Annotated in this window: 50 protein-coding genes and 3 rRNA genes (2 of these 53 running past the window's edge); 18 read left to right on the forward strand and 35 right to left on the reverse strand. The window is 67.2% G+C overall.

The annotated features are described in order from the left end of the window. The 20 genes from AAHA49_RS07775 to AAHA49_RS07870 all read right to left on the reverse strand — a co-directional run. Nucleotides 1-789, reverse strand: the 5' portion of a protein-coding gene (locus AAHA49_RS07775) for a prephenate dehydrogenase (RefSeq protein WP_342037886.1). The gene continues 309 nt to the left of window position 1, outside the view; the window shows 789 of its 1,098 coding nt (coding positions 1-789); its start codon is at nt 787-789; the stop codon falls past the left edge of the window. Beyond that, nucleotides 786-1,640 carry a pseudouridine synthase gene (locus tag AAHA49_RS07780; RefSeq protein ID WP_425286508.1) on the reverse strand — a complete coding sequence of 285 codons (855 nt, stop codon included), beginning with the start codon at nt 1,638-1,640 and terminating at the stop codon, nt 786-788. The genes AAHA49_RS07775 and AAHA49_RS07780 overlap by 4 nt, the downstream gene beginning before the upstream one ends. 9 nt (nt 1,641-1,649) lie before the next feature. Next, on the reverse strand, nt 1,650-2,291 hold the full coding sequence (gene scpB, locus AAHA49_RS07785) for an SMC-Scp complex subunit ScpB (RefSeq protein WP_342037888.1): 642 nt from the start codon (nt 2,289-2,291) through the stop codon (nt 1,650-1,652). Further along, complete coding sequence (locus tag AAHA49_RS07790; protein ID WP_342037922.1) at nt 2,288-3,190, reverse strand: segregation and condensation protein A; 903 nt, start codon at nt 3,188-3,190, stop codon at nt 2,288-2,290. The genes scpB and AAHA49_RS07790 overlap by 4 nt, the downstream gene beginning before the upstream one ends. Then, the gene (locus AAHA49_RS07795) at nt 3,187-4,056 is read right to left on the reverse strand and encodes a ParA family protein (RefSeq protein ID WP_342037889.1); all 870 of its coding nucleotides are present in this window, start codon (nt 4,054-4,056) and stop codon (nt 3,187-3,189) included. The genes AAHA49_RS07790 and AAHA49_RS07795 overlap by 4 nt, the downstream gene beginning before the upstream one ends. 40 nt (nt 4,057-4,096) lie before the next feature. Continuing rightward, the gene (gene xerD, locus AAHA49_RS07800) at nt 4,097-5,044 is read right to left on the reverse strand and encodes a site-specific tyrosine recombinase XerD (RefSeq protein ID WP_342037890.1); all 948 of its coding nucleotides are present in this window, start codon (nt 5,042-5,044) and stop codon (nt 4,097-4,099) included. A 6-nt stretch (nt 5,045-5,050) separates the two neighbouring features. Then, complete coding sequence (locus AAHA49_RS07805; protein WP_342037891.1) at nt 5,051-5,728, reverse strand: NUDIX domain-containing protein; 678 nt, start codon at nt 5,726-5,728, stop codon at nt 5,051-5,053. A gap of 13 nt (nt 5,729-5,741) precedes the next feature. Next, entirely contained in the window at nt 5,742-7,403 is a 1,662-nt protein-coding gene (locus tag AAHA49_RS07810) for a CTP synthase (protein ID WP_342037892.1), read from the reverse strand. Between the two features lie 14 nt (nt 7,404-7,417). Further along, the gene (locus AAHA49_RS07815) at nt 7,418-8,566 is read right to left on the reverse strand and encodes a glycosyltransferase (protein WP_342037893.1); all 1,149 of its coding nucleotides are present in this window, start codon (nt 8,564-8,566) and stop codon (nt 7,418-7,420) included. Nucleotides 8,567-8,735: 169 nt separating this feature from the next. Beyond that, on the reverse strand, nt 8,736-9,944 hold the full coding sequence (locus tag AAHA49_RS07820) for a glycosyltransferase family 4 protein (protein ID WP_342037894.1): 1,209 nt from the start codon (nt 9,942-9,944) through the stop codon (nt 8,736-8,738). Beyond that, a complete protein-coding gene (murJ, locus tag AAHA49_RS07825) occupies nt 9,941-11,728 on the reverse strand; it encodes a murein biosynthesis integral membrane protein MurJ (RefSeq protein WP_342037895.1) in 1,788 nt (595 codons plus the stop codon). The genes AAHA49_RS07820 and murJ overlap by 4 nt, the downstream gene beginning before the upstream one ends. Next, a complete protein-coding gene (locus tag AAHA49_RS07830) occupies nt 11,725-12,597 on the reverse strand; it encodes a hypothetical protein (RefSeq protein WP_342037896.1) in 873 nt (290 codons plus the stop codon). The genes murJ and AAHA49_RS07830 overlap by 4 nt, the downstream gene beginning before the upstream one ends. Nucleotide 12,598: 1 nt before the next feature. Further along, nucleotides 12,599-13,549, reverse strand: a complete 951-nt coding sequence (locus AAHA49_RS07835; RefSeq protein ID WP_342037897.1) for a copper transporter — start codon at nt 13,547-13,549, stop codon at nt 12,599-12,601. After that, nucleotides 13,546-14,796, reverse strand: coding sequence for a putative cytokinetic ring protein SteA (steA, locus tag AAHA49_RS07840; protein WP_342037898.1), 1,251 nt, complete (start codon nt 14,794-14,796; stop codon nt 13,546-13,548). The genes AAHA49_RS07835 and steA overlap by 4 nt, the downstream gene beginning before the upstream one ends. 15 nt (nt 14,797-14,811) lie before the next feature. After that, entirely contained in the window at nt 14,812-16,515 is a 1,704-nt protein-coding gene (gene recN / locus AAHA49_RS07845; RefSeq protein ID WP_342037899.1) for a DNA repair protein RecN, read from the reverse strand. After that, complete coding sequence (locus AAHA49_RS07850) at nt 16,516-17,457, reverse strand: NAD kinase (protein ID WP_342037900.1); 942 nt, start codon at nt 17,455-17,457, stop codon at nt 16,516-16,518. Next, nucleotides 17,454-18,365, reverse strand: coding sequence for a TlyA family RNA methyltransferase (locus tag AAHA49_RS07855; protein ID WP_342037901.1), 912 nt, complete (start codon nt 18,363-18,365; stop codon nt 17,454-17,456). The genes AAHA49_RS07850 and AAHA49_RS07855 overlap by 4 nt, the downstream gene beginning before the upstream one ends. Beyond that, nucleotides 18,362-18,526, reverse strand: a complete 165-nt coding sequence (locus AAHA49_RS07860) for a hypothetical protein (protein WP_342037902.1) — start codon at nt 18,524-18,526, stop codon at nt 18,362-18,364. Before AAHA49_RS07860 ends, AAHA49_RS07855 begins: the two co-directional genes overlap by 4 nt. Then, a complete protein-coding gene (locus AAHA49_RS07865; protein ID WP_342037903.1) occupies nt 18,519-19,547 on the reverse strand; it encodes an HAD-IIA family hydrolase in 1,029 nt (342 codons plus the stop codon). Before AAHA49_RS07865 ends, AAHA49_RS07860 begins: the two co-directional genes overlap by 8 nt. Continuing rightward, nucleotides 19,544-21,796 (reverse strand): hypothetical protein, encoded by a 2,253-nt coding sequence (locus tag AAHA49_RS07870; protein WP_342037904.1) that lies wholly within the window; start codon nt 21,794-21,796, stop codon nt 19,544-19,546. The genes AAHA49_RS07865 and AAHA49_RS07870 overlap by 4 nt, the downstream gene beginning before the upstream one ends. Before the next feature lie 445 nt (nt 21,797-22,241). On the opposite strand from AAHA49_RS07870, the gene AAHA49_RS07875 reads away from it, so the two are divergent. Continuing rightward, the gene (locus AAHA49_RS07875; protein WP_339393770.1) at nt 22,242-23,726 is read left to right on the forward strand and encodes an aldehyde dehydrogenase family protein; all 1,485 of its coding nucleotides are present in this window, start codon (nt 22,242-22,244) and stop codon (nt 23,724-23,726) included. Next, a complete protein-coding gene (locus AAHA49_RS07880) occupies nt 23,723-25,300 on the forward strand; it encodes a GMC family oxidoreductase (protein ID WP_342037905.1) in 1,578 nt (525 codons plus the stop codon). Before AAHA49_RS07875 ends, AAHA49_RS07880 begins: the two co-directional genes overlap by 4 nt. Before the next feature lie 122 nt (nt 25,301-25,422). Here the strand turns inward: AAHA49_RS07880 and AAHA49_RS07885 are convergent, their stop codons facing one another. Beyond that, nucleotides 25,423-25,602, reverse strand: coding sequence for a hypothetical protein (locus tag AAHA49_RS07885; RefSeq protein WP_339393772.1), 180 nt, complete (start codon nt 25,600-25,602; stop codon nt 25,423-25,425). 145 nt (nt 25,603-25,747) lie between these two features. After that, on the reverse strand, nt 25,748-27,544 hold the full coding sequence (locus AAHA49_RS07890) for a BCCT family transporter (protein ID WP_339393779.1): 1,797 nt from the start codon (nt 27,542-27,544) through the stop codon (nt 25,748-25,750). A gap of 282 nt (nt 27,545-27,826) precedes the next feature. Here AAHA49_RS07890 and AAHA49_RS07895 point away from each other — a divergent pair, with 282 nt between their 5' ends. Next, on the forward strand, nt 27,827-28,615 hold the full coding sequence (locus tag AAHA49_RS07895) for an IclR family transcriptional regulator (protein WP_342037906.1): 789 nt from the start codon (nt 27,827-27,829) through the stop codon (nt 28,613-28,615). Here the strand turns inward: AAHA49_RS07895 and AAHA49_RS07900 are convergent. Beyond that, complete coding sequence (locus AAHA49_RS07900; protein WP_342037907.1) at nt 28,563-29,582, reverse strand: amidohydrolase family protein; 1,020 nt, start codon at nt 29,580-29,582, stop codon at nt 28,563-28,565. The two genes, AAHA49_RS07895 and AAHA49_RS07900, sit on opposite strands and share 53 nt — an antisense overlap. An 87-nt stretch (nt 29,583-29,669) precedes the next feature. Next, nucleotides 29,670-30,959 carry an MFS transporter gene (locus AAHA49_RS07905; RefSeq protein WP_342037908.1) on the reverse strand — a complete coding sequence of 430 codons (1,290 nt, stop codon included), beginning with the start codon at nt 30,957-30,959 and terminating at the stop codon, nt 29,670-29,672. Nucleotides 30,960-31,170: 211 nt separating this feature from the next. Here AAHA49_RS07905 and AAHA49_RS07910 point away from each other — a divergent pair, with 211 nt between their 5' ends. Next, complete coding sequence (locus AAHA49_RS07910; protein ID WP_342037909.1) at nt 31,171-31,629, forward strand: GNAT family N-acetyltransferase; 459 nt, start codon at nt 31,171-31,173, stop codon at nt 31,627-31,629. 95 nt (nt 31,630-31,724) lie between these two features. Here the strand turns inward: AAHA49_RS07910 and rrf are convergent. From rrf to AAHA49_RS07930, 4 genes are all read right to left on the reverse strand, one after another. Continuing rightward, a 5S ribosomal RNA gene (gene rrf / locus AAHA49_RS07915) occupies nt 31,725-31,844 on the reverse strand. A 135-nt stretch (nt 31,845-31,979) separates the two neighbouring features. Continuing rightward, a 23S ribosomal RNA gene (locus tag AAHA49_RS07920) occupies nt 31,980-35,086 on the reverse strand. Between the two features lie 393 nt (nt 35,087-35,479). After that, nucleotides 35,480-37,010, reverse strand: a 16S ribosomal RNA gene (locus AAHA49_RS07925). The 16S, 23S and 5S rRNA genes sit together here, the layout of an rRNA operon. 501 nt (nt 37,011-37,511) lie before the next feature. Beyond that, entirely contained in the window at nt 37,512-38,204 is a 693-nt protein-coding gene (locus tag AAHA49_RS07930) for an SOS response-associated peptidase (protein ID WP_339393164.1), read from the reverse strand. Nucleotides 38,205-38,238: 34 nt separating this feature from the next. Here AAHA49_RS07930 and AAHA49_RS07935 point away from each other — a divergent pair, with 34 nt between their 5' ends. The 5 genes from AAHA49_RS07935 (at nt 38,239) to AAHA49_RS07955 (ending at nt 43,120) form a co-directional block, all read left to right on the forward strand. After that, on the forward strand, nt 38,239-38,742 hold the full coding sequence (locus AAHA49_RS07935) for a MarR family winged helix-turn-helix transcriptional regulator (RefSeq protein WP_339393165.1): 504 nt from the start codon (nt 38,239-38,241) through the stop codon (nt 38,740-38,742). A gap of 169 nt (nt 38,743-38,911) precedes the next feature. Beyond that, nucleotides 38,912-40,078, forward strand: a complete 1,167-nt coding sequence (locus AAHA49_RS07940) for an acyl-CoA dehydrogenase family protein (protein WP_339393166.1) — start codon at nt 38,912-38,914, stop codon at nt 40,076-40,078. Between the two features lies 1 nt (nt 40,079). Beyond that, a complete protein-coding gene (locus AAHA49_RS07945; RefSeq protein ID WP_339393167.1) occupies nt 40,080-41,120 on the forward strand; it encodes an enoyl-CoA hydratase/isomerase family protein in 1,041 nt (346 codons plus the stop codon). Then, complete coding sequence (locus AAHA49_RS07950) at nt 41,117-41,893, forward strand: enoyl-CoA hydratase (protein ID WP_339393168.1); 777 nt, start codon at nt 41,117-41,119, stop codon at nt 41,891-41,893. Before AAHA49_RS07945 ends, AAHA49_RS07950 begins: the two co-directional genes overlap by 4 nt. A gap of 219 nt (nt 41,894-42,112) precedes the next feature. Continuing rightward, entirely contained in the window at nt 42,113-43,120 is a 1,008-nt protein-coding gene (locus AAHA49_RS07955; RefSeq protein ID WP_339393170.1) for an NAD(P)H-dependent flavin oxidoreductase, read from the forward strand. 21 nt (nt 43,121-43,141) lie between these two features. Here AAHA49_RS07955 and AAHA49_RS07960 read toward each other — a convergent pair whose 3' ends face one another. Beyond that, entirely contained in the window at nt 43,142-43,897 is a 756-nt protein-coding gene (locus tag AAHA49_RS07960) for an ArsR/SmtB family transcription factor (RefSeq protein WP_342037910.1), read from the reverse strand. A gap of 65 nt (nt 43,898-43,962) precedes the next feature. Between AAHA49_RS07960 and AAHA49_RS07965 the strand changes: the two genes are divergently transcribed. Then, nucleotides 43,963-44,925, forward strand: a complete 963-nt coding sequence (locus AAHA49_RS07965) for a DMT family transporter (protein ID WP_339393172.1) — start codon at nt 43,963-43,965, stop codon at nt 44,923-44,925. On the opposite strand, the gene AAHA49_RS07970 is transcribed toward AAHA49_RS07965, so the two are convergent. Then, a complete protein-coding gene (locus AAHA49_RS07970; protein ID WP_339393173.1) occupies nt 44,909-45,958 on the reverse strand; it encodes an App1 family protein phosphatidate phosphatase in 1,050 nt (349 codons plus the stop codon). The genes AAHA49_RS07965 and AAHA49_RS07970 overlap by 17 nt on opposite strands. Nucleotides 45,959-45,969: 11 nt before the next feature. Then, nucleotides 45,970-46,968, reverse strand: coding sequence for a tryptophan--tRNA ligase (gene trpS, locus AAHA49_RS07975; protein WP_339393174.1), 999 nt, complete (start codon nt 46,966-46,968; stop codon nt 45,970-45,972). Between the two features lie 222 nt (nt 46,969-47,190). On the opposite strand from trpS, the gene AAHA49_RS07980 reads away from it, so the two are divergent. The 4 genes from AAHA49_RS07980 to AAHA49_RS07995 are packed head-to-tail and all read left to right on the forward strand — an operon-like array spanning nt 47,191 to nt 50,407. After that, nucleotides 47,191-49,410: a carbon starvation CstA family protein gene (locus AAHA49_RS07980; protein WP_342037911.1), complete on the forward strand. Its 2,220-nt coding sequence runs from the start codon at nt 47,191-47,193 to the stop codon at nt 49,408-49,410. Further along, entirely contained in the window at nt 49,407-49,646 is a 240-nt protein-coding gene (locus AAHA49_RS07985) for a CstA-like transporter-associated (seleno)protein (protein WP_342037912.1), read from the forward strand. The genes AAHA49_RS07980 and AAHA49_RS07985 overlap by 4 nt, the downstream gene beginning before the upstream one ends. A gap of 57 nt (nt 49,647-49,703) precedes the next feature. Beyond that, entirely contained in the window at nt 49,704-50,084 is a 381-nt protein-coding gene (locus tag AAHA49_RS07990; RefSeq protein WP_342037913.1) for a DMT family transporter, read from the forward strand. Beyond that, complete coding sequence (locus tag AAHA49_RS07995) at nt 50,084-50,407, forward strand: DMT family transporter (RefSeq protein WP_342037923.1); 324 nt, start codon at nt 50,084-50,086, stop codon at nt 50,405-50,407. Before AAHA49_RS07990 ends, AAHA49_RS07995 begins: the two co-directional genes overlap by 1 nt. 100 nt (nt 50,408-50,507) lie before the next feature. Here the strand turns inward: AAHA49_RS07995 and AAHA49_RS08000 are convergent, their stop codons facing one another. After that, the gene (locus AAHA49_RS08000) at nt 50,508-51,320 is read right to left on the reverse strand and encodes an exodeoxyribonuclease III (protein WP_339393178.1); all 813 of its coding nucleotides are present in this window, start codon (nt 51,318-51,320) and stop codon (nt 50,508-50,510) included. An 85-nt stretch (nt 51,321-51,405) separates the two neighbouring features. Between AAHA49_RS08000 and AAHA49_RS08005 the strand changes: the two genes are divergently transcribed. After that, a complete protein-coding gene (locus AAHA49_RS08005; RefSeq protein WP_339393179.1) occupies nt 51,406-51,891 on the forward strand; it encodes a GNAT family N-acetyltransferase in 486 nt (161 codons plus the stop codon). Nucleotides 51,892-51,954: 63 nt separating this feature from the next. On the opposite strand, the gene AAHA49_RS08010 is transcribed toward AAHA49_RS08005, so the two are convergent. Then, nucleotides 51,955-52,623 carry a LysE family transporter gene (locus AAHA49_RS08010; protein ID WP_342037914.1) on the reverse strand — a complete coding sequence of 223 codons (669 nt, stop codon included), beginning with the start codon at nt 52,621-52,623 and terminating at the stop codon, nt 51,955-51,957. Nucleotides 52,624-52,695: 72 nt separating this feature from the next. Between AAHA49_RS08010 and AAHA49_RS08015 the strand changes: the two genes are divergently transcribed. Then, a complete protein-coding gene (locus tag AAHA49_RS08015) occupies nt 52,696-53,628 on the forward strand; it encodes a LysR substrate-binding domain-containing protein (protein WP_342037915.1) in 933 nt (310 codons plus the stop codon). 57 nt (nt 53,629-53,685) lie between these two features. Here the strand turns inward: AAHA49_RS08015 and AAHA49_RS08020 are convergent, their stop codons facing one another. Next, on the reverse strand, nt 53,686-54,567 hold the full coding sequence (locus tag AAHA49_RS08020) for a bifunctional methylenetetrahydrofolate dehydrogenase/methenyltetrahydrofolate cyclohydrolase (protein ID WP_342037916.1): 882 nt from the start codon (nt 54,565-54,567) through the stop codon (nt 53,686-53,688). Next, nucleotides 54,567-55,841: a serine hydroxymethyltransferase gene (gene glyA / locus AAHA49_RS08025; protein ID WP_342037917.1), complete on the reverse strand. Its 1,275-nt coding sequence runs from the start codon at nt 55,839-55,841 to the stop codon at nt 54,567-54,569. Before glyA ends, AAHA49_RS08020 begins: the two co-directional genes overlap by 1 nt. 159 nt (nt 55,842-56,000) lie before the next feature. Between glyA and purU the strand changes: the two genes are divergently transcribed. Both purU and AAHA49_RS08035 read left to right on the forward strand, forming a co-directional pair. Further along, nucleotides 56,001-56,852: a formyltetrahydrofolate deformylase gene (gene purU / locus AAHA49_RS08030; RefSeq protein WP_339393185.1), complete on the forward strand. Its 852-nt coding sequence runs from the start codon at nt 56,001-56,003 to the stop codon at nt 56,850-56,852. A gap of 85 nt (nt 56,853-56,937) precedes the next feature. Next, nucleotides 56,938-57,671: the start of a phenylacetate--CoA ligase family protein gene (locus AAHA49_RS08035; protein WP_339393186.1), read on the forward strand. It continues 928 nt past the right edge of the window; the window shows 734 of its 1,662 coding nt (coding positions 1-734); the start codon lies at nt 56,938-56,940; the stop codon falls past the right edge of the window.

The following is a 57,671-nucleotide window of genomic DNA, read 5'->3' on the forward strand; positions in this document are numbered from 1 at the left end:
TGCGATCGCCCCGGTCGATCCGGGTCCGAGTTCGAGGGCCTCGATGACCGTGTCGAGTTCGGTGCGCAGGGCCACGAGGACGGCCCTGACCTCCTCGGCGTTGCCGGCCAGGATCTGCGTCCACAGGCCCGGTTCGGAGGCGGCGATGCGGGTGACGTCGCGCAGTCCCTGGCCGGCCAGGGCCACCTCGTCGAGGGGGGCATGGCGCAGCTGGGAGGCGACGAGGGAGGACACGACCTGTGGGACGTGGGAGACCTTCGCGACCGCGGCATCGTGGATGCCGGGATCGAGGTGGGTCACCGAGGCGCCCGTGGCCTCGGCCATCTCCTCGACCTCGCGGAGGCGGTGGGTCGGGGTGTCGGCGTCGGAGCAGATCACCCAGGGGCGGGCGATGAAGAGGTCGGGCCGGGCCGAGATCGCCCCCGACTTCTCCCGCCCGGCCATCGGGTGGCAGCCGATGTAGCGGTCGAGCTCATCAGCGGTGACGAGGTCCCGGACGGTCTCGAGGAGACGGGTCTTGATGCTCGCGACATCGGTCACCGTCGCCTGCGGGTAGTCCCGCAGCGCCTGCGCGATGACGGCGGCGGCGACGTCGGGCGGGGTGCCGACGACGACGATGTCGGGGTCGATCGGCTCACCGGCGGTGTACGGGCGTCCCGCGCCGAGGTCGGCGGCGAGCTGCTGGGCCGTGGGCGAGGTGTCCTCGAGGGTCACCGTGTGCCCGCGCCCGGTCAGCGCGAGGCCCAGGCTCGCACCGAGCAGCCCGGTGCCGATGATGTGGACTCTCACAGGTCGACGGCCTCGAAGAGCTCGCCGATCTCGTCCGAGCGCAGGGGACGGATCTTGCCCTGCCGCTGCTCGGCGAGCGCGATCGGCCCGAACTGGGTGCGCACGAGGCGTTCGACGGGGTTGCCGATCGCTGCGAGCAGGCGGCGCACGACCCGGTTGCGTCCCGAGTGGAGGGTGAGTTCGACGACGGAGCGGCCGGGGGTGGAGTCGACGAGGCGGAACTCGTCGACCTTCACGATGCCGTCGTCGAGTTCGATGCCGGCTTTCAGCCGTGCGCTCGCGTCCTTCGCGAGCTGGCCCTTGACCTGCGCGAGGTAGGTCTTGGGGATCTCGTAGCGCGGGTGGGCGAGGCGGTTGGCCAGCTCCCCGTCGTTCGTGAGCAGGATGAGGCCCTCGGTGTCGGTGTCGAGGCGACCGACGTGGAAGATCCGCTCCGCGCGGTTGCCGACGTAGTCGGCGAGGTTCTTCCGGCCCTCGGGGTCCTTCATCGTCGAGACGACTCCCGCGGGCTTGTTGAGAGCGAGGTAGACCTTCTGCGTCGACGTGGAGATCCGCAGCGTGTCGACGTAGACGGACTGCGTCTCGGGGTCGATGCGGGTGCCGAGTTCGGTGACGATGTTCCCGTCGACCTCGACCCGGCCGTCGAGGATGAGCTGCTCGCAGGCCCGACGTGAGCCCAGTCCCGCCTCGGCGAGGACCTTCTGCAGGCGCACTCCCCCGCTGACGTGGGCGTCCGAGGTCTCACCCGTGCCGGTGGGCGCCTTCTTCGTGCTGGCGCGCTGCTTGCGGCTGGGACGGTTGCTGCGCCCGCCGGGCGCCCTGGGATCGCGGTAGGGACTCATGGGGACCATTGTCTCAAATCAATCGTCGTCTGGTGACATTCCGTCCTCGACTGTGGCGAGGACCTCGGTCTCGTCGGCTCCGAGCTCCTCGACGTCGGCGTCCTCGGGCAGGTATGGGGCGATGTCGGGCAGTTCGTCGAGGCTGACCATGCCGAGTGCGTCGAGGAACTGGTGCGTCGTGGCATAGAGCAGCGCCGAGGTGGTCGCCTCCTTCCCCGCTTCGACGATGAGTCCGCGCAGCAGCAGGGTCCGGATGACGCCGTCGACGCTGACTCCGCGGATCGCGGCGATGCGGGGGCGAGAGATCGGCTGTCGGTAGGCGATGACCGCGAGGGTCTCGAGCGCGGCCTGGGAGAGCTTCGCGCTCTGCCCGGCCGTGAGGAAGTCCTTGACGACGTCGTGGTAGTCCCCGCGGGAGTGGATGCGGAAGCCGCCGGCGACAGCCCGGATCTCGAAGCCCCGCTGTCGGCGGGCCGGCTGACTGTCGTCCGCCGAGGAGCCGGCCGGGGTGCCGTCGTAGTCGCGGGAGAGCTCTGCGATCGCCTCGGTCACCGTGTCCTCGTCGATGCCGAGGGCCGCGGCGAGTTCCGCGGTCGAGACCGCGGCGTCGCTGACCATGAGCACGGCTTCGATGCCTGCGAGGATCTCGTCATCGATCATGCGCTGCCGTCCTTGTCGTCTGTCCCCGCCGAGGCGGTCGTCTCGTCGTTCTCCCCCGCCGAGGCGGTGCCCTCGTCCTCCTCGGCGCTCCACGTGCCCTCCGTGCGGAGGTCGACGCCGTCCTCGGGGGTCTCGGTCCGCGTGATGAGGAGCTGGCCCAGCGGCTCGTCCTGTGTGAAGTCGCAGAGGCCGACCTTGAAGAGTTCGAGGAGGGCGAGGAACCGGGCGACGATGACGAGCGTGTTCTCCGAGGTCTCGAGGAGGTCCTGGAAGTCGACCTCGCCGGAGCGCAGCAGCCCCAGGATGTGCCCGCGCTGTTCGGAGACGCTGACGAGCGGCAGGTGGATGTGGTCGACGGCGACCGTGGGCGGGGTGTGGTCGCGTTGGAGGACGGTCGCGAAGAGGGAGGCAAGCTCCCCGGGGCCGATGCTCAGCTCGAGCGGCGGGAGGACGTCCTGGAACTCCTCCTCGAGTCCGACGGCACGGGGCACACGGATCGACCCGGCCGTCATCGCCTCGGAGAGGAACCCGCTCACAGCCTTGTACGCCTTGTACTGCAGAAGCCTCGCGAAGAGGAGGTCGCGGGCCTCGAGGAGTTCGAGGTCGAGCTCCTCCTCCCCCTCCTCATGGGGCAGGAGACGCGCGGTCTTGAGGTCGAGGAGGGTCGCTGCGACGAGGAGGAACTGGGAGATCTCGGCGAGGCTCGCCCCGCTTCCCTCATCCCCCAGCGTCGTCGTGTACGCGATGAACTCGTCGGTCACCTCGGCGAGCGCGATCTCGGTGATGTCGAGGCGGCGCTTGGAGATGAGCCCGAGGAGGAGGTCGAAGGGACCGGAGAAGTTCTCCAGCTCGACCTGGAAGCCGTGCTCCGCGGCCTCCTCGGCAGCAGCCTCGCTCAGGGCGCGCCTCCGCGGGCGATGAGCTCTCGGGCCAGGCGCCGGTACGCCTCGGAGCCGGGATGCTTGGGGGCGAAGCTCGTGATCGGTTCGGCGGCGACGGAGGCGTCGGGGAACTTCACGGTGCGGTTGATGACGGTGTCGAAGACCTTGTCGTCGAAGGCCTCGGACACGCGCGTCATCACCTCTTTCGAGTGCAGGGTCCGCGAGTCGAACATCGTCGCGAGGATCCCGTCGATCTCGAGCGAGGGATTGAGCCGGTCCTGGACCTTCTCGATCGTCTCGACGAGGAGGGCGACGCCGCGCAAGGCGAAGAACTCGGTCTCGAGCGGGATGATGACGCCGTGGGCGGCGGTGAGCGCGTTGACGGTGAGCAGGCCGAGTGAGGGCTGGCAGTCGATGAGGATGACGTCGTATTCGCCTGCGACCTTCGCGAGTGCCCGGGAGAGGACCTGTTCACGGGCGACCTCGCCGACGAGCTGGACCTCGGCCGCGGAGAGGTCGATGTTCGCGGGCAGGACGTCGATGTTGTCGAAGTCGGTCTCGACGATGACCTCGTGCGGGTCGAGCCGCGGATTCATGAGCAGGTTGTAGACGCTGATGTCGAGGTCGTAGGGGTTGATGCCCAGTCCCACGGACAGGGCGCCCTGCGGGTCGAAGTCGACGAGGAGCATCTTGCGACCGTACGCAGCCAGGGAGGCGCCCAAGTTGATCGACGAGGTCGTCTTCCCGACCCCGCCCTTCTGGTTGACCATGGCGATGATGCGGGCGGGACCGTGCGAGTCCAGGGGTGCTGGTTCGGCGAAGTCCTCGGCTCCCGCCGTGGGGGACTTCACTGCGGGCAGATCCAACGCCTGTTGCGGATTCATCACTCGGTCGGCCACCTTTCGTTGCGTGCTGAGACCAACCCTACCGCGCTCGGGGGTGCGAGGTGGCGTAGACCTCGCGCAATGTTTCCTCCGACACCTTCGTGTAGATCTGCGTCGTCGTCACCGAGGCGTGACCGAGCAGTTCCTGGACGACGCGGATGTCCGCCCCGCCCTCGAGGAGGTGGGTGGCGAACGAGTGCCGGAACGTGTGCGGGGACACCTCGGTGCCCACCCCGGCGAGCTCACCGGCCCGCCCGACGATCTTCCACGCCGTCTGCCGGGACATCCGCGTGCCGCGGGCGTTGAGGAACAGGGCCCCTGCCTGGGTGCCGGCCTTCGCCTTCGCCGCCATCCCCGGGCGGACCCGGGACACCCACGCCCCGAGCGCTGCCTGGGCATGCGAGCCGAAGGGGACGATCCTCTCCTTCCCGCCCTTGCCGTAGAGGCGGATGAGTCCGGTCTCCAGGTCGATGTCGTCGAGGTCGGCGCCGACGGCCTCGGAGATCCGGGCGCCCGTCGCGTAGAGGAGTTCGAGGAGGGCTGAGGCCCGGATCTGCGCGGGCTCCTCCCCGCCCGTGGTCGCGAGCATCGCCTCGATCGCGGCCACCGACAGCGCCTTCGGCAGCCGCAGTCCCTCCCGCGGCGGGCTGACCTCGGAGGCGGGATCGGCGTCGGTGATGCCGTCGGCGTGGGCGAAGGAGTGGAAGCGGCGGACGGCGACGAGTCCGCGGGCCCGGGTGCGCGGGGCGAGACCGGAGTCCTGGAGGTGAAGGGCGAAGTCCTCGATATGCGTGCGGGTCACCTCGCCGAGGTGGTCCACCCCGGCTTCTGCCAGCCACGTCCCGTACCTCCCGAGGTCACGGGCGTAGGCGTCGATGGAGTTGAGTGAGAGCCCGCGTTCGAAGCGCAGGGCTGCGAGGTAGGCCCCGATCGCGCGGGCGATCGCCGCAGGCAGTTCGGGGAGGAGTTCGGCGCCGTGCCGGGCCATGGGGGTCTAGGAGTCCGCGTCGGTCGGCTGCACGGCCGGCGGGGTGTCACGGCCGTCGACGAGGAGGCGGGGCGCATCGAGACTGCGCGTTCGCGTTCTCCGGCCGGCCGCCTCGGCGGCTAAGACATTGCTCACCTGGAGGATCGCGAGCTGGGCGACGGCATTGGTGATCCGGCCCTCGCCGATCGCGGTGAGGGCCTCGTCAAGGCCGACCCACCGGTAGACGAACCCGGCCTCCTCGTCGCTGCGCTCATGCTGGTCCGCGGCGGGCACCGGGCTGAGCCCACGGGCGAGGTAGAGGCGGATGGATTCGCTGCTGCCCCCGGGTGACAGCGCCGAGTCGGAGAGGACCTCCCAGCGGGCGGCGGTGAGGTCGGCCTCCTCGGCGAGTTCGCGTTTGGCCGCGGTGAGCGGATCCTCGCCGGGGATGTCGAGCAGGCCCGCGGGAACCTCCCACAGACGCGCCCGGACGGGATGCCGGTACTGCTGGACGAGGAGGAGGCGATCCTCCTCGTCGACGCACGCGACGGCCACGGCCCCGGTGTGGGCCATGAGGTCGCGGACGAGGCCTGCGGCTTCGGGCAGGTCGAAGGTCTCACGCCGGATCGTCCACACGGCGCCCCGATACACCTCGTCGGAGGCAGTGATCTCCGGGGTGAACGGGACGTCGTGCAGATCGCTCATCGGCGCCCGGCCCTCACTTCTGCTTCAGGGCTGCGGCGACGAGTCCCGCGAAGAGCGGATGCGGCTTCGTCGGACGCGACTTGAGCTCGGGATGGGCCTGGGTCGAGACGAAGTACGGGTGCTCGGACTCGGGCAGTTCGACGAATTCGACGAGCTCGCCGTTGGGCGAGGTGCCCGAGAACTTCAGCCCCGCCTCGGCGAGGTCGTCCCGGTAGGCGTTGTTGACCTCGTAGCGGTGACGGTGGCGTTCGCTGATGTCGGTCGAGCCGTAGGTCTCGGCGACGACGCTGCCCTCGTCGAGCTTCGCCCGGTAGGTGCCCAGGCGCATCGTGCCGCCGAGGTCGCCCTCACCGTCGACGATCGACATCTGCTCGGCCATCGTCGCGACGACGGGGAACTTCGTGTCGGGGTCGAACTCCGAGGACGAGGCGCCCTCGATGCCGGCGACGTTGCGTGCGTACTCGATGACCATGCACTGCAGACCCAGGCACAGACCGAGGGTCGGGATGTTGTTCTCGCGGGCGAACTTCAGGGCGCCGACCTTGCCTTCGATGCCGCGGATGCCGAAGCCTCCGGGGATGCAGATCGCGTCGAGGCCGCCGAGGACGGCAGCCGCCTCGGCGTCGGATTCGCAGCTGTCGGACTGGATCCATTCGATCCGGACCTTCGCATCGTTGGCGAACCCGCCGTGGCGCAGGGCCTCGGTGACGGAGAGGTAGGCGTCGGGCAGGTCGATGTACTTGCCGACGACGCCGATCGTCACCTCGTGGGCGGGCTTGTGCACGCGGTCGAGGACCCAGTCCCACTTCGTCCAGTCGACGTCGCGGAAGGGCAGGTTGAGGCGGCGGATGACGTAGACGTCGAGGCCGCCGTCGTGGAGGACCTTGGGGATGTCGTAGATGCTGCGGGCGTCGACGCAGGACACGACCGCTTCCATGTCGACGTCGCACGACGAGGCGATCTTGCCGCGGATCGAGTCGGGCAGCTCGCGGTCGGAGCGGAGCACGATCGAGTCGGGCTGGATGCCGATCGAGCGCAGGGCTGCCACCGAGTGCTGGGTCGGCTTGGTCTTCAGCTCGCCCGAGGGCCCGAGGTAGGGCACGAGGGAGACGTGGATGAAGAAGACGTTGTCGCGGCCGACGTCGTGGCGGACCTGGCGGGCGGCCTCGAGGAACGGCTGGGACTCGATGTCGCCGACGGTGCCGCCGATCTCGGTGATGATGACATCGGGACGGTCCTCGGCGGGACGTTCGGCCTGGGCGCGCATCCGGGACTTGATCTCGTCCGTGATGTGCGGGATGACCTGGACGGTGTCGCCGAGGTAGGCGCCGCGGCGCTCCTTGGCGATGACCGAGGAGTAGACCTGACCGGTCGTGACGTTCGCGGCCCCGTCGAGGTCGATGTCGAGGAAGCGCTCGTAGTGGCCGATGTCGAGGTCGGTCTCCGCTCCGTCCTCGGTGACGAAGACCTCACCGTGCTGGAACGGATTCATCGTGCCCGGATCCACATTGAGGTAGGGGTCGAGCTTCTGCATGGCGACCTTGATGCCGCGCTGTGTGAGCAGGTGTCCGAGGCTCGATGCCGTCAGACCCTTGCCGAGAGAGGAGGCGACGCCTCCCGTGACGAAGATGTGCTTTACTGTGTTCGGCTCAGTCGGCCCGGTTCGATTCACCACGGAATTTGATTCTATCAAACTCGGCTTGCCGTCTTCGACCGGGCCTCGACCTCGGCGTAGAGACCGAGCAGGCTCGCCGCGATCTCCGAGGGGCTGTCGACGTCGATGACACGCTTCTTCGCTGCGATCGCCTGGGCTCCGCGCGCGGACGGGTCGTCGAGAAGATGATTGATCTCACTCAGCAGGGCGTCGGTGTCGTCGGCGGGGACGATGTCGGCTGCGTCACCCCAGATGCCGGCGCGGCGTTCGGCGCCGATGAAGACGGTGGGCTTGGCCAGTTGCATGAGGTCCTCGTGGCTCAGGCCCGTCATCTGCTCGGCGGCGATGACGACGTCGGCGGCCGCGACGACGTCGACGAGGTCACCGGTCGGGGCGACGATGACCCCGCGGTCGGCGAACGCCCGGGCGATCTGGCGGCGGTCGCGTCCGGTGCCGGTGAGCACGAAGACGACCCGGCGGTCGGGGCGGCGCCGGTTGATCTGGTCGGCGGCGTCGAGGACGGTCGCGAGCGCCGTGTGGTCCTTGAGCGCGATGGGGCTCGCGACCATCCACGTGCCCTCGTCGATGCCGAGTTCGCGGCGCACCTGCGCGCGGGAGGCGGTGACCGTGAGGTCGGAGTCGATGTCGGGGGTGACGAGTTCGGCGCGTTCGGTCAGCGGCACGGAGCCGGAGAACCATTCGACGACGGGTTCGGTCGTGCCGAGGACCGCGCTGGCGGTGCGGGCGACGATCTCCGCCCCGGTCTTCTCGATGACGTCGGCGGGGTCGAAGTTCTCGATCGTGCCGATGGCCCGGGGGCTCAGCCGCGAAGGCAGACCCGTGAAGCCGAGTCCCGTGAGGGTGGCCGCGTGGAGGCCGTGACCGTGGACGATGTCGACGTGCGGGTAGATCTTGTGGAGGGTGAACGCCGAGGCGGGGTCGGAGGGTGAGAGGCGGCGCTTGGCGCTCAGCTCGATCTCCCGGTAGTTCTCGACCAGGTCTGCGGGCACCTCGAGGGTCTCCAGGATCGAGGGGTGGGCGGCGAGGGCGACCTGGTGGCCGGCGCGCAGGTGACCGATGACGGCGAGCTTCGCCACTTCGGCGACGGGTTCCGTGGTGTCGGCGAGCACGTGGAGGATCCGTGTCTGCGTGCTCAGCGGCTCGATCTGATCGGTCTCGGTCATTCCCTCGTCCTTCTCGTTGGTGTGTCTCTAGCCTACCTGGGAGACGGCACCGTTTCGGGCAACGGCCGCATCAGCCTACCTGCCGGTATCCGTGCTTGCTCAGTGCACGGAAACCGCGGGGATCGAACGCGCGGAAACCGCAGGGATTCAGTGCGCGTTGTCGCCCGGCTCAGCGCTCGGTGTCGGCTTCGGCGTAGACGGCGAGGATCTCGGCGGCGACGGCGGCTTCGTCGGGCAGCTCACGGCCGCGGTTGCGGGCCCGCTCCCCCAGTTCCTCGCGCAGCGCCGGGTCGGCGGCGAGGGTCCGGATCGCCTCGGCGAGCGCCGCATCGTCGTCGGAGTCGATGAGGACACCGGCGTCGGCGACGAGCTCCGGGGTCCCGCCGGTCGCCGTGGCGACGATCGGCTGACCGGTGATGAGCGCCTCCTGGAGGACGAGGGCGCGGGCCTCCCACACGCTCGTGAGCACGTAGATGTCCGCGGCGGCGCCGAGTTCGGCGATGTCCTGACGGGCGCCGAGGAAGTGGAGGGCCGGCAGCGCCGAGGCGGCCGCGGCCTCGGCGTACTGTGCGCGGATGTCGGCGAGCACGGTCTCATCGGCGGCCCCGGCGACGAGGACGACGATCTCGCGTCGGTCCGCTGCCTCGTCCCCATCCGCGTCCGCTGCGTCGGCCCGGTCCGCGTCGACGTCGCGGAGGTGATCTGCGTCCGCGCCGAGGCGGGTCAGGGCGCGCACGAGCATGCCGTAGTTCTTCTGCGGGGCGACCCGCCCGACGGCGAGGACGATGACGGCGTCCTCGGAGAACCCGAACTGCGCGGCGAGCGCGCGGCGGGTCGCTGCCGCCTCGGCGGCGGTGACGGTGCGCACGGCGGGGGCTGCGGCCGGGGCGAAGCGGGCGTCACGGGAGCCGAGCTCGTGGGCGCGGACGACGAGGTCGGTGCTCGCGGCGAGCGTGAGATCGGCACCGCGAGCGAGCAGACGTTCGATCCCCGTCTCGACGCTTCCGCGCACTCCGGTGCTCGAGGCGCGGTTGTGGAGGCTGACGATGAACCGCGGTCGGGGACGCAGCAGCCGGGTGGCGAGGTAGGCGAGCAGGCCCGCGCGGAAGCCGTGCGCGTGGACGACATCGGGGCCGAAGCCGCGCAGGATGCGGCGCAGCCGGGCGACGAGCACGGTGTCGCGCGGGTCGACGCCGGTGCCGACGTCGAGGGCGGCGAAGCGCACCCCGGGCAGGGCGGAGAACCCGAAGTGCTCATCGGTCTCCGCCGGTCCGATGACGCCGACCTCGTTGCCGGCCGCGGCGACATCGCGGGCCAGGGCCCGCACATGCGTGCCGACCCCTCCCGTCGAGGTGCCGATGACGTAGACGATCCTCATGGTCTCTCCTCATCAGTGTCCGACTGGGTTCCGGGTGCTGTTCCGGGTGCGGTGCCGGGCGTCGACGGCGGGATGCCGGGACCCTCGTGGTCGGGGCCGGGTTCGGGAACGGTCGGCACGGCCGGATCCTGGGCGGGCGGGGCCTGCCGGCGGGAGGCGAGCATGCCGCGCACCTCGGCGACGTAGCCGCGATCGAGGAGGTGAAGGCCTGCGAACACGAGGACCCCGACGAGGGCTGCGAGGACGCCGACGATGACCGAGGGCACGGCGGCCGTGCCGAGCAGGCCCGCAAGCCACCACGCGACGAGGACGCCGATGCCCGAGGCGACCGCGGCGGCACCGAGGGAGAGCAGCCCCCGGCGCAGGAGACCGCGCAGAGCCTCGGGACCGAGGACCCGGCGGATCGAGACGAGCAGCGATACGGCGGCCGCACTCATGCCGATGACATAGCCCAGGCAGATCGCCACGAGCGTGCGGGCGGGACTGCCGGCCGCCTCGGTGAGGGCGATCGTCGCGACCATGCCGACGATGACGAGGACCCACCCGGTCGTCGTCGCGACGGCGGCGTGCCGGGAGCGTTCGAGGGCGTAGAAGATCCGCGATCCCCACGCGATGAACGACCAGCCGGGCACGGCGAGGGCCATGACCATGATCGCTGTGCTCATCGCGTCGAAGGGTGCGGCGTCCTTCCCGCCGACGGCGTCGATGGCGGTGAAGAACGACTGCAGGGGGCCGGCGGCGCTGAAGAGGATGACGGTGCCGAGGAGTCCGATGGTGACGATGACCGCCGAGGTGGTCGCCGTCATCGACCGCAGCCGCACTTCCGCACCCGCCCGGTCCGCAGGGGGGAGGTCGACGTCCTTGGTCCGCCCGACCCAGGTCGACAGCGTCGGGAACATCACCGTGACCACGGGGATCGCGAGCACAGCGTAGGGCAGGAGGTAGACGGCGTTGATGTAGTTGAAGAGGACGAACGTGCCGGTGCCGCCGGAGCGGTTGGACAGGAGCATTGTGACGAGCACGGCGCCCTGCTGGGCGAGCAGCGCGGTCATTCCGGCTCCGGCCAGGCGGAGTGCCCGGTGGGCCACACCGGGTGGGAAGACCCAGGTGGGGCGGATCGTCAGTCCGGTGCTGCGCATCGGCAGGGCCAGCGGGAGGGCGAGGGCGGCGACTCCGGCGGTGGTCCCCCAGCCGAGCCACCCGATGTGGGTCTCCCACGTGGCATCCGTGCCGCCGACGCTGCGGTAGGTGATGTAGGAGCCGATGACGACGAGGCTCGAGAGCAGCGGGGCGAAGGCCGGCCAGAGGAACTTCCGGTGGGCCTGGAGGACGCCGGTGAGGACCGCGCCGATGCCGTAGAGGACGAGCTGCGGGGAGAACATGAGGAGGAACACGGCCGTGGCGACCTGTTCGTCTCCCGCGCGGGGCACGAGGAGGCCCGCGATCGGCTGGGCGAAGACGGCGAGGATGACCGACAGGGGCAGGGTCACGCTCACCGCCCAGGTCAGCAGCGCCGAGGCGATGCGGCCCGCCGTGTCCCGGTCCGAGCGGGCGAGCGGGATCGCGAGCAGCGGGATGATCGCTCCGGCCAGCGCTCCGCCGGCGACGACCTCGAAGAGGATGTTCGGCACCTGGTTGGCGCTCTGGTACGCGGTGCCGACGGTGCCGGCGCCGACGGATCCGGAGAAGACGAGCCACCGGAGGAACCCGACGAGTCGGGTGATGAGGGTGATGACCGAGACGAGCAGCGCCGCGGAGGCGAAGACCCGTACCAGCTTATTCACTTCACCGCTCGCCCGAAGGCGTCGATCTCGCGCAGTCCGGGGGTGGATTCGATGACGGTGGTGAAGGAGACCTTCTCGCTGGCCAGGGTGAGGCCGACGAGGACGGCGAGGACGACGGCGCGCTGTCTGGGCGTCAGGTTCGCAGAGAGAGTGGTGCCGATGGCGGCGCCGAGCGCATTGGCGCCGGTGTCGCCGAGCATGACGGACCCGTCGAGGTCATCGGGCCACGCGGCGATGCTCGTGCCGGTGACCACCGCGGTCGGCACGCAGGTGACGTTCCGCTGGTGCGGCATGAGACCTGCGACGAGGAGGCCGGCCTTGAGCGCGCGACCGGGGCGGAGGTCGAGGAGGTTGAAGAGGTTCGCGGTACCGGCGATGACGCCGCCGGTGACGACGGTCTCGACCGCGGCCTGCCACCATGACCGTTCTTCGGCCGGGTGCACCCAGTCGAGCAGTCCGCGGCGGCGGCTGGATTCGGGTCCGAGGACGGCGGCGGCGATGATCGCGGCGACGGGGATGCCGGTGACCTTGATCGCCCCGGTCGTGATCTCACCGTGGGCCAGAGCGCTGAGGTGGCCGCGCAGACCCTTCGACGACCCGGATTCCATGAAGTCGTCGACGGCGCCGAGGGCCCCGGAGATCGAGGTCGCGAGCAGGGTGGCCGCGCGCTGGCGGGGGTCCTCGATGAGGACGCTGCCGGCGAGGAGCCCCGCGGTCACGGCGGGGCCTTCGACGAGGGAGACGTCGCGGCCGGCATGGTTGGTCCGCACGGTCGAGCGGTGGGTGCGCAGCGGCGAGTGGAGCACGGCTTTCGTCACGCCGTAGCCGATGAGTCCGGCGACGGCGGAGGACACGAGGGTGCGGATCATGTCAGACCTTCCCGGGCAGGATCGATTCGGCGTCCGAGGCGAAGCCGAAGTGGCCGTGGGTGCCGGCGTTGCCGGCGGCGATCGCGCGGACCGTGATGATGGCGCCGGCGCTCAGGCCCAGACCGTCGACGGTCGAGGCGCGGGACTTCTCGGTGCGCAGCACGGAGACGAGGCCGTTCTGCGCCGAGGCGGCGTCGCCTGCGACGACGACGGACTTCGCCTCCGCGGTCAGGGCGTTGACGAACTCGGTGATGATGTCGCGGGTCGCCTGGTCGTTCGTGGCGTCGGGGCTCGGCTTCGTCTCGTCGGCGAGCTGGGAGTCCTCGTCGTCGATGATGACGAAGAGGTCGGTGGTCTTGTGGTCGGTGTCGGTGCGCAGGCGGCCGGCATCGACGAAGGCGGTGAAGAGCTCCCCGGCCTTGGCCTGCGCGTCGTCGCGGTCCTTGCCTTCGGCGAGCATCGAGGCCTTGCCGGTCAGGGCGATGACGAGCGCCGAGCGGATGGCGGTGGCGTCGTCGGCGGGCAGGGCGGGCAAGATGCCGCGCAAAGTGGTGAGGAAGTCCCCGGCACCGCTGACGCTGAGCGCGTCGTCGACGAAGGAGACGTCCCCGGCGATCGTGCCGCCTGCCTCCTTGATCCGGTTGCTCACCTGTTCGACCTGCTCCTGCTGAGCGTCGGGGGCGGAGATCATCGTGATCGTCGTGCCCTTGAGGGTGTCGCCGATGAGTTCGGGGGCGGCGGCGGTGACGAAGTCGTTCTGCTTGTCGATGTTGCCGTTGGCGGCCTCGAGCTTCCCGCGCAGGTCGTCGCGGTCGGTGCGCAGGGCGTCGACCTGGCTCTGCAGGGATTCGCCGATGGGCTCCTTGAGGGGGCCGGCGCCGAGGACGATGCCCACGGCGAGGGCGAGGAACACCGAGACGAGGGAGACGAGGTGGTAGCGGAAGTCGATCACTTGAGTGTCCTTGAGTCGAGTCCGGCCCAGAACGCGCCGGCGGAGTCGGAGGTCACAGCGGGGTCGCCGCCGAACAGGGAGCCGATCCACCCGAAGACGCTGTCGAGCTGGGCGGCGATGAGTCCGAGGAACGTCTGCCCGGCCGCGGTCGCAGTCAGTGCGACGCCGAGGGCGACGAGACCGGCGATGATGAGCACGGTGAGCTGGAGGCTGGAGATCCGCTGCCGGTAGAGCAGGGACACGCCTTTGGCGTCGATGAGCTTCGAGCCCACGCGCAGTCGGGTGAGGAACGTCGAGGCCATGCCCTTGCGTCCCTTGTCGAGGAACTCCATGAGGGTGTCGTGGGTGCCGACGGCGACGATGAGGTCCGCGCCCTTGTCGTCGGCGAGCAGCATCGCGATGTCCTCGCTCGTGCCGGAGGCGGCGAAGGCCACGCAGTCGACGCCGAGGGCCTGGACCCGTTCGGTGCCCGGGGCGTGGCCGTCACGGTAGGCGTGGACGACGATCTCGGCCCCGGAGGTCAGCGCCGAGTCGGAGACGGAGTCCATGTCGCCGACGATCATGTCGGGTTTGTAGCCGGCTTCGAGGATCGCATCGGCACCGCCGTCGACGCCGATGAGCAGGGGCCGGTACTCCCGGATGTAGGAGGCGAGGATCGCGAGGTCCTCTTTGTAGTGGTAGCCGCGGACGACGATGAGGGCGTGGCGGCCGCTGAAGTCGGTGCGCACCTCGGGGACGACGAGTTCGGCGGAGAGGAGGTCGGAGTCCTTGCGGATGTACTCGATGGTGTTGTCGACGAAGTCGACGAGCACGGAGTTCATGCCGGCTTCGGCTTCGTGCATGTCCTCGGCGATGGTCTCCGGGGTCTGGAAGACGCCGGAGGCCACCTCGGTGCCGTTCCGGTAGACGGTGCCGGATTCGATGCTGATCTCGTCGCCTTCTGCCACCGTGTCGAAGATCTCGGCCCCGGTGGCGTCGATGAGCGGGATTCCCGCGTCGACGATGATCCCGGGGCCCAGGTTCGGGTAGCGGCCGGAGATCGACTTGTCCGCGTTGATCACGGCGACGGGGCGGCACGCGACGAGCGCCTCGGCGGAGACGCGGTCGATGTCGGAGTGCTTGATGATCGCGATGTCACCGGGGGCCAAGCGCTTCGTGAGGTCCTTCGTCCGTCGGTCGAGCTTGGCCGGGGCCGCATCGGACCGGGTCGGGACAGGGGGGTTCTCCCGTAGTCTGCGCGCTTTCATGGTTCGCCTATTCTCTCATGAGGCCGCGACGGACCCGGCTTTGACCTGCCGCGCGGAGTCGAGGAGTTCGGCTGCGTGGGCCTTCGCCGAGGCGGAGTCCTCCATCCCGGCGAGCATGCGGGAGAGCTCGACGACGCGTTCGTCCTCGCTGAGTTCCCGCACCCCTGAGCGCACGGTCTCTGCGTCGTCGTCCTTGACGATCGTCACATGCGTGTCCGCCCACGCGGCGACCTGCGGGAGGTGGGTGACGACGATGACCTGGGCGTGGCGGGCGAGTTTCGCGAGCCGGCGGCCGATCTCGACTGCGGCCCGTCCGCCCACCCCGGCGTCGACCTCGTCGAAGACGTACGTGGGCACTCCGTCCTCGGCGGCGCGGACGACCTCGATGGCGAGCATGACGCGGGAGAGCTCACCGCCGGAGGCGACCTTGCCGATGTCGTCGCCGCGTGAGGAGTCGTGCGGGGCGAAGGTGAGGCGGATGTCGTCGAGGCCGTGGATCGTGGGTTCGCGGTCGGTGATCTCGAAGCGCACCTGCGCCTTGGGCATCGACAGGGCCGTGAGCTCCTCGCTCACCGCAGCGGAGAACGTCTCCGCGGTCGCCCGGCGGGCCTCACTGAGGGCGCCCCCGGTCTCCCGCATGGCCGCCTCGGCGGCGGCGAGTTCGGCGTCGAGCTGGTCGAGGTCGCGGTCCTCGGTTTCGAGTTCGGTGAGTTCGGCGGCCGCGCGGGTCTCGAAGTCGAGGACCTCGGCGACGGTGTCCCCGTAGGGGGCGAGCGTGCCGAGTTCGGCACGGCGGGCTTCGGTCTCCTCGAGCGAGGTCTCCCCCAGTTCGTCGAAGCCGGAGAGGTAGGAGCTGAGCTCCGCTGCGGCGTCGGAGAGGCGCAGCACCGTGTCGGAGAGGCCCTCGCGGATGCGGACGAGTTCGGGGTCGGAGCTCTCGACGTCGGTGAGTGCGCTGATCGCCTCGTGGACCCGGTCGACGGCGGCACCGGTCTCATCGAGTTCGGAGCCCAGCAGGAGGTCGTGGGCGCCGCCGACGGCGCGGGTGATGTCGGCGGCGGCACCGAGCTTCGCGGCCAGGGCGGTGAGTGCCTCGTCCTCGCCGGGTTGGGGGCGGACTGTGTCGATCGCGTCGAGGCAGCCCTGGAGCCAGAGGATGCGTTCGCGCCTGGCCGCGGTGGAGTCCTTGATGCGCTGGACGCGGGCCTCGGTCTCCCGCCAGTGCCCGAACGCGGTCCGGTATGCCTCGGCGGCGTCGGCGAGGGCCGGTCCTCCGGCTGCGTCGAGGAGGCGGCGCTGCGCGGTCTGGCCCTTGAGTCGGAGCTGTTCGGACTGGCCGTGGAGGGTGATGAGGTCATCGGCGATCTCGGCAAGCACACCGATGGGCACGGTCCGGCCGCCGGCGGTCGCCCGCGCCCGGCCTTTGCTGGCGACGGTGCGGGAGATGATCGCCTCGTCCTCGGCGCTGCCCCCGGCCTCTTCGATGCGGGTCTGCACGGGTTCGGGCACCTCGGTGAAGATGCCTTCGACCTCGGCCTTCTCCGCGCCCGTGCGGACGACCCCGGCACCGACCTTCTCCCCCATGAGCAGGCTGAGGGCGGAGACGAACATCGTCTTGCCGGCACCGGTCTCACCGGTGACGACGGTGAATCCGGGGGCGAGTTCGACCTCGGCTGCGGCGATGACGCCGAGGTGGGAGATGCGCAGTTCGGAGATCATTCAGCCTCCTTCGATCGGTCCCCGCCACCCGGAGACGGGGAGGCGGAACTTCGCGACGAGGCGGTCGGTGAAGGGACCGGTGTGGAGGCGGGCGAGCTTGATCGGGGATTCCGAGCGCTTGGCTTCGACCCGGGCCCCGGCGGGCAGTTCGAGGGCCCGGCGGCCGTCGCACCAGAGGACGGCGGCGAAGTCGGGGTTCGATGGGGTGATCTCCACGCCGAGGCGGGAGTTCGGGTTGACCACGAGCGGTTCGGTGAACAGCGCGTGGGCGGAGATCGGGACGAGGAGGAGCGCTTCGACCTCGGGCCACACGATGGGTCCGCCGGCGGAGAACGAGTATGCGGTCGACCCGGTGGGGGTGGCGAGGATGACGCCGTCGCAGCCGAATGCGGAGACGGGGCGGGAGTCGACGCCGAGGACGACGTCGATCATCCGTGACTTCGAGGTCTTCTCGACGGTCGCCTCGTTGAGCGCCCAGGCCGAGTAGATCTGCTCGCCCTCATGCCAGACGCTGACGTCGAGGGCGAGCCGCTCCTCTACGAGGTAGTCGCGTTCGGAGGCACGGTGGACCGCCTCGGCGAGGTCCTCCTTCTCGCTTTCGGCGAGGAATCCGACGTGGCCGAGGTTGATGCCCATGAGCGGGACCCCGGAGCCGTGGAAGCGTTCGGCGGCGCGCAGGATCGTGCCGTCGCCGCCGAGGACGATGACGAGTTCGCACTTGGACTTCCACGTCGCGAGCTGGCTGGCGCTGATGATGACGCAGCGGGAGAGGAGGTCCTGGTGGACGTCCGGGTAGGAGCTGCGGGAGGCGACGTCGAGGATCTCCTCGTCGAGGACGACGGGGGTGATGCCGTCGTCGAGGAGGGCCTTCCACACCTGCACCGCGGCGACCGCGGAGTCCTCGCGCTGCGGGTGGAGCAGCACCATGATGTACCGGCTCACGACTCTCCTTCCATGATCTCCTCGAGGCGGGCGCGGACCGCCGCCGTATCGAGCCTATCGGACGCAGGTGGGGTGGATTCGGGTCGAACACGCAGGAAGTACTCCCGGTTTCCGCTGGGTCCGGGAAGCGCCGAGGCGGCGATGTCGGTGACGCGGGCCCCTGTCGTCTCGATCGCGTCGAGGACGGAGGCGATCGCGCGGCGGCGGTCGGCGGGCTTCGTGACGACGCCGTGCTTGTCGAGGACGGAGCGGGCGAGTTCGAACTGGGGTTTGACCATGAGGAGGAGTTCGCCGCCGGGGCGGACGGTGGCCAGGAGGGGTTCGAGGAGGAGGCGCAGGGAGATGAAGGAGACGTCGGCGACGACGAGGTCGACGCCGTGGGCGGGCACATCGGAGCCTGAGAGGGCCCGGAGGTTGAGGCCTTCGCGGACGTGGACGCGGGCGTCGGTGCGCAGGGTCTCGGCGAGCTGGTCGTGGCCGACGTCGACGGCCCAGACCTCGGCGACGCCGCGGCTGAGAAGGACCTGGGTGAATCCGCCGGTCGAGGCGCCGGCGTCGAGGGCGGTGAGCCCGTCGAGGCGGTCGATGCCGAAGTCGGTGAGGGCGCCGAGGAGTTTGTGGGCGCTGCGGGCGACCCACGGGTCCGGGTCGTCGACGGTGAGGGTGTCTGCGGCGGTGACCTCGACGGCGGGTTTGACCACTGTGGTGCCGTTGACGCTCACGCGGCCGGCGGCGATCTCACGGGCGGCGCGGGAGCGGGAGGGCAGCAGGCCGCGGTCGACGAGGGCACGGTCGAGGCGGGTGCGGGGCTGGGGTCCCTGTGGTGGGGCGTCGTCGAGTTCGGGTCGGCCGGGGTCGGGCTGGCCGGAATCAGGCTGCCCAGGAGGGGTCGGGCCGGGGTGGCTCACAGAGAACCCACCTGGGTGTCGAGGTCGTCGAGGAGGGCGGAGATCGCGGTGTGCCGGTCGGCGGCCGGGGCCTCGGCGGCGGCCGCGAGATCACGCTTCCACGCCTCGGCGGGGACGTCCTTGTTGGCGCTTCCCGGTGTCGGGGCAGGGGTCTCAGTCATCGATCCTCCTCGGCAGGTTTCCCGGCTCAATGCTCTCACCGGCGTCGATCGCCTGCCAGGCCAGACGCAGCGCGCCTTCGATCGCAGCCGGGTCGGTGAGTGCCGCCTCGGCGAGGTGGAGCTCCCTGCCGCCGGAGGCGGGGGCGAGCTCCACGCCGTGTCCTTCTGCGTCCTGCGGCCGCGCTTTCGCGGAGTCGAGCACGCGCGGCAGGTCGTCAAGCGTCGGCAGGATGAACGTGGGCCGGCGGATCGGATCGGCGGCCAGGGCGTCGTGGAGATCGTGGACGCCGGTGAGGACGAGGGCGGTGTCGAAGCCGGCCCGGTTGCCGCCTTCGATGTCGGTGTCGAGGCGGTCGCCGACCATGAGCGGGCGGGCGGCGCCGAGCCGCTTCCCGGCGTGGGTCATGACGTCCGGGGAGGGTTTGCCGACGATGCGCGGAGTTCGGTCGGTGAGACGGGAGAGCATGTCGAGGAAGGCGCCGTTGCCGGGAACTCTGCTCGCCCGGCCGACCATCGAGAAGTCGGGGTTCGTCGCCCACCAGTCGAGGCCGGTGGTGATCGCTTCGGCGGCGCGGACGATGCCGGCGTAGTCGATGTGCGGGTCGAGTCCCTGCGCAAGGGCGGCGGGAGTGTCCTCGAGGGAGTCGACGATCGTCAGGCCCGCTTGGGTGAGCGCCTCGGAGAGTCCGGTCGTGCCGACGAGCAGGATCTTCGCACCCGCGCCGTACTCCTCGCTGAGGCGGGCCGCGAGGACCTGGGGTGAGGTGATGACATCGGTGGGGGCGGTGGGGATGCCGAGGTCGGAGATGTGGGCGGCGACGACCTCGGCGGTGCGGGTCGCGTTGTTCGTCACATAGCCGACGGGGATGCCGCGGTCGTGGAGTCCGGTGATGCCGGTGACCGCGCCGGGGATGGCCTCGGGGCCGTGGTAGACGACGCCGTCGAGGTCGAAGAGCACGCCGTCGATCGGCGTCCCCGCGGGGACGCCGTGGTCTCGGGCGTGCTCAGCGGCCTCGGTCACCGATCTCCGTTCGCCGAGTCCGATCCCTCCGGCTCGTCGGTCGCGGTGTCGTCGGCGTCGGTCGCAGTGTCGTCGGCCGGTGTCGCATCTGCCTCGTCGCCGGCGTTCGGCGCTTCGACGGCGTCGGCGTTCGCGTCACCGTCGGTCGCATCGGAGGCGATCTGCGTTTCAGCAGAGTCGGCGGCGTCCGCTTCGGCGAGGAGCTCGTCAAGCTCTGCTTCGATCTCGTCGTCGGAGACCTTGACCTTCTTCAGCTCCTTCTCGGAGACATGCGTCTTCGAGGAGGGCGCTGTAGAGGTCGGAGCATCCGCCTCGGCTGCAGGTGCTGAGTCGTCGGCAGCGGATTCCGCGCTGGCCTCCTCACCTGTCGAGGTCGGAGCTTCGTCGTCCGTCGAGCCGGTCTGCCCGGCATCGGCGTTCAGCGCGCTCTCGTCGGTCGACGGGGTCTCGTCCGACACCGTGCCGTTCGACGCCGTGCCGTTCGACGCGAAGTCATCCGCTGCCACGTCTTCGTCTGCGTCGGCGTCGGCATGCGCGTCAGCCTCTACATCGGCGTCGGCGTCGGTGTTCGAGTCAGAGTCACCGTTCGAGTCAGCGTCTGCGTCGTCTCCGCCCTGGAGATCCTCGTCGGGGATCTCCTCGATGGTCTCGATCTCGACGCCGAAGTTCGGGTCGGGCTCTTCGTCGCCGAACAGGGTTCCCGTGGCCTTCGCGGTGCGGCGGGACAGCTCTTCGTACTTGTCGGCGAGTTCAGTCTCACCGTGGAGGCGCAGCACCTCGGCGTAGGCGGACATCAGGCGGACGAGCGCACCGCTCGGACGCTGAGTGAAGTCCTCGGCCTCGATGAGCGCGCGGGCTGCATCGATGTCGCCGAGGTCGGACTTGGCGCCGGCGGCGACGATGACGAGCTCGGTGCGAGTGTCATTGTCGAGTTCGGCTTCCTTGGCCCATTCGAGCAGTTCGAGGGCCTTCTCCGGCTTGCCGCGGCCGCGTTCGGCGTCGGCGATGAGGGCGATGTTCTCGTTCGACCCGGAGATGCGGCGATGCGTGCGCAGTTCGCGGACGGCTTCGTCGTACTTCTCGACGTGGTAGGCCGCGATGCCGAGCGCTTCACGGACGAGTCCGACGCGGCCGGCGCGGGCCATTGCGGCCTTCGCGTGTTCGTAGGCGCGTTCGGGGTCGACGTCGAGGAAGCCACCGGTCGCGACGAGGTGCTTGGCGACGGTCTCGGCGTTCTCCTTGTCGAGAGAGCGCAGCTGGCCACGGATCTCCTTGTCGAGTTCCTTGCCGGTGATGTCCTCGGGGATCTCGGGTTCCTGGAGGCGGGGGCGGCGAGCGCGCTGCTCGCGTGCGTAGTCGCCCGTGTCGGTCGCGCGGGAGGCGCGACGGTCGTTGTTGTTGCGGCCGTAGCCGCCGCGATCGCTGCCGCGTCTGCCCTGGTAGCCGTCCCGGCGATCGTCGCCACGACGGTCGCTGCGATAGCCGCCCCTGCGGTCATCGTCGCCGCGGTTTCCGCGGTAACCGCCCTGACGATCGTCGTCACGGCGATTGCCCTGGTAACCACCGCGACGGTCATCGTCGCGACGGTTGCCCTGATAGCCACCTCGGCGTTCGCCGTCGTTACGGTTCCCGCGGTAGCCGCCCTGCCGGTTGTCATCTCGGCGATTGCCCTGGTAACCGCCACGGCGATCATCGTTGTTGCGGCGATCTCCGCCGAACCCACCCCGACGATCATCATCACGACGCTGGCCCTGGTAGCCATCTCGGCGGTCGTCGTTGCCGCGGTTGCCGCGGTAACCACCCTGGCGGTCATCGTCACGACGATTGCCCTGGTACCCGCCACGACGCTCACCGTCGTTGCGACGGTCCCCGCTGAAGCCGCCTCGGCGGTCATCATCCCGGCGCTGGCCCTGGTAGCCACCTCGGCGGTCGTCATCACGGCGATTGCCCTGATACCCACCACGGCGCTCACCGTCGTTGCGACGGTCCCCGCCGAAGCCATCCCGGCGGTCATCGTTGCCGCGGTTGCCGCGGTAACCACCCTGACGGTCATCGTCACGGCGGTTGCCCTGGTAGCCACCACGGCGGTCATCGTCACGGCGGTTGCCCTGGTAGCCACCACGGCGGTCATCGTCGTTGCGACGCTGGCCCTGGTAGCCGCCTCGGCGGTCGGAATGTCGTGGCCCGCGCGAGGACGACGAGTCCTGTCGGCGGTTGTGCTGGCTGTCTCGCGAATCCCCTTGGGCCACGATTCTCCCTATAAAGACTTTTCAATGATTCCGCACCATTCTAGTCCACACTCGCGTCAGGCACCTTGTGGGCGGGGACACGTCCTCACCTGCATCCGCGCACTCGGATCGCCCGCTCCCCCACCCTCGGATCACAGCCATTCCCACCTCGGAGTCCGCTCCGATCGCTCTGTTAGACTCGTCGCGAACCGATCAGAGAGCCTCGTCTTCCGGGGCGACCACCCATGCACACGCAGTCAGTGGGGTTTTCATGGCCGCAGAAACGACAGATGTCGTCAACCTGCTTCTGCATCGGGGATTCGCAACCGCCTCGGCGAAATCTCCGTCACCGTCGACGGATTCCTCTCCACCACCTTCAGCCCACCTGTCGGCGCATCGTGCCGGCGGCTATGATCGCTGACCACACGAACGCATCCGAACGATCGCACCAGGAATAGGAGACATCGTGCCCAACACACTCTTCATCGATGGACAGTGGGTCTCGGCCCAGGACGGCCGCACCCGTGAGATCCGCAATCCTGCCGATGACACTCTCGTCGCCGTCGTCGACGAAGCCAGCCCCGCCGACACCGAGCTCGCGATCGCCGCGGCCCGCCGCGCCTTCGACTCCGGCGTCTGGTCGAGCGTGCCCGCCAGCGAACGCGGTGACTTCCTGCTCCGCTTCGCCTCCGTGCTGCGCGAGCGCAAGGAGGAGTTCGCCGTCGCCGAGTCGCTGGACACCGGCAAGCGGATCATCGAGTCGCGCATCGACATGGACGACATCGCCAACTGCTTCGACTACTTCGGCAAGCTCGCTGCCAACGACGCCGGTCGTATCGTCGACGCCGGCTCCGACGCCGTCGTCAGCCGCATCTCGTACGAACCCGTCGGCGTGTGCGCGCTCATCACCCCGTGGAACTACCCGCTGCTGCAGGCCGCGTGGAAGATCGCCCCGTGTCTGGCTGCGGGCAACACCTTCGTCCTGAAGCCGGCCGAACTCACCCCGCACACCGCGATCATGACGATGCAGGTCATGGAGGAGCTCGGGCTGCCCGCCGGAGTCGGCAACCTGATCCTCGGCGCGGGTGCCGATGCCGGCGCCCCACTGTCGACGAGCGAGGACGTCGACATGGTCTCCTTCACCGGCGGCCTCATCACCGGACGTCTCCTCGCCGCCAACGCCGCCGCGACCGTGAAGAAGGTCGCGCTCGAGCTCGGCGGCAAGAATCCCAACGTCGTGTTCGCCGACGCCGACCTCGATGCGGCCCTCGACAATGCGCTCAACGGCGCGTTCGTCCACTCCGGCCAGGTGTGCTCGGCCGGTGCCCGTCTCATCGTCGAGGAGTCGATCGCCGAGGAGTTCGTCGACAAGCTCGTCGAACGGGCCTCCCAGATCCGCCTCGGCGGGCCCTTCGATCCCGACGCCGAAACCGGACCGCTCATCTCCGCCGCCCACCGCGACAAGGTGACGAAGTACGTGGAGAAGGGCGTGGCCGAAGGTGCCCGTGTGCGCTGCGGCGGCAAGTGGGGCGAGGGCGACCTCGAGAACGGCTACTACTACCTGCCCACCGTGCTCGACCAGGTCGAACGCGGCATGTCCGTGGTCTCCGATGAGGCGTTCGGTCCCGTCGTCACGGTCGAGACCTTCTCCTCCGTCGACGAGGCGGTCGACACGGCCAACGACACCATCTACGGTCTCGCCGGCGCCGTGTGGACGCAGGATGCGGGCAAGTGCCAGGAGGTCGCGGCGAAGCTGCGCCACGGCACGATCTGGATCAACGACTTCCACCCGTACCTGCCGCAGGCCGAATGGGGCGGTTTCAAACAGTCCGGGTTCGGGCGTGAGCTCGGACCCACCGGCATGGCCGAGTACCAGGAGGCCAAGCACATCTACCACAACCTCGAGCCCGCCGTCACCGGCTGGTTCCCCGTGCACACCGAGAGCGAATGAGGAGAGTCCCCGTGGATACCACGCACAGCTTTGACTACGTCGTCGTCGGAGGCGGATCGGCCGGAGCCGCGGTCGCCGCTCGCCTGAGCGAGGACCCCAGCGTCACCGTCGGCCTGCTCGAGGCCGGTCCCACCGACGTCGACGAGGACGTCATCCTCCGCCTCAACAGGTGGATGGAGCTCCTCGAATCCGGGTTCGACTGGGACTACCCGATCGAGAAGCAGGAGCACGGCAACTCGTTCATGCGCCACGCGCGGGCGAAGGTCCTCGGCGGGTGCTCCTCGCACAACTCGTGCATCGCCTTCTGGGCGCCGAAGGAGGACCTCGACGAGTGGGAGACGAAGTACGGGGCCACCGGCTGGGGCTCGAAGGACACCTTCGGCCTGTACAGGAAGCTCGAGAACAATGAGCTGCCCGGCGACCACCACGGCCATGACGGCCCGGTGCGTCTGATGAACGTGCCCCCGGTCGATCCCTGCGGCATCGCGCTCCTCGAGGCGTGCGAGCAGGCCGGCATCCCGAAGGTGCAGTTCAACGAGGGCGAGACCGTCATCAACGGGGCGAACTTCTTCCAGGTCAACCGCAAGGACGACGGCACCCGGTCGTCCTCCTCGGTGTCCTACCTCCACCCGATCCTCGACCGTGAGAACCTCACGATCCTCACCGACACCCAGGCCAAGGAGATCGAGTTCGACGACGAGAACAACGCCACCGGCGTCCTCGTGGTCAACAACGCCTTCGGCAAGACCCACCGGATCGAGGCGAAGAAGGAGGTCATCGTCTCCGCCGGTGCGATCAACACCCCGCAGCTGCTCATGCTCTCGGGCATCGGTCCGGCAGACCACCTCGCCGAGGTGGGCATCGAGACCCGTGTCGACGCGCCGGGAGTCGGTGAGAACCTCCAGGACCACCCCGAGGGAGTGATCTCGTGGGAGGCGAAGAAGCCGATGGTCGAGGACTCGACGCAGTGGTGGGAGATCGGCATCTTCTCCCCCACCGAGGATGGACTCGATCGTCCGGACCTCATGATGCACTACGGTTCGGTGCCCTTCGACATGCACACGGTGCGTCAGGGCTACCCGACCTCGGAGAACACGTTCTGCCTCACCCCGAACGTCACGCATGCGCGCTCGCGCGGCACGGTGCGGTTGCGTTCGTGCGACTTCCGTGACAAGCCGCTCGTCGATCCGCGCTACTTCACCGATCCCGACGGTCACGACATGCGCGTGATGATCGCCGGCATCCGCAAGGCCCGGGAGATCGTCTCGCAGGATGCGATGTCCGAGTGGGCCGGTCGTGAGCTGTTCCCCGGCACCGAGGCGCAGACTGATGGGGAGCTCGAGGACTACATCGTGCGCACCCACAACACCGTCTACCACCCGGTGGGCACGGCGAAGATGGGTGCGGCCGACGACGTCTCGGCGCCGCTCGATCCGCAGCTGCGGGTCAAGGGCGTCAACCGTCTGCGCGTCGTCGACGCCTCGGCGATGCCGGAGATCACCACCGTCAACCCGAACATCACCGTGATGATGATGGGTGAGAAGCTCGCGGAGATGATCAAGTCCGGGCAGTGATGTCCCGCTGATCGCCGAGGCTGTGGCTGCGCAGGCGGTCGGTGACCGCCCACGTGCTGTTCGCGTCGCGGGGCCGGTCGTTCACCAGTGAGGTGAGCGGCCGGCCCTCTGCTGTGCTGCGGTCACTCCGCCTCGGGGCCACCCTGGTCGTCGGGACCGTCGGGTTCAGGGCCATTGGGCTCGGTTCCGTCTTCGGAATCGGCACCGTCTTCAGTCTCGAGCGTCTCTTCCGAGGACTTGAACGTCTCGAACCACCAGCCCAGCAGTTCTCCGCCGGCCGATAACACTTCGCCGATGTCCATCGAGAGCTCCCTTCCGGAACCTCGTCGTGCAGGCTTCGAACATGGCCCAATCCCGGTGGGAACCGAGCCTAGCGCTTCCGCACCCGAATCTTCTGTGCTTCCGAATTGCGTGCCTCCATTATTCCTGGGGCATGCCGGACCCGCCTCAACCCGACTCCCCCTTCGGTCGGGCTTTGCTCCCGGTGCGACTGGCCAATGTGCTCTGCCGCTTCGACCGGGCACTGCGCTTCGCAGACTCGTCGACATATGGGTCCCGGAACTCCGGTGCAGGTTCTACGGGTTCGGGCGCGACGACGGTTTCGACCGAGTCGTCGTACTCGTCGTTGAACTCATCGCCCGCGTCCTCGCGGCGTTCGACCTCCTCGGGCGGGAGCACCTTCTTCCACCGTCTCATCCGCACCCTTGGCAGCTCCCCTGCATCTTCGCGAAGCGCGCGCATGAGTGCATAGATCTGGAAGTAGGCGATGACGAAGAAAGGCAGTCCGACGAGGATGATCGTCGACTGCAGCGCTTCGAGGCCACCGGTGCCGGAGAAGACGAGCAGGGTTGCGGTGACCACGGCGATCGCGAGCGCCCAGAAGATCCGCTGCGGCAGCGGGTTGAAGTCCTCGTGCCCGTTGTTCATAGTGTCGACGACGAGCGCAGCCGAGTCGACGGACGTAACGAAGAAGATGACGACGAGGAGGATCGCCACCGTCGAGACCGGTCCTGCCAGCGGATAGTTCTCGAGGAAGGCGAACAGCGCTCCGGGGATGTCACCCTGGTTGACGACGCGATCGACGAGTCCTCCTCCCTGGTTGAATTCGATGTCGAAGGACGCGTAGCCGAATACGCCGAACCAGACGACTGAGAACGCCGAGGGGATCGCGAGCACGCCGATCACGAATTGGCGGATAGTACGTCCCCGCGAGATGCGGGCGATGAAGATGCCGACGAACGGAGACCACGTGATCGTCCATGCCCAGTAGAAGACCGTCCAGCTGCTCTGCCAGCCGGTGTCGGCGAAAGTGTCGTTCCACAGGGCGAGCTGCGGCAGCTGTTGGATGTAGGTGCCCAGCGATTCGAAGATCCCGCGCGCCATGAACAGCGTCGGTCCGAGAACGATGATGAAGATGAGCAGCAGGATCGCGACGACGATATTGATGTTCGACAGGACCTTGATACCCTTGTCCAGGCCCAGGGACACCGAGATCGTCGCGAGTCCGCAGACGACGCCGATGATGATGAGCTGCCACAGCGCGCTTTCCGGAATGCCGAAGAGCTGAGCGAGCCCACCGTTGATCTGCAGCGTCCCGAGCCCGATCGAGACCGCGACGCCGAAGACCGTGCCGATGATCGCGACGACGTCGATAGTCTTGCCGATGGGACCATGGATCCTCTCGCCGAGAATGGGCTGGAAGATCGAACTCACCCGCGGCGGCAGGTTCCGTTTGTGGATGAAGTAGGCGAAGCACAGCGCCGGCAGCGTGAAGATCGTCCACGTGTGCAGGGTGAAGTGGTAATAGGTGAAGTTCATCGCGTCGACTGCCGCCTCGACGGTGCCCGGTTCGATGCCGGTGCTTGCCCGCGGCGGATCGCCGAGGTGGCTGACCGGTTCGGCGACACCCCAGAACATCAGGATCGACCCGATCCCGGCAGCGAAGAGCATCGCGAACCAGGCACCGTTGGAATGCTCCGGAGGTTCGTCGTCGGGACCGAGTTTCGCCCGCCCGTACCGAGAGGCGGCGATGTAGATGAGGAAGACGAGGAAGGCGGTGACGCCGAGGATGTAGAACCATCCGAGGTTGCGCAGCAGCCAGTCCGAGGCCGCGGAGACCCCGGTGTCGAGGGCGTCGGTGAAGAGGATCGTGCCGAGGACGAAGAGGGTGATCACGGCCGCCGAGGAGAAGAAGATGATCGGGTTCGTCCGCAGACGCAGAACATCGTGCAGTCGGGTGAGCATGAGCTGGACCTTCCGTTGATGTGTGCTCACCACGCTATCGAAGATGACGAGAATGACAACAACTCGTATTGCTGCAAACTGTTGCATCGCCGCATCCCACCGAGCCGGAGACCGCTTCAGCACTGCACTGAGATCCACGGGACCGCCTCGGCGATTCATTCACTCTGCGTCTCGATCAAGACGCGATCGGCTCTGTGTTTCGGGCCTATTCGACTCTAGGCTGGAGGGCACACTGCACGAGCGGCCAACCGCTGAGGGGACCGACACCGGATGGAATCGACGATGGAGAACCTCGACTTCCGTGCGCTTCCGAACACGTTCATCCAGTCGATCGATCGTGCGCTGCTCATCGTGAAAATCCTCCGCGATTCCGCGCCGCTGCCTCTGCAGGAGATCACCGCGCGCACGGATCTGTCGCCGTCGACGTGCCACCGGATCCTGCAGATGCTCGTCTACCGTGACTTCGCCGTCCAGCTCGATGATCGGCGCTACACGGTCGGACCTGCCGTCACCGCGCCGCTGCGGGTCAGCGATGAGTTCCATGCGCTGCAGGAGAACGCGCGCGAGCCACTGCGGCGGCTCGTCGAGGAGATCGGTGAGACGTGCAACCTCATGGTGCGCACCGGAACCAGCGTCCGCATCGTCATCTCGATCGCCGGCAGCACCGAACCGTACGTCGGGAGTCGGGAGAATGCGGTCCTGCCTGCGGCGACGACTGCGGGTGGGCTCACGCTGCTCGCACAGCTGCCCGACGAATGGCTCATCCGGGTCTTCTACAACCAGCAGCGCGACCCGGCCTCACCGCTGCGCCGGCATTTTCCGACGGCCGCGGACTTCATGCGGATGATGGAGCAGGTGCGCTTCGACGGATACGCCCAGGTCTCAGGCCTCATCGAGCGCGGGGTCGATGCCCTGGGCTTCTCGCTCGGCCGGTTCCAGTCGGTCGAGCCGGTCGCCCTGAGCGTGGCGACCCCGAGCGTGGGCGCCGCCGTGCTCTCGGCGACGCGCACGCATGAGGCTATCGCCCGGTGTACTGCGGAGATCGAGGAGCACGCGCCTCGACCGGACTGAGTCCGAAGAGCCGCTGCGCGTTGCCGGCGGCGATCTTGTGCTTGTCACGGTCGTTGAGTTCGACCCGGTCGAACCATGTCGCCGCTTCCTCCATCGACTCGAACGGGTAGTCGGCGGAGAACATGATCCGATCCGCACCGACCTCCTGGATCGCATTGAGCAGGGTCGGCGTGCGGAAGTTTCCGCTGGTGGTGAGGTAGAAGTTCGTGCGCAGGTAGTGCCCGAAGGAGTGTTCGACGTCGAGTCCGCGTGGGGCGACGGCGAGACGGTGGTCAGTGCGCCAGATGTTGTACGGCAGAAGCTCGCCGAGGTGGCCGAGGATGATCGTGAGATTGGGGTGGCGGTCGAAGAGGCCGGATCCCATGAGCCGCAGCGCGTGGGTGCCGGTTTCGACGGAGAACGCCCACGATGATCCGTACAGCCACGGGTGCCCGTCGTACTGAGGGCTCTTCGAGGCGAGCGGGTCGCGCGGGTGGAGGTAGACGGGGACGTCGAGTTCGGCGACGGTGGCCCAGAACTCCGCGTAGCGGGGATCGTCGAGGTAGACGACGGTGTCCTCGTCGTCGACTTGGGAGAAGCCGTTGATGAGGGCGCCGACGAGGCCCAGGTCGTTGACGGAGCGTTCGAGCTCCTCGGTGGCGCGGTCCGGATCCTGCATAGGCAGGGCGGCGAAGGATTCGAACCGGTCGGGGTTCGCCCCGACCTGGTCGGCGGCGTAGTCGTTGAGCCTCTGCGCCCAGTCGACGGCCTGCGTGCGGTCGTACAGCGATTGGATGCCGGGGGCCAGCAGGGAGAGGATGACCTTCTCGATCTCGAGTTCGTCCATCTGCTTCAGCCGCGCCTCGTGGATGTCGAGCAGCTCGGCGCGGCGGCCGGGCCAGGCCTGCGGGGTGAAGTGCTCTTCCGACTGCTGGACGATGTTCGGGTCGGTGGCGCCGAAGTGCTCTTCGAGGGCGATCTTCTTCATGGTTGCTCCTTGTTCTGGGGTGGTGGTGAGCTTCGGGGTGGTGTTGGGGTCACGGTGCGCGGATCGACGGCGAGACCGCCTCGGCGATCAGGCTGTCGGGACCTTCGACGCGTCCGAGTCGACCGCCTCGTCGCCGGTGCCGAGTGCGGCACGGCGGATGACGAGGATGAGGGCGACCATGAGCACGGCTGCGATGATCGCTCCCCCGGCGAAGACCGAGTACACGGCCGCGACTCCGGCGGCGGTGCCGATGAGCAGACCGCCGGCCTGCGGGGCGAGGACCGCGCCGAGCCTGCCCATGCCCAAAGCCCAGCCGAGTGCGGTGCCCCTGTCCTGCGCCGGATACGTGTTGTTGATAGCCCCAATGATCAGGCACAGCGAACCGTGGGTGCCGATGCCGGCGACGACGAGGAGGAGGTAGGTGACCGTGGTGGGCAGTTGGTCGGAGATCATCACCACCATGGCGATTCCCGTTGCGGCTGTGGCCACCGAGGCGGCGGCGAGTGAGCCGAATCGTGTGCCCGCCCAGGCGGTGAGGATCGAACCGATGACCGCACCGAGGTTGAGGGAGAGGGTGAAGGTCAGCGCGGATCCGAGGTCGTAGCCTTGGGTCTCGAGCAGGCGGGGCAGCCAGGTGCCGAGTCCGAACCACACGAAGAGTACGGCGAGTGCGGCGATCGCGAAGAGGACGGAGATGAGCGCGTACGGGCCGGCGAAGAGGGAGCGCTTGGCGGTCGCCTCGGCGCCGGCACGGGCGGTCTCATCGGCCCGGGAGGGCAGGTATTTCAGGGCGAGGGGGATGATGAGGAGTGAGACGAGGGTGAGGAAGAACATCCATCGCCATCCGAGGGTGGGGATGACGATGAGGCCGGTGAGGGCGGCGAGAACTCCGCCGACGGGGACGCCGGACATCATGATGGTGGCGACGGTGGCCCGCCAGCGTGGGGCGACGAGGCCGGCGACGAGGGCGTTCGAACTCGGGAGGAGGCCGCCGAGGCCGACGCCGGCGAGGAAGCGGAGGATGCCGAAGAGGACGGGTGAGTCGACGGCACCGCAGAGGGCGTTGAGGACGGTGAAGGCGATGGTGCAGGAGATGACCATGCGTTTCTGTCCGAAGCGATCGCCGAGGCGGCCGCCGAAGAGGGCACCGATCATCATGCCGACGAAGGCCAGGGAGCCGAGGGTGCCGATCGAGGCGTTGGTCAGGCCCCAGCCGGTGGCTTCGATGAGCGAGGTCTGGACGGTGCCGTAGACGATGAGGTCGTAGCCGTCGGAGACGACCAGCAGCCATGACACGAAGATCGCTGCGATCGGGACCAGCTTGGTGCCGTGTTCGTTGAGCGCGGACGGTGTGCCCGCGGGGTTAGGAGTGCTCATTGCCATCTCTTCTCAGATCCTCACCGTTGAGGTGCGCATGCAGACTCTCTGCGACGCAATGGACGTTACGGGCGTTTCGTGACTGGATGGCTCAGATGCCGTCCGAATTCCACATCATGAAAACGACCGGTCTGTCACGGCGTCGGAGAGCCGGGGTGAGGTGCTCGGCCGGGAAGTTGACCGTGGGGCCGGTCTGGGATTCGATGAGTGCATGTTGACGATTGTGCCCGCCGACTTCGATGATCCTCAGTTGGCTGACTTCCTGCAGCAGCATCTCGACGATATGGCGCCGACAGCGCCGGCCGAGTCCAGGCATGCACTCGATCTCTCCGCGCTTCAGGTTGATGAGGTTCGCCTGTGGGTCGCCTACGACGGGAGCACAGTAGTCGGCACCGTCGCTCTAGCGCGACTGCTCCCCCGCCATGAGGAGCTCAAGAGCATGCGCACCTCTCCTGAGCATCGTGGCCGAGGCATCGCTTCGCAGCTGCTGGATCACGTCGTCGCGGATGCGCGTTCGCGCGGGGTCGAGCAGATCTCCCTGGAGACGGGGAGCATGGAGTTCTTCGCTCCTGCTCGAGCGTTCTATCGCAAGGCCGGGTTCGCCGAGGTGGCACCCTTCGGAACGTATGTCCCGGATCCGAACAGCGTTTTCATGACGTTGATGCTGTGATCAGTGCGGCCGGCGGCTGTGGAGCGAAACAAGTCGTGAATGCAAAGAAGGAGGGGACCCTACCCTCATGGGCAGGATCCCCTCCTCAACGAATATTGCGGCAGTCACTTACTCTCCCACAACCACCAAGTTGCAGTACCATCAGCATGACATGGGCTTAGCTACCGGGATCGGAACGGTTAACCGGGCGTTTCCCCACCACTATCACCACCGCAAAACTTTTCAGACACACCACACACGAACCGTGTGTGGTAGTGGTCCAAGAACCGTACAGCGAACGCGAACACCAACATGTGGTTACTCATCAAAAAACTCAGAATGTCATTCCCGCACACACCAACCCAACAGGGTTGTGTGAGTGATCGGCGTATTAGTACCAGTCAACTCCACACCTTACAGTGCTTCCATACCCGGCCTATCAACCCAGTGTTCTCCTGGGCACCTCCCCCCACAAAATGGGATGGAAATCTCATCTCGGAGCAGGCTTCCCGCTTAGATGCTTTCAGCGGTTATCCTTCCCGAACGTAGCCAACCAGCCATGCACCTGGCGGTACAACTGGCACACCAGAGGTTCGTCCGTCCCGGTCCTCTCGTACTAAGGACAGCCCTCCACAAATTTCCTACGCACGCAGCGGATAGGGACCGAACTGTCTCACGACGTTCTAAACCCAGCTCGCGTACCGCTTTAATGGGCGAACAGCCCAACCCTTGGGACCGACTCCAGCCCCAGGATGCGACGAGCCGACATCGAGGTGCCAAACCATGCCGTCGATATGGACTCTTGGGCAAGATCAGCCTGTTATCCCCGAGGTACCTTTTATCCGTTGAGCGACCACGCTTCCACAAGCCATGGCCGGGTCACTAGTCCCAGCTTTCGCTCCTGCTCGACACGTCCGTCTCACAGTCAAGCTCCCTTGTGCACTTACACTCGACACCTGATTGCCAACCAGGCTGAGGGAACCTTTGGGCGCCTCCGTTACTCTTTAGGAGGCAACCGCCCCAGTTAAACTACCCATCAGGCACTGTCCCTGAACCCGATCAGGGTCCGAAGTTAAGGAATCCAGAATGGTCAGAGTGGTATTTCACTTGTCGACTCCACCCGATCTGGCGACCAGGCTTCAACATCTCCCACCTATCCTACACAAACCACACCGAACACCAATACCAAACTATAGTGAAGGTCTCGGGGTCTTTCCGTCCTGCTGCGCGTAACGAGCATCTTTACTCGTAATGCAATTTCGCCGAGTTCGTGGTTGAGACAGCAGAGAAGTCGTTACGCCATTCGTGCAGGTCGGAACTTACCCGACAAGGAATTTCGCTACCTTAGGATGGTTATAGTTACCACCGCCGTTTACTGGGGCTTAAATTCTCCGCTTCACCCAAGGGTTAACGGGTCCTCTTAACCTTCCAGCACCGGGCAGGCGTCAGTCCGTATACATCGACTTACATCTTCGCACGGACCTGTGTTTTTAATAAACAGTCGCTTCTCTCTGGCCTCTGCGACCACCACCAGCTCCCAACCGCTAGGGTTGTTCACCAGGATGGCCCCCCTTCTCCCGAAGTTACGGGGGCATTTTGCCGAGTTCCTTAACCACGATTCTCTCGATCACCTTAGTATTCTCTACCTGACCACCTGTGTCGGTTATAGGGTACGGGCAACACACACCCTCACGTCGATGCTTTTCTCGGCAGCAGAGGATCACCAGATCACCCCACCATTGTGGGGCGCCCATCAGCTCTCACACTCCTGTGGGGACGGATTTGCCTACCCCCACGTGCTACGACCTTAGACCACGACTACCATCGCGTGGCCTGGCTACCTTTCTGCGTCACACCTCACGCTGACCGACTCCACACTCAGGTCCTCACCTCACCCCAACAACCAGGTCCGAAGACCCGATCGGGGGATCGGGGAGTTAGTGTCATGTGTTTTGGTATTGTCGGTTGTGTGTCGGTACCAGAATATCAACTGGTTGTCCATCGACTACGCCTGTCGGCCTCGCCTTAGGTCCCGACTTACCCAGGGCGGATTAGCCTAGCCCTGGAACCCTTGGTCATCCGGTGGACGGGTTTCTCACCCGTCTTTCGCTACTCATGCCTGCATTCTCACTCGTGACGCCTCCACCACTCGTTCACACGGCGACTTCACTGGCGACACGACGCTCCCCTACCCAACATCACACCATTACAGTATCGTGATGCTGCCACAACTTCGGCGGTGTACTTAGCCCCGCTACATTATCGGCGCTCAATCACTTGACCAGTGAGCTATTACGCACTCTTTCAAGGGTGGCTGCTTCTAAGCCAACCTCCTGGTTGTCTTCGCAACTGAACATCCTTTCCCACTCAGCACACGCTTAGGGGCCTTAGTTGATGGTCTGGGCTGTTTCCCTCTCGACAATGAAGCTTATCCCCCACTGTCTCACTGCCACGCTGAACCTTACCGGCATTCGGAGTTTAGTTGACGTCAGTAACCCGGTGGGGCCCATCAGCCATCCAGTAGCTCTACCTCCGGCAAGAACCACGCAACGCTGCACCTAAATGCATTTCGGGGAGAACCAGCTATCACAGAGTTTGATTGGCCTTTCACCCCTAACCACAGGTCATCCCCTCCATTTTCAACTGAAGTGGGTGCGGGCCTCCACAACATCTTACTGCTGCTTCACCCTGCCCATGGCTAGATCACTCCGCTTCGGGTCTAGGACACGCGACTCAAACCGCCCTGTTCGGACTCGCTTTCGCTACGGCTACCCCACACGGGTTAACCTCGCCACGCACCGCTAACTCGCAGGCTCATTCTTCAAAAGGCACGCCATCACACCAACAAGGGTGCTCTGACGGATTGTAAGCACATGGTTTCAGGTACTCTTTCACTCCCCTCCCGGGGTACTTTTCACCATTCCCTCACGGTACTGATCCGCTATCGGTCATCAGGAAGTATTTAGCCTTACCAGGTGGTCCTGGCAGATTCACACGGAATTCCACGAGTTCCGTGCTACTCGGGAGACTGTGTCACACTGGGGCCACGCGTTTCGTCTACGGGACTCTCACCCACTCCGGTACTGTTTCCCACCAGCTTCGACTACACGCAGCAACACATCAGTGTCTCGGTCATGCTGAACCGAACACACACACCCCACAACACCGTGTACGCAACACCAGCACGCTTGACACGCACACGGTTTAGGCTCATCCGGTTTCGCTCGCCACTACTCCCGGAATCATTCTTATTTTCTCTTCCTACGGGTACTGAGATGTTTCACTTCCCCGCGTTCCCTCCACACACCCTATATATTCAGGTGCGGGTCACCACACTCACATGTGGCGGGGTTTCCCCATTCGGACATCCTCGGATCAACGCCCGTTTATCGGCTCCCCGAGGCTTATCGCAGATTTCCACGTCCTTCATCGGCTCCTGATGCCAAGGCATCCACCATGCGCTCTTACACACTCACACCACCCGATCCGGGTTGGTGTTCGTGTGTGCGAAAATTTTCACACTAAGATTTTTTGACTCAAAGAAAATCACACTACACACCAGCCTTGACGGCTGGTGCTTGATGCTCGCGTCCACTATACGATTCTCAAACCACTACCAAACACCACCCCCAACAGCAGCCGAACTCGGCTGTGTCGGGGTTGGGTTGGTGACCTGTGGAACCACTTTTGTGGTTCCAGGACCCAACAGCGTGCCTGTCCTATCCGCTCGATCCCACTCACCGTCACCCGAGGCACCTAGCCTGGGAACGCTGTGTGGACGAGAGGAGGAATGTGATGTTCCACCCTTGAGCAACCCACCCGAACCACGCTCTGGGTTCGTTGGTGGGCACCATGTTGGTGTGCTCCTTAGAAAGGAGGTGATCCAGCCGCACCTTCCGGTACGGCTACCTTGTTACGACTTAGTCCCAATCACCAGTCCCACCTTAGACGGCCCCCTCCCACAAGGGGTTAGGCCACCGGCTTCGGGTGTTACCGACTTTCGTGACTTGACGGGCGGTGTGTACAAGGCCCGGGAACGTATTCACCGCAGCGTTGCTGATCTGCGATTACTAGCGACTCCGACTTCACGTAGTCGAATTGCAGACTACGATCCGAACTGAGACTGGCTTTAAGGGATTCGCTTGCCCTCACGGGTTCGCCTCTCTCTGTACCAGCCATTGTAGCATGCGTGAAGCCCAAGACATAAAGGGCATGATGATTTGACGTCATCCCCACCTTCCTCCGAGTTGACCCCGGCAGTCTCCTATGAGTTCCCACCATCACGTGCTGGCAACATAGAACGAGGGTTGCGCTCGTTGCGGGACTTAACCCAACATCTCACGACACGAGCTGACGACAACCATGCACCACCTGTACACCAGCCCCAAAGGGGAAGGACTGTTTCCAGACCGGTCCGGTGTATGTCAAGCCTTGGTAAGGTTCTTCGCGTTGCATCGAATTAATCCGCATGCTCCGCCGCTTGTGCGGGCCCCCGTCAATTCCTTTGAGTTTTAGCCTTGCGACCGTACTCCCCAGGCGGGGCACTTAATGCGTTAGCTACGGCGCGGAGAACGTGGAATGCCCCCCACACCTAGTGCCCAACGTTTACGGCATGGACTACCAGGGTATCTAATCCTGTTCGCTCCCCATGCTTTCGCTCCTCAGTGTCAGTTACAGCCCAGAGTCCCGCCTTCGCCACCGGTGTTCCTCCTGATATCTGCGCATTTCACCGCTACACCAGGAATTCCAGACTCCCCTACTGCACTCTAGTCAGCCCGTACCCACTGCACGCGCAACGTTAAGCGTTGCGTTTCCACAGCAGACGTGACCAACCACCTACGAGCTCTTTACGCCCAATAATTCCGGACAACGCTCGTACCCTACGTATTACCGCGGCTGCTGGCACGTAGTTAGCCGGTACTTCTTCTGCAGGTACCGTCACCGTGAGGCTTCTTCCCTGCTGAAAGCGGTTTACAACCCGAAGGCCGTCATCCCGCACGCTGCGTCGCTGCATCAGGGTTTCCCCCATTGTGCAATATTCCCCACTGCTGCCTCCCGTAGGAGTCTGGGCCGTGTCTCAGTCCCAGTGTGGCCGGTCGCCCTCTCAGGCCGGCTACCCGTCGTCGTCTTGGTGAGCCATTACCTCACCAACAAACTGATAGGCCGCGAGCCCATCCCCAACCGAAAAAACTTTCCACCACCAGACATGCGTCCGACAGTCGTATCCGGTATTAGACCCAGTTTCCCGGGCTTATCCCGAAGTCAGGGGCAGGTTACTCACGTGTTACTCACCCGTTCGCCACTCATCCACCCGATGCAAGCACCGGGTTTCAGCGTTCGACTTGCATGTGTTAAGCACGCAGCCAGCGTTCGTCCTGAGCCAGGATCAAACTCTCCATAAAAAATATTTCGATGATCCCGGCAAGACAGTCAACTATCCACGGGGGTGGACAGTGACCCCACCACAACCACCAAGGGTCGTGGGTTTTTGGTTGTCTTACCAGAAAAAATTTCTGGCATCACATTGTTCAAACAAACACGCTATTGGATTCTCAAACCACAAACACACACCCACACCACACACAACCAGAAGTCATGCACTCGGTGGGGGCATCCACAGATTTGCACTTTTCGCCTTGCGGCCCGCCGTACCAGCGGATGTCTACTCTACAGTGTCTTTCCGATGCGTGCAACCCGGAGTTCATCTCCACGTCACCCGGATCCGTATCCATCTGAAGCGTTCGCCGCCTCCCCGAGGGGCCGGCAGCTCGATCTACTCTACACCAAGTCGAACCAGTCGAACAAGCCCGTAGGCACGTGACCTCCGTCACCAGTCCGCCGAACCCTCGAGACCGACTGTCCGTGCAGGCGACAGGCCTTTACCGCCCTGTACCGGGCGAAGCTCAGGCCACCGGTTCGGCGAGCTGAGGGGAATCGTTGCGGACATTGCCCACGGCCCTGCCCACTCTGTGCTTCGTCACCGACGCCGGATCGACCTGATCAAGCGTTGCCGACAGCAGCTGAGGCACCTCGGCGGTGGCCAGTGCGGGATCGGTCCACTCGTCGATGTGTTCACGGGAGAGGAACACGGGCATCCGGTCGTGGACCTCGCGCAGATGTCCCGCCGATGCCATCGTGAGGATCGAGGTCGAGACGAGCCACTGCTCGTCGGGCTGCTTCCAGAACTCGAAGACACCGGCCATGAACAGCGGTCCCTGCCCGGCCGCCGACATCATCCACGGCTGCTTGCCGTCCTCGGTGACCTCCCACTCGTAGTAGCCGGGGATCGGCAGGGCAGCGCGCCGGCGCCGGATCGCCTGCCGGAACATCGGCTTCTCCAGCACGGTCTCGGAGCGTGCGTTGAAGGCCTTGAAGCCGATCTTCGGATCCTTCGCCCACGAAGGCACGAGTCCCCAGTGCGCGGTCTCGAGCCTTCTGGTCAACTCGCCTGCCTCGTTGAGGCGCTCGACGACGATCGGGACGTCGGCCCCCGGGGGCACGTTGTAGCGCGGCGTGAAGTCGTAGGAGACGACGTCGAGTCGGAGCTCATCGGCGAGGTCCGCCGGATCGGATGACAGGTTGAGTCGGCCGCACATGCGCCAATCCTCTCACTTCACTACACTGTCGACAATGGCGGAGAAGAGCGCGGTCGATCCCATCGTTGAGTCTCGGAAGCAGTGGCTGGCCCACGGGTGGGATGAGGCGACCGACGGCATGAATACGGTCATCTCGGTCATGCGCGTCCACCAGCTCTTCCTCGCGATGGTCGATTCTGCGCTCAAGCCGTTCTCCCTCACCTTCTCCCGCTACGAGGTCCTCACCCTCCTCTCCTTCACGCGCGCCGGCACCCTGCCGATGTCGAAGATCTCCGCGCGCCTCCAAGTCCATGCGACCTCGACGACGAACTCCGTCGATCGCCTAGAGAAGGCGGGCCTCGTGCAGCGCCGCAGCCACCCCGACGATCGCCGCACGACACTCGTCGATCTCACCGACGCAGGCCGGGAGCTCGCCGCCAGAGCCACCTCGGCGCTCAACGACGAGGTCTTCACCTCTCCCGCCTTCGCCGGCACCGACCTCGGCGAACTCCTCCCCCACCTCGAAGCGCTGCGCACCAGCCTCGAGCCACGCCCCTAACGCGCCGAGGCGGACGACCGACCTCGCCGACACACCTCCCGGATCTCCCCTAACGGCCCGATCGCCCATTTAGTTGGACGTCCAAGTAAATTCTCCGTATCCTGGAGCCAACGGTGACCACCGTCACCTCGACCACGTGCATTCCCACGCCCACCCGCCTGGAGGAACCATGTCCCGCAGCACAGCGACCGCCCTGCCGTTCGGCCTCACCGAGGAGCAGCAGACCGTCTCGGCGATGGTCCGCGACTTCGCCGACACCGAGATCGCGCCTCACGCCCTCGAATGGGACCAGCAGCACCACTTCCCCATCGACGTCATCCGCAAGAGCGCCGAACTCGGCATGGGCGGCATCTACGTCCGCGAGGAGTCCGGGGGCACCGGGATGGGCCGGATGGACGCCGCCCTCATCTTCGAGGCGATGTCGACAGGCTGCCCCTCGGTGGCCGCCTACATCTCCATCCACAACATGGTCGCGTGGATGATCGACAAGTACGGCAACGAGGAGCAGCGGGAGAAGTACCTCCTCCCCCTCGTCTCGATGGAGCACCTCGGCAGCTACTGCCTCACCGAGCCCAACGCCGGCTCCGATGCCGGGGCGCTGCGCACCACGGCCCGCGAGGACGGCGACCACTTCGTCCTCAACGGCGTCAAGCAGTTCATCTCCGGCGCCGGTTCGACCGACACCTACCTCGTCATGGCCCGCACCGGCCAGGAGGGCGCCCGCGGCATCTCCGCCTTCATCCTCGAGAAGGGCATGGACGGTCTGAGCTTCGGTGCCAACGAGCAGAAGATGGGCTGGCGGGCCCAGCCCACGCGCCAGGTGATCATGGAGAACGTCCGGGTGCCGAAGGAGAACCTGCTCGGCGAACCCGGGCAGGGCTTCAAGATCGCGATGTCCGGCCTCGACGGCGGTCGCCTCAACATCGGGGCGTGCTCGCTCGGCGGCGGACAGTCGGCCCTGGAGAAGGCGATCGAGTACATGGGCGAGCGCCAGGCCTTCGGCACCGAGCTCACCGGTTTCCAGGCCCTGCGCTTCGAGGTCGCCGAGATGCAGACGAAGCTCGAGGCGGCCCGCTCGCTGCTGTGGCGTGCCGCGAACGCCTACGATGCAGGCGATCCGAACACCTCGCTGCTCTCGGCGATGGCCAAGCTCACCGCCACCGACTCCGGCTTCGACGTCGCCAATCGCGCCCTCCAGCTCCACGGCGGCTACGGGTATCTGACAGAGTATGGGATTGAGAAGCTGGTCCGTGACCTGCGGGTCCACCAGATTCTGGAAGGCACCAATGAGATCATGCGCGTGATCATCTCGCGCAAGAGCACAGGAGTGGGCTGATATGACGACAGACACCTCGACCATCCTCACCTCGGACGCGGGTGGTCTCGGGCGGATCGAACTCAACCGGCCGAAGCTGATCAACGCGCTCAGCCTCGACATGGTCGCAGGCATCGACGACGCCCTGCGCGGCTGGTACGACGATGACGGGGTCGCCTTCGTCCTCGTCACCGGCCGCGGCGACCGTGGTCTGTGTGCCGGCGGCGACATCAAGGCGGTCTACACCGACATCGTCGACGGCAGCGACGAGAACGCGCGGTTCTGGAACCGCGAGTACCGGATGAATGCGGCGATCGCCGAATACCCGAAGCCCTACGTCGTCGTCATGAACGGGATCACGATGGGCGGCGGTGTGGGCATCTCCGCCCATGGCTCCCACCGCATCGTCACGGATTCGACGAAGGTCGGCATGCCCGAGACCGGCATCGGCCTCTTCCCCGACGTCGGCGGCACCTACCTGCTCGCCCGCGCCCCCGGCGAACTGGGCACCCATCTTGCGCTCACCGGCACCGCGGTCGGACCGGGAGCGGCCATCGCCCTGGGCCTGGCCGACCACTATGTGCCCGAGGACGACATCGCCGACCTCATCACCGACCTCGAGTCCGGCGGCGACCTCGAGACCGTCATCGCCCGCTACGCGGCTGAGCCCCCGGAGAACGAACTCGCCGAGGCGGCCGCCTGGATCGACGAGTGCTACCGGGGCGACGACGCCGAGGCGATCGTCGCAGCCCTGGCCGCCCATGACAGTCCCGAGGCCAACGCCGCCGCCGAGCTCATCCTCACCAAGGCTCCCACCTCGGTGAAGGTGACCCTGGCGGCCCTGCGCAGCGCCGCGACGAAGACCCTGCCGGAGGTGCTCGAGCAGGACTACCGCATCGCCGTCGAGATGACCGGGCGCCCCGACCTCAAGGAGGGCATCCGCGCCCAGGTCATCGACAAGGACCGCAACCCCCAGTGGTCGCCTGCGACGCTCGAGGCGGTCGATGCCGCCACCGTCGCAGGGATCCTCACCGCCGAACAGACAGAGAAGGTGTTCTCATGAGCGACTTTGCCACGATCCTGACAAACACGGCCGACGGGGTCGCGACGATCACGATCGACCGCCCGAAGGCCCTCAACGCGCTCAACCTCCAGGTGCTCACCGACATCACCGATGCGGCGACCGCCTTCGACGCCGACGACGCGGTGCGCGCGATCATCATCACCGGCAGCGAGAAGGCCTTCGCCGCGGGCGCCGACATCAAGGAGATGGCCGACCTCGACTTCGCGACCGCGTACCGGGCGGACTGGTTCGCCGGCTGGGAGCGGCTGACGAACGTCCGCAAACCGGTCATCACCGCTGTCGGCGGGTACGCCCTCGGCGGCGGCTGCGAACTCGCGATGATGGGCGACATCCTCATCGCCGCGACCACAGCGAAGTTCGGCCAGCCGGAGATCAACCTCGGCGTGCTTCCGGGCATGGGCGGATCCCAGCGTCTCACCCGTGCCGTGGGCAAAGCGAAGGCCATGGACATGTGCCTGACCGGGCGGATGATGGACGCCGAGGAGGCCGAACGGTCGGGTCTCGTTGCCCGGGTCGTGGCCCCCGAGGACCTGCTCACCACGGCGAACGAGATCGCCGCGACGATCGCCGCGAAGTCGCTCATCGCCTCGGCGATGGTCAAGGAGGCGATCAACGTCGCCTTCGAGACCACCCTCGAGCAGGGACTGCGCTACGAACGCCGCCTCTTCCACTCAGTCCTCGCGACGAACGATCAGACCGAGGGCATGGCCGCCTTCGTCGAGAAGCGGGAGCCGAACTTCACGGACTCGTGACCGAGGCCGACAACGGCGCTGCGGGCGCGGACGAGAGCGATCTCGTCCGCGCCCGTTGCCGTCGGCGCCCGCTGCCGTCGGCGGCTGCAGCCGTCGGCGCCTGCAGCCGTCGGCGTCCCGGTCGTCGACCGTCCGCGATCCGAGCAGTTCCCGGACACGCGCCGCAATTTAACATTCGTTCAGTTAGAGTGGTGCTGTTCGCTCATCCAAGGAGGCATTGTGAACCTGTTCGAGACGCTCGATCTGCGCCTGCGGCTCCCCGTCGTCGGCTCCCCGATGTTCATCGCATCGGGCCCGGAGCTCGTCACCGCCCAATGCCAGTCCGGCATCATCGGCGCCTTCCCCACGCTCAACGCGCGCCCGGCAGCGCAGCTGGCCGACTGGTTCGACGAGATCACGGAGTCGAACGCGAACTGGACCGCCGCCCACCCCGACCGGCCCGCCGCGCCGTTCGCCGCGAACCTCATCGTCCACCGCTCGAACAACCGTCTCGAGGCCGACCTCGCCGAGGTCGTCCGCCATGAGGTGCCCATCGTCATCACCTCCCTCGGCGCCCGGGAGGAGGTCAACGAGGCCGTGCACTCCTACGGCGGGGTCGTCCTCCACGACGTCATCAACAATCGCTTCGCCCACAAGGCGATCGACAAGGGCGCCGACGGCATCATCGCCGTCGCCGCCGGTGCCGGCGGCCATGCGGGAGCCCTCTCCCCCTTCGCCCTGACCCAGGAGATCCGCAGCTGGTTCGACGGCCCGCTGCTGCTCTCCGGGGCCATCGCCCACGGGCAGTCGATCCTCGCCGCGCTCGCGGCCGGAGCGGACTTCGCCTACGTCGGTTCCGCGTTCCTCTCGACCCATGAGGCCAACGTCGTCGACGCGTATCGGCAGATGATCGTCGACTCCGCCGCCGACGACGTCGTCTACTCGAACTACTTCACCGGGGTCAAGGGCAACTACCTGCGCGGGTCGATCGTCGCCGCCGGCCTCGACCCCGACGACCTGCCCGAGGCCGATCCGACGAAGATGGACTTCGGCACCGACCCGGAGTCGGGAACGAGCGCGAAGGCGTGGAAGGACATCTGGGGTTCGGGTCAGGGCATCGGGGCGCTCGGCCTCCAGCGCTCGACCGCCGAGCTCGTCGACTCTCTCGTCGCCGAATACGACGCAGCGCAGCGACAGCTCGAGGCCAGGGTCGCGCGCACCCGGTCTGCTCCGGCCGCCGCACTCTGACCTCGACGCCCTGGCCTGCGCCTACGTGCAGTCGATGCCGAGGCCTGAGAATCTCTCGACGCCCAGCGGGGTGATCTCCAAGGATCGTCCGGCTGGGCGTCGTCGCACGAGCCCCAGGCCTTCGACGACCGTGAGCAGGCTCCGCCCGAACCGGCCCGAGGCGTGGATCTCGCGCTGCGACCAGTCCATGCACGCCCCGATGCCGCGCCCGCGCCCAGGCGGCAGCTCGAACCGGCTGCCGAACATCTCCGCGACGACGTCGTCGACCTCGGGTGTCAGGTGCAGCGGACAGTCGGCGCCGGTGACGCGGTCGGGGTCGTCCGGGTCGATGTCCTCGCATTCGATTCCCCTGCGGTCGATGAGCACGCGGAGGAGGTCGACGCCGAGGCGACCGGCCAGATGGTCGTAGCAGGTGCGGGCCCGGGAGAGTGCGGCGAGTTCGCGGTGGCTGTTCAGCGACGACGCCTCCGGTGGGGCGCAGAGCGCGCCGAGGTGCTCGATGACGGCGGCGATGTCGGCGTGCACGCTCGGCTCGATCTCGACGTAGCGGTAGCGGCCGCTGCGGCGCACCGTGACCCAGCCGGCGTCCCGCAGCACCGCGAGATGTCCCGTCATCGTCTGCGCGCTCACTCCGCAGTAGCCGGCCAGATAGGACACGGGGGTGCGGGACCGGTCGAGGAGGAGGTCGAGTGCCTTTGCCCGCGTCGGATCGGCCAGCAGCTTCGCGAGCTCCCAGAACGGCGGGACCACGACGGGCACGGTCCGTGTTGTGCTCATGACCGGCAGTCTACGCCGCTGACACTTCGGTCAGGGCCGAAGTGTTCTCGCCCTAGGCTTCGAGCATGCAGATCATCGCCTCACTCGTCTTCGTCCTCATCTGGTCGACCGGGTTCATCGTCGCCCGGGCGATCGGCGACGCCCCGCAGACTTTTCTCTTCTGCCGCTTCCTCGGCGCCGCGATCATCCTCGGTCTGGCCTGCGTGGGACTGCGCATCGTCGTCACCCGTCTCCCCCACCGGGCGCGCCTGTGGAAGCCGGCGGCAGCTCTCGTCGGGGAGTCGACGACCGAGCCCGGAGCCGGCGTCCGGACGGTGTGGACGATGCTGCTCATCGGCGCCCTGGTCAACGGCGCGTACCTGTGCCTGTCCTACTTCGCCGTCGTCGACGGCTTCCCGGCCGGGATCATGGCGCTCGTCGGCGGGTGGCAGCCGGTGCTCACGCTTGTGCTCACCGCCCTGCTCGTCCGCCGCGGCCCGAACCGCTCGGTCCTCCTCGGCGTCGGCGTCTCCCTCATCGGCATCGCCTTCGTCCTCGTTCCCGGGCTGGTGGGCACGACCGGTGACGTCTCTGTCGCCCACGTCCTTCTCGCGTTCACCGCGGTGACGTGTCTGAGCCTGGGCACGATCGCGCAGAAGCACGTGGCCGCTCATCCCCTGCTGCCGACGCTCGCGTGGCAGTCGCTCGGCGCCGCCGGGGTGGCCTTCGTCGCGGCGATGCTCGCCGATGAGGCGGGTGCGGACTTCGGACCGGCGTTCGTCGCAGGCCTCGTCTGGTCGGTGCTCGGCATCTCGGTCGTCGCGATGCTCATCATGGTCCACCTCGTGCGGGTGCGCTCGGCGAGCTACGTCTCCGCGCTCGTCCTCGGCGCCCCTCCCCTGGCCGCGCTCGAGGCGGCGCTGCTCTTCGGGGAGCGGCTGAGCTTCGTCCAGTGGACGGGCACGGTGCTCACCCTCGTCGGGGTGGGACTCGTCGTCCTCGTCCCGCAGGGCAGTCCGCCGGAGAAGGACCTCAGACCGTCGAGATGATCCCGCGCTCGGTCAGCCGGGAGGCCAGGCCCGCGCCGTCGGGTGCGTAGATCCACGGCACTCCCTGGCCGCGGCCGTGGCGCTTCGAGCGACCACCTGCCCACACGGCCTCGCCGACGGTGAGCTGGCGGATCGCGACGGCGGCGACGTTGTTCGGGTGGTTCTCGACGAACTCGCCGTAGATCTCCTCGTCGTTCTGACCGTCATCGCCGATGAGCAGCCACTTCATCCACGGGAAGTCCCGGGCCAGGCGCTCCAAGCTGTTGCGCTTGTGCTCCTTGCCCGACCGGAACACCCGCGTCGTCGTCGGACCCCAATCGGTGAGCAGGAGCGGACCGATGGGATAGAGGTTGCGGGAGAGGAACCGCTTGAGCGTGATCGCGGAGTTCCACGCCCCCGTGGAGAGGTAGAGGATCGGGGTGTTCGGCCGCATGTAGGTGATCCGGTCGTAGAGGACCGACATGCCGGCCACCGGGGAACGGGCGTGCTCGGAGAGGACGAAAGTGTTCCATGCGGCGAGGAAGGGCCTGGGCAGGGAGGTGACCATGACCGTGTCGTCGATGTCGGAGATGATCCCGAAGGTCGAATCCTCCCCGATGATCCGCACCGCCGCCGAATCGACGAGCGAACCGTCGGTCCACAGCTCGATCTCCGTCTCACCGGGGGTGAAGTCGCCGGGGATGACGGTGTCGATGATGCCGCCCCGGTCGGAGGTGACCATGTGCTCTTCGTCGTTGATGCGCACCCAGGCGGTGTCGTTGGGCAGCGGCACGCTGACGAACGAACGCCACCCCCGCACGCTCGACTGCGCGTCGGCCGAAGGATGGCCGTCCGGGGTGAGCACGAGCCGGGCGAGCACGCGCACCCAGTCGGTGCCGCCGTACGTGTCGTAGGCGAGCACGGTGCGCTGGTAGCTGTGATCGGTCGCCCGATTCTGGATCCAGCCGTTGAAGCGGTCCTCGAGCCGGGCCGCGGTGTGCAGCATGTCCGGAGTGAGGTTGAGCGGTCCCTCGTCAGGCTTCCTCTTCGTCACAGAAGCTCCTTTCAGATGAAACCGACCTTGTCATAGACTTCGCGCAGTGTCACCTCGGCGATGCCGTTCGCCTTCTCCGCGGCACGGTCGAGGATCGCCTGCAGCTGTGCCCGGTCCTCGAGGAGTTCGAGGGTGCGTTCGCGGATCGGGGCGAGCGTCTCGACGACCACCTCGGCGAGGTCGACCTTGAGGTGGCCGTACATCTTCCCCTCGTAGTCGGCGACGATGTCGTCGATGGGCCGCCCGGTCAGGGACGAGTAGACGGTGAGCAGGTTCGAGACCCCCGGCTTCTCCTCGGGGTCGTAGCGGATCTCCGTGCCGTCGTCGGTGACGGCGGACTTGATCTTCTTCGTCAGCGCCTTCGGTTCGTCGAGGAGGTCGATGCGTCCGGCCGGGCTGGGCAGGGACTTCGACATCTTCGCCTCGGGGTTCTGCAGGTCGTAGATCTTCGCCGTCGTCTTCAGGATCTGCGCTTCGGGGACGACGAAGGTCTGCCCGAACCGGTGGTTGAACCGCTCGGCGAGGTTGCGGGTGAGTTCGAGGTGCTGGCGCTGGTCCTCGCCGACGGGGACCATCTGCGGGTTGTAGAGGAGGATGTCGGCGGCCATGAGCGCCGGGTACGTGAGCAGGCCGAGGGAGACGTGGCCCTGTTTGGCCGACTTGTCCTTGAACTGCGTCATCCGGGTGGCCTCGCCCATCGAGGTCGTGCATTCGAGCACCCAGCTCAGGCGGGGGTGGGCGGGGACCTGCGACTGGACGAAGATCGTCGACTTCTCCGGGTCGAGTCCGGCGGCGATGAACTGGGCGGCGGTGCGCAGAGTGCGCTCCCGCAGCTCGTGCGGATCCTGCTCGACCGTGATCGCGTGCATGTTCGCGATGAAGTAGAACGCGTCGTGGGACTCCTGGTGCGTGACGAACTGCTGCAGCGCCCCGATGTAGTTGCCGAGATGGAGGGAATCCGAGGTGGCCTGGATTCCGGACACAGTGCGAGGCAGAGAAGTCGAGGTCATAGCTCAATGATGCCATCTTCGGCCCGCGGCCCGAGCCCGTGCAGCCATCGCGGCAAGGACCCTGGGCACGTGAGCTTGCGCACACCTCGGCGAGTATAGTTACGATGCAGAACACATGATTCGCCAAGGCTGCTCACATGTTGTGGGAGGTCAGACCGGCAGACGGGCACCGTCCCCGGGTCGGAGGGTCATCATCGCACCCAGCTCAACGAGGAGGACTCAGTGTCGGTCGAGTACGTGAGAACCGAAGAGGATCTGCCGCCCGTCGCGGTGGTGGAGCGGCCGCGCTGGACGCCGGCCAAGATCGTGCTGTGGGTGGCCATCGCCCTCATCGCCGGCGCCGGGTGGACGATGGTCGCCTTCGTCCGCGGCGAGCAGATGTCGGCGAGCTGGTTCGTCGCCGCCGCGGTCGGCAGCTACCTCATCGCCTTCCGCTTCTACGCGAAGTTCATCGAATGGAAGATCGCCCGCCCCGACCCGAGGCGGGCCACCCCGGCCGAGCTCAACGACAACGGCCGCGACTTCGCCCCGACGGATCGTCGGGTGCTCTTCGGTCACCACTTCGCGGCGATCTCCGGTGCCGGCCCGCTCGTCGGCCCGATCCTCGCCGCGCAGATGGGCTACCTGCCCGGCACCCTGTGGATCGTCTTCGGCGTCATCCTCGCCGGCGGCGTCCAGGACTACCTCGTGCTCTTCTTCTCGATGCGGCGCAACGGCCGGTCCCTGGGGCAGATGACCCGTGACGAGCTCGGCCGCACCGGCGGCATCATCGCCTCGATCGGCATCATCCTCATCATGGTCATCCTCATCGCCGTCCTCGGCGTCGTCATCATCAACGCGCTCGCCGAGAGCCCGTGGGGCGTCTTCTCGATCGCCATGACGATCCCGATCGCGATCTTCATGGGCGTCTACATGCGCTACCTGCGCCCCGGCAAGGTCGTCGAGACCTCGGTCATCGGCATCGTCCTCCTCGTCGCGGCGATCGTCGCCGGCGGCTGGGTCAACTCCTCGGCCTACTGGTCGGAGCTCTTCACCCTCGACAAGGTCACGCTCGCATGGTGCCTGATGATCTACGGCTTCCTCGCCGCGGTCCTGCCCGTGTGGGTGCTGCTCGCCCCGCGCGACTACCTCTCGACGTTCATGAAGATCGGCACCATCGTCCTCCTAGCCGTGGGCATCCTCATCGTCAACCCGACCGTGCAGATGCCGGCGTTCACCGAATTCGCCTTCAACACCGCAGGTCCGGCGTTCGCCGGTGCGCTCTTCCCGTTCCTCTTCATCACGATCGCCTGCGGTGCGCTCTCGGGCTTCCACGCGCTCATCTCCTCGGGCACGACCCCGAAGCTCATCGAGAAGGAGTCGCAGGCCCGCCTCATCGGCTACGGCGGCATGCTCATGGAGTCCTTCGTCGCGATCATGGCGCTCGTCGCAGCCATCTGCCTCGACAAGGGCCTCTACTTCGCGATGAACGCCGCCGAGCCGCTGACCGGAGGCACCGTCCAGGGAGCCGCGGACTTCATCAACAATTCCCTCGGTATGTCCGGGGTGCAGACCTCTCCGGAGTTCCTCCAGCAGGCGGCTGAGAACGTCGGCGAGGAGAGCATCGTCTCCCGCACCGGCGGCGCCCCGACGCTGGCGATGGGCATGGCCCAGATCCTCCACAGCGTCTTCGGGGGTCCCGCGTGGATGTCGTTCTGGTACCACTTCGCGGTGATGTTCGAAGCGCTCTTCATCCTCACGACGATCGACGCCGGCACCCGGGTCGCCCGCTTCATGCTCAGCGACGCCCTCGGCAACTTCTCCCAGCGCTTCCGCGATCCCTCGTGGACGCCCGGCGCATGGCTGACGACGGCGATCATGGTCGGTGCGTGGGGGTCGATCCTGCTCATGGGCGTCACCGATCCGCTCGGTGGCATCAACACCCTCTTCCCGCTCTTCGGCATCTCCAACCAGCTGCTCGCCGCGATCGCCCTGGCCGTGATCTTCGCGATCGTGTGCAAGATGGGCCTTGCCCGCTATGCGTGGATCCCCGGCATCCCCCTGGCCTGGGATCTCGTGGTGACGATGACGGCGTCGTGGCAGAAGATCTTCTCCTCCGACCCGAAGCTCGGCTACTGGGCCCAGCACTTCACCTACCGTGACGCCCTCGCCGCCGGGGAGACCTCGGTGGGCAACACACAGGGCGTCGAGGCGATGAGCGCGGTCGTGCGCAACACCTTCGTCCAGGGCACCCTGTCGATCATCTTCGCCGCCCTCGTCGCCATGGTCGTCATCATGGCGATGTGGAAGTCGATCGAAGCCATCCGCAAGGGCTCGATGCCCACGAGCGAGGAGCCGTTCACCGAGTCGAAGCTCTTCGCCCCGGCCGGTCTCATCGCCCGCAAGGCCGAGCGCGAGGTCCAGGCCCAGTGGGACGAGCGCTCAGGACCGAGGCGATCATGAGCGAGACCCTCGCACCGCTGTCCCGCCTGGTCAGGGATCCGTGGGGTTCCCTGCGCCGAGGCGGGGCCTGGTTGCTGTGGTATCTCAAGGAGATCATGGGCGAGAACGCCTACATCCACTATCTCGAGTCCTATGAGCGCCGCCACGGCACCACCGAGGGCGCGATGGGTGAGAAGGAGTTCTGGCGCGACCTCACCGACGAGCAGGACCGCAACCCGAAGGTCCGCTGCTGCTGAGACGCCCGCCGCTGAGACGGATTGCCGCCCCCTGCCCCCATCGTCGAAGATGGGGGCATGCGGACATGGGTGTTTCTGGCGGGGGCGATCCTCGCCGAGGTGACAGGGACGCTGTCGATGAAAGCGGCACTGACGCAGCCGTGGCTCTACGTGCTCATGGGACTCGGGTACGCGTGTGCGTTCGTCTTCCTCAGCCTCACCCTGAGATCCGGGATGCCGCTCGGCATCGCCTACGGCATCTGGGGTGCGGCCGGGGTCGCGCTCACCGCCGCCGCCTCGGCGGTGCTCTTCGGTGAGACGATCACCCCGGTCATGACCGTCGGGATCGCAGCGATCATGGCCGGGGTCGTCCTCGTCGAGCTCGGCCACCGCAGCAGCGGGAAGGACACGGCCGCGCAGATCGAGCTGCCGCCTCGGCGGGAGGAGGGTGAGGCATGATCGGCTGGCTCCTCCTCATCGGCGCGATCCTCCTCGAGGTCGCAGCGACCATCTGCCTGCGCATGGCCTCCGTCGGGGGCTCGAAGAAGTGGTACGCGGGTGTCGCGGGCGGCTACATCGTCTCCTTCAGCCTGCTCAGCCTCACCCTGCGCACCGGCTTCCCGCTCGGGGTGGCCTACGGGATCTGGGCGGCCACCGGGGTGGCGCTCACCGCGCTCGCCGGGCGGGTCCTCTTCCGGGAGCGGCTGACCCGCACGATGGTCGCAGGCATCGCGCTCATCATCGCAGGCGTCCTCCTCATCGAACTCGGCGCCGCGCACTGAGGCGCTGTGCGCCGAGGCCCGGTGCTCCGAAGCCCCGAGCACCGGGGCACTGCGCTGAGACGCCGCGCACGTCGGGTGCACTGCCGGGTCGCCTGCGGCCTCACTGCGGGGCGGGGACCTCGTAGTCGATGACGAGCGGGGCATGGTCCGACCAGCGTTCGCCCCAGCTGGCCGCGCGGTCGACGCTCGCGGCCGTGGCCGCCGCGGCGAAAGCAGGTGTGGCCATCTGGTAGTCGATGCGCCACCCGGCGTCGTTGTCGAAGGCCTGCCCGCGCATCGACCACCACGTGTACGGTCCGTCGACGTCGCCGGCGAGCTGCCGGTGGACGTCGACGTAGCCGACCTCGCCGAAGAACCGGTCGAAGTACGCCCGCTCCTCGGGCAGGAAGCCGGCCTTCTTCCGGTTCGCCTTCCAGTTCTTCAGGTCGCGTTCGGTGTGGCAGACGTTGAGGTCGCCGGTGATGAGGACATGGTCGGAGGTCTCCGCGAGCTGCGGCATGCGTTCGATCATCCGGTCGAGGAACCGGTACTTGTCATCCTGCTTCGGAGTGCCCGCCTCGCCCGAGTGGACGTACGCGGAGACGAGCGTGAGCACGCTGTCGTCGCCGAGGCGGAAGTCCGTCTCGAGCCACCGGCCCGCCCGGTCGAAGTAGCCGTCGTCGCCGATGCCCTCACGGCTCGCCACCGGCTGCGCCTTGGCCATGACGGCGACCCCGGCCCGACCCTTCGCCTCGGCGTCGTGGCTGATCGTCGTGTACCCGGCGCCCTCGAGGACACCGAGCGCGATGTCGTTGGCGGCCCTGACCTCCTGGAGGGTGATGAAGTCGGGCGCAGAGGCATCGACCCAGGTGGGCATCCCCTTTCGCCATGCTGCGCGGACTCCGTTGACGTTGACTGAGGCTATGCGGATCATGTCCACTATCATGGCAGAGCGAAGTACTCTTCCGCGCCTGAGCGTTATAGAGTGAGAGCAAGAACGAAGCACCTGAGGAGGCGCAATGGCTGATGAGAAATTCGACCTGGAAGAGCTGAGCATCAGTCCGCTCGACGAGGTCGACGCCCGGGAGATGCGCGAGTTCCTGCTCAGTGCACAGGAGAACTTCTGGGGAGACCGCGACCTGCGCGCCGACCACGACGCGTACTGGTTCCGCCAGTTCGTCGCCTCCGGCCTCGTCGCCCGCTTCCGCTCGGACATCGTCGGCTACCTGCTCGGCGAGATCCCGGCGCAGGGCCCCGCCTACATCCACCTCGTCGCGGCCCGCTCGGACTTCCGTCACCTCGGCATCGGCCGTGAGCTCTACCGCGACTTCATCGACCACGTCCGCAAGCTCGGCGGCGACTCCGTGCAGGCGACGACGATGCCGGAGCAGACCGGGGCGATCTCGTTCCACTCGTCGATGGGCTTCAGCGGCGAGCTCGTCGAGGACTACGCCGGTCCCGGCAACCCCCGCGTGTTCTTCGAACTCAAGCTCGACCAGGACTGAGCCTCCCGGCTCCGACCCGACGACGGCCCGGTCACCTCCCGGTGACCGGGCCGTCGTCGTCGCTCACACCGAGGCGAGCAGACGCAGCGCCAGAGCAGTGATGATCACCGCGGAGACGATCGCTGTGATGCGGCGCCCCTGCCCGGACAGGAGCCTCCGCCCGGCGCTGCGGCCGATGATCACGAGCACGCAGTGCCATGAGACCGAGGCGAGGACGATGCCGGCGAGGAGCGCGACGGCTTCGGATCCCGTGCCCGCGTCGAGCAATCCTCCGGAGACGACGACCGAGGCGAAGTAGAGCAGCGGCCACGGGTTGAGCGCGGTGAGCGAGAAGAAGAGGAGTGCCTCCCGCCAGAGGAGGGGCTGCCGGGATGCGGACTCCGGCGCCGCCTCGGCGTGATCCTCTCCCCGCCGGTGGCTGGCGCCGGTCCCCGGTCTCGGTGCTCGACCGAAGGCGTCGATCGCGATGCGAGCGGCCATGACGAGGAGGACACCGGCACCGACGACGGTGACCGCCTCCTGCCACGGTGCGATGACACGGGCGGCGGCCGCTCCGCCGAGGACCGCGGCCACGGCGTAGAGCGCATCGGCGCTCACGGCCCCGAGGACCGCTGCGAGTCCGCGCCCCGGCGTCGAGGTCGCGCTGCGGTGGATGAGAAGGACGGCGACGGCACCGACGGGAATCGCCAGTCCGTAGCCGGCCCAGAGTCCGAGTCCGAATGCCTGCCACATACGGTCACGATGACGCACCCGAACCGTTCGCGTCTATCGAAGAATTCCGAAGTCATTGTGTAGTGTTCGACTATGATCGATCCGCGTCTGCGCACCCTCCGAGCCGTCCGCGAGGCCGGGACCGTAACTGCCGCCGCGGCCGTCCTCCATATAACCCCGTCGACGGTGTCCCAGCATCTCAAGCAGCTCTCCCGCCTCGTCGGCGCCGAACTCGTCGAACCCGTCGGCCGCAACGTCCGTCTCACCGAGGCCGCAGAGATCGTCCTCTCCCACACCGAGGCGCTCGATGCCGAGTGGGAGCGCACGCTCTCAGACCTCGCGGCCCTGCGAGAGGACGAGGGCGCGCGGCTGCACATCTCCGGGGTCGCCTCGGCGATCGTCTCCCTCATCTGCCCCGCCGTCGACCGACTCCGCGACCAGTCTCCGCGGGTCACCGTGGAGATCGGCGAGAACGCGGCCCGGGACCGATTCCGGATGCTCGCGGACGCGGAGACCGACATCGTCGTGACCGTCACGGGCTCTCACCCGCTCGCGGCGGCAGAGGAGCCGATCGGCGAGGCGCACGACCTCCTCGTCGATCCGCTCGACGTCCTCGTCGGCGCCGACTACCCCCTTGCCCGGGCGATGTCCGTCGGCCTCGCGGAGCTTGCCGAGGAGACGTGGATCGGGGCCGGTGACATCCGGGACCAGCAGGTGGTGTTCGCCGAGCTCTGCGCGCAGGCGGGCTTCCGCCCGCGAGTGCGCCATGACGCCCTCGACTGGTCGGCGGTCGCGGCGCTCGTCGCCGGCGGCCACGGCATCGCCCTGTTCCCACGCACCGTTGCACTGCCTGCCGGCGCCGCCGTGTCGAGGGTCCCGGTGACGTGGCCCGACTCCCCTGCCGTGCCCCATCGCCTGCTGCGCGCCTACGTCCGCCGCGGCAGCGCCGACCATCCCGTCATCGCCGCCGGACTCGCGGCCCTGCAGGAGCAGGGCAGGATCCTCACCGGCGCGATGACGGACTGACCGACGACCGTGGCCCAGCCAGTGTGACCGGGCCGTCTGGCGCTGCGATTCAGTGCGTCATTGCGCGGAGCGCTCGGCCATGTCGACGACGTTCTTGAGCAGCAGGGCGCGGGTCATCGGACCCACCCCGCCGGGGTTGGGTGAGATCCAGGCGGCCACCTCGGCGACACCGGGATCGACGTCGCCGACGATCCTCGACTTCCCCGTCTCCGGGTCCTCCTCCCGGGAGACGCCGACGTCGAGGACGATCGCACCCGGTTTGACGTCCTCGGGCCGGACGATGCGCGGGGCACCTGCGGCGGCGACGATGACATCGGCTTGGCGCAGCAGCTCGGGCAGGTTCGTCGTGCCCGTGTGGGTGAGGGTGACCGTCGCGTTGTACTCCCGGCGCGTGAGCAGGGAGCCGATCGACCGCCCCACGGTGACCCCTCGGCCGATGACGACGACATGCTTGCCGTCCAGCTCGATGCCGTTGCGCAGCATGAGCTCGATGACCCCGCGCGGGGTGCACGGCAGGGGCGTCGTGATCGGTCGGTTGACGTTGAGCATGAGCCGACCGAGGTTCGTCGGGTGGAGGCCGTCGGCGTCCTTGGCCGGGTCGATCCGCTCGAGGATCGCATCGGTGTCGATGTGCTTCGGCAGCGGCAGCTGCACGATGTAGCCGGTGCACGCATCGTCGGCGTTGAGCTCATCGATGACCTCTTCGAGCTCGTCCTGCGTCACCGATTCGGGCAGGTCGCGGCGGATCGACTCGATCCCCACCTCGGCGCAGTCGCGGTGCTTGCCGGCGACGTACCACTTCGAACCCGGATCGTCACCGACGAGGACCGTGCCGAGGCCCGGCACGATCCCCCGGGAGGCGAGATCGGCCACCTGGGCTCGCATCTCGTCCTTCATCGCCGCAGCCGCAGCCCGGCCGTCGAGGATCTGTGCGCTCATCAGTACTGCTCCAGCCCTTCGTAGAGCGGGAAGTCGTCGCTGAGCTTCTTCACCCGAGCGGCGAGCGCGTCGACGTTCGCCCCGGGCTTGAGCGCCTCGGCGATGACGTCGGCGACCTCGGTGAACTCGGCGTCGCCGAAGCCGCGGGTCGCGAGCGCCGGGGTGCCGATGCGCAGTCCCGAGGTGACCATGGGCGGGCGCGGGTCGAAGGGCACGGCGTTGCGGTTGACGGTGATGCCGACCTCGTGGAGGAGGTCCTCGGCCTGCTGCCCGTCGAGCGTGGAGTTGCGCAGGTCGACGAGGACGAGGTGGACGTCGGTGCCGCCGGTGAGCACGGTGGCTCCCGCCTCGGCGACATCGGCTTCGAGGAGACGGTCGGCGAGGATCTGCGCACCGCGCAGGGTGCGCTCCTGACGGTCCTTGAACTCGGCGGTGGCCGCGAGCTTGAACGCCACGGCCTTCGCGGCGATGACATGCATGAGCGGGCCTCCCTGCTGACCGGGGAAGACCGCGGAGTTGAGCTTCTTCGCGTACTCCTCCTTGCCGAGGATGAAGCCCGACCGGGGTCCGCCGATCGTCTTGTGCACCGTCGAGGAGACGACATCGGCGAACGGGACCGGGTTGGGGTGGAGGCCGGCGGCGACGAGACCGGCGAAGTGGGCCATGTCGACCCACAGCTTCGCTCCGACCTCGTCGGCGATCTCGCGGAACGCCTGGAAGTCGAGCTGACGCGGGTAGGCCGACCAGCCGGCGACGATGACCTCGGGACGGTGCGTCAGCGCCCGCTCACGCACCTGATCCATGTCGATGCGGTACGAATCAGGGTCCACCTCGTAGGAGGCGACGTCGTAGAGACGGCCGGAGAAGTTGATCTTCATCCCGTGGGTGAGGTGACCGCCGTGGGCGAGCGAGAGCCCGAGCATCTTGTCCCCGGCGCGGGCGAGCGCATGCATGACCGCGGCATTGGCCGAGGCGCCCGAGTGCGGCTGGACGTTCGCGTACTCGGCGCCGAAGAGGCTCTTGGCCCGGTCGATCGCCAGGTTCTCGGCGATGTCGACGAACTCGCAGCCGCCGTAGTAGCGCTTGCCCGGGTACCCTTCCGCGTACTTGTTCGTCAGCACCGACCCCTGCGCTTCGAGGACCGCACGGGGAACGAAGTTCTCCGAGGCGATCATCTCCAGCGTCGAACGCTGCCTGCCCAACTCGAGGTCGAGGACTTCGGCGATCTGCGGGTCGATGTCTGCAAGCGAAGCCTGCAGCGAGGTGTCGGACATGTGCACTCCTGTGGCGTCGAGGACCGGCGGCGCGGATCCAGCCCACGCGCATTCCGAGGCAATGCTAACAGCGTTGTCCAGGGTCGAGGCAGGCCGCCCGCCTGCCGGATCCCGGACACCGGTGGGGCGCTGCGGGCCCACCCCGCTAGGATCGCGGTCATGACCCGAGACTGGATACTGTCAGTGACCTGCCCCGATGCGACCGGAATCGTCTACGCCGTGACCGGCGCGCTGGCCGGGATCGGGGCGAACATCACCGGATCCCAGCAGTTCTCCTCGCCCGATTCGCACCAGTTCTTCCTCCGCCTCGAACTCACCGCCCCGGATTCGGTGGGCCCGGACGACCTCGGCTCCTCCCTCGCCGAGGCGGTCGACCGGTTCGCCATCGAGCTGCGCCTCCAGCCCGCTGAGTCCCGCACACGCACCCTCGTCCTCGTCTCGACGGCCGCGCACTGCCTCAACACGCTGCTCTTCCAGCAGAGCACCGGCCGCCTGCCCATCGACATCGTCGGGGTGGCGGGCAACCACGAGGTGTTGCGGCCGCTCGCGGAGTTCCACGGCCACGACTTCCACCACATCCCCATCACCCCGGAGACGAAGGAGACCGCCGAGGCGCAGCTGCGTTCGCTGGTCACCGACTTGGACGTCGAGCTCATCGTCCTCGCCCGCTACATGCAGATCCTCTCCCCCGACCTCTGCGCGGCCCTCGAAGGTCGGGTCATCAACATCCACCATTCGTTCCTCCCGAGCTTCAAGGGCGCCCGCCCTTACCATCAGGCCCACGCCCGGGGTGTGAAGATCATCGGAGCCACCGCCCACTACGTCACCTCCGACCTCGACGAGGGTCCGATCATCGAACAGGACACGATCCGGGTCGATCACAACCACAGCACCGCCGACTACGTCGCCCAAGGACAGGACGTCGAGGCCGCGGTGCTCGCCCGGGCCGTGCGCTGGCACGCCGAGGGCCGGGTCCTCATGGACGGCCACCGCACGGTCGTCTTCGACTGACAACCACCTCGGCGCTCTGATGCGGTTCTGGCACAAAACCCGCAGAACTCTCACGCCCGGGCCGAGGCTGGGCTACTGTCGCACTATGAGTGAGACTCAGCCCACAGGCCTGCGCCGCCTGCCGATCCCGCGCGGACCCATCAACCTCGCCCGGCAGGCGCTGCTGCGCACCGCGAACCTCGGGCTCACCGCCGCCTACGGCACCTACCGGATGCACCCGGCGATCTGGCGCTTCACGGCCCGCCGCTACTCACCGAAGCTCGAACCCTTCGCCCGGCTGAACGCGTGGATGATCTGCCAGCAGGCCTCCCTCGACGTCCCCGCCTACCAGGACTACCTCGCCCGCACCGGCTACACGTTCACGTGGTGGGACTTGGAGGCGTACACGCCGACGTCGAAGGACGACTTCGTCCGGAAGTACTCGGAGGAGCACCGCTGCTGGGGCGGGCGGATCGACCGCGTCGGCACGGTCGTCGACGAATCCTCGGGCTCCTCGGGCACCCCGTTCAACTGGATGCGCTCGAAGCGGGAGCTCGACACCGTCCACAAGAACGTCGCCGGCTACGTGACGATGCTCTTCGGCGACGCCGACCTCTTCTGCATCAACGCCTTCTCGATGGGCGCATGGGCGACGGGGACGAACACGGGCCTGGCGATGGCGAAGGTCGCGATGGTCAAGAACACCGGACCCGACCTCGAGAAGATCCTCGACACGATGCGTCATTTCGGACCCGGCCACACGTACCTCATCAGCGCCTATCCCCCGTTCCTCAAACACCTCGTCGACCGCATGGACTCAGAGCCCGGGGTGTGGGACGA

The organism is Brevibacterium ammoniilyticum, assembly GCF_038429965.1.
Classification (GTDB): domain Bacteria; phylum Actinomycetota; class Actinomycetes; order Actinomycetales; family Brevibacteriaceae; genus Brevibacterium; species Brevibacterium ammoniilyticum.

Coding starts and splice junctions, on each gene's coding strand:
- AAHA49_RS07830 (WP_342037896.1), bottom strand. CDS start 12,597: ATGATCCGCACCCTCGTGTCCTCCGCCGTCGCCGGACTCATCGGCTAC.
- AAHA49_RS07930 (WP_339393164.1), bottom strand. CDS start 38,204: ATGTGCGGCCGACTCAACCTGTCATCCGATCCGGCGGACCTCGCCGAT.
- AAHA49_RS07965 (WP_339393172.1), top strand. CDS start 43,963: ATGCAGATCATCGCCTCACTCGTCTTCGTCCTCATCTGGTCGACCGGG.
- AAHA49_RS07960 (WP_342037910.1), bottom strand. CDS start 43,897: ATGAGCACAACACGGACCGTGCCCGTCGTGGTCCCGCCGTTCTGGGAG.
- purU (WP_339393185.1), top strand. CDS start 56,001: ATGACCCGAGACTGGATACTGTCAGTGACCTGCCCCGATGCGACCGGA.
- AAHA49_RS07990 (WP_342037913.1), top strand. CDS start 49,704: ATGCGGACATGGGTGTTTCTGGCGGGGGCGATCCTCGCCGAGGTGACA.
- recN (WP_342037899.1), bottom strand. CDS start 16,515: ATGATCTCCGAACTGCGCATCTCCCACCTCGGCGTCATCGCCGCAGCC.
- AAHA49_RS07895 (WP_342037906.1), top strand. CDS start 27,827: ATGGAGAACCTCGACTTCCGTGCGCTTCCGAACACGTTCATCCAGTCG.
- AAHA49_RS07900 (WP_342037907.1), bottom strand. CDS start 29,582: ATGAAGAAGATCGCCCTCGAAGAGCACTTCGGCGCCACCGACCCGAAC.
- AAHA49_RS07935 (WP_339393165.1), top strand. CDS start 38,239: ATGGCGGAGAAGAGCGCGGTCGATCCCATCGTTGAGTCTCGGAAGCAG.
- AAHA49_RS07860 (WP_342037902.1), bottom strand. CDS start 18,526: ATGACTGAGACCCCTGCCCCGACACCGGGAAGCGCCAACAAGGACGTC.
- AAHA49_RS08020 (WP_342037916.1), bottom strand. CDS start 54,567: ATGAGCGCACAGATCCTCGACGGCCGGGCTGCGGCTGCGGCGATGAAG.
- AAHA49_RS07905 (WP_342037908.1), bottom strand. CDS start 30,959: ATGAGCACTCCTAACCCCGCGGGCACACCGTCCGCGCTCAACGAACAC.
- AAHA49_RS07780 (WP_425286508.1), bottom strand. CDS start 1,640: ATGGTCCCCATGAGTCCCTACCGCGATCCCAGGGCGCCCGGCGGGCGC.
- AAHA49_RS08015 (WP_342037915.1), top strand. CDS start 52,696: ATGATCGATCCGCGTCTGCGCACCCTCCGAGCCGTCCGCGAGGCCGGG.
- steA (WP_342037898.1), bottom strand. CDS start 14,796: ATGAAAGCGCGCAGACTACGGGAGAACCCCCCTGTCCCGACCCGGTCC.
- AAHA49_RS07950 (WP_339393168.1), top strand. CDS start 41,117: ATGAGCGACTTTGCCACGATCCTGACAAACACGGCCGACGGGGTCGCG.
- glyA (WP_342037917.1), bottom strand. CDS start 55,841: ATGTCCGACACCTCGCTGCAGGCTTCGCTTGCAGACATCGACCCGCAG.
- AAHA49_RS07890 (WP_339393779.1), bottom strand. CDS start 27,544: ATGCTCACCCGACTGCACGATGTTCTGCGTCTGCGGACGAACCCGATC.
- AAHA49_RS07910 (WP_342037909.1), top strand. CDS start 31,171: ATGTTGACGATTGTGCCCGCCGACTTCGATGATCCTCAGTTGGCTGAC.
- AAHA49_RS07795 (WP_342037889.1), bottom strand. CDS start 4,056: ATGAATCCGCAACAGGCGTTGGATCTGCCCGCAGTGAAGTCCCCCACG.
- AAHA49_RS08010 (WP_342037914.1), bottom strand. CDS start 52,623: ATGTGGCAGGCATTCGGACTCGGACTCTGGGCCGGCTACGGACTGGCG.
- AAHA49_RS07815 (WP_342037893.1), bottom strand. CDS start 8,566: ATGACCGAGACCGATCAGATCGAGCCGCTGAGCACGCAGACACGGATC.
- AAHA49_RS07945 (WP_339393167.1), top strand. CDS start 40,080: ATGACGACAGACACCTCGACCATCCTCACCTCGGACGCGGGTGGTCTC.
- trpS (WP_339393174.1), bottom strand. CDS start 46,968: ATGACCTCGACTTCTCTGCCTCGCACTGTGTCCGGAATCCAGGCCACC.
- AAHA49_RS07985 (WP_342037912.1), top strand. CDS start 49,407: ATGAGCGAGACCCTCGCACCGCTGTCCCGCCTGGTCAGGGATCCGTGG.
- AAHA49_RS07880 (WP_342037905.1), top strand. CDS start 23,723: ATGAGGAGAGTCCCCGTGGATACCACGCACAGCTTTGACTACGTCGTC.
- xerD (WP_342037890.1), bottom strand. CDS start 5,044: ATGGCCCGGCACGGCGCCGAACTCCTCCCCGAACTGCCTGCGGCGATC.
- AAHA49_RS08005 (WP_339393179.1), top strand. CDS start 51,406: ATGGCTGATGAGAAATTCGACCTGGAAGAGCTGAGCATCAGTCCGCTC.
- scpB (WP_342037888.1), bottom strand. CDS start 2,291: ATGATCGATGACGAGATCCTCGCAGGCATCGAAGCCGTGCTCATGGTC.
- AAHA49_RS07805 (WP_342037891.1), bottom strand. CDS start 5,728: ATGAGCGATCTGCACGACGTCCCGTTCACCCCGGAGATCACTGCCTCC.
- AAHA49_RS07820 (WP_342037894.1), bottom strand. CDS start 9,944: ATGAGGATCGTCTACGTCATCGGCACCTCGACGGGAGGGGTCGGCACG.
- AAHA49_RS08000 (WP_339393178.1), bottom strand. CDS start 51,320: ATGATCCGCATAGCCTCAGTCAACGTCAACGGAGTCCGCGCAGCATGG.
- AAHA49_RS07885 (WP_339393772.1), bottom strand. CDS start 25,602: ATGGACATCGGCGAAGTGTTATCGGCCGGCGGAGAACTGCTGGGCTGG.
- AAHA49_RS07940 (WP_339393166.1), top strand. CDS start 38,912: ATGTCCCGCAGCACAGCGACCGCCCTGCCGTTCGGCCTCACCGAGGAG.